The 56290-nt window shown below is 66.0% G+C and carries 51 protein-coding genes and 1 riboswitch (2 of these 52 only partly in view); of the genes, 31 read left to right on the top strand and 20 right to left on the bottom strand.

What is annotated here, in order from left to right:
• On the top strand, positions 1–222 hold the 3' portion of the coding sequence (locus tag VNN77_09770; protein HXG51678.1) for a VOC family protein. 168 nt of this gene lie to the left of the window's left edge; only the last 222 of its 390 coding nucleotides appear in the window; its start codon lies beyond the left edge, outside the window; its stop codon occupies positions 220–222.
• Positions 223–228: 6 nt separating this feature from the next.
• Here VNN77_09770 and VNN77_09765 read toward each other — a convergent pair whose 3' ends face one another.
• The 4 genes from VNN77_09765 to VNN77_09750 form a co-directional block, all read right to left on the bottom strand.
• The gene (locus VNN77_09765) at positions 229–1698 is read right to left on the bottom strand and encodes an aldehyde dehydrogenase family protein (GenBank protein HXG51677.1); all 1470 of its coding nucleotides are present in this window, start codon (positions 1696–1698) and stop codon (positions 229–231) included.
• A 67-nt stretch (positions 1699–1765) separates the two neighbouring features.
• The gene (locus tag VNN77_09760) at positions 1766–2929 is read right to left on the bottom strand and encodes an extracellular solute-binding protein (GenBank protein ID HXG51676.1); all 1164 of its coding nucleotides are present in this window, start codon (positions 2927–2929) and stop codon (positions 1766–1768) included.
• A gap of 48 nt (positions 2930–2977) precedes the next feature.
• Positions 2978–3910 carry an MBL fold metallo-hydrolase gene (locus VNN77_09755; protein ID HXG51675.1) on the bottom strand — a complete coding sequence of 311 codons (933 nt, stop codon included), beginning with the start codon at positions 3908–3910 and terminating at the stop codon, positions 2978–2980.
• A 22-nt stretch (positions 3911–3932) separates the two neighbouring features.
• Positions 3933–4820: a CoA ester lyase gene (locus VNN77_09750; GenBank protein ID HXG51674.1), complete on the bottom strand. Its 888-nt coding sequence runs from the start codon at positions 4818–4820 to the stop codon at positions 3933–3935.
• 194 nt (positions 4821–5014) lie between these two features.
• Between VNN77_09750 and VNN77_09745 the strand changes: the two genes are divergently transcribed.
• The gene (locus tag VNN77_09745; protein HXG51673.1) at positions 5015–6208 is read left to right on the top strand and encodes an MFS transporter; all 1194 of its coding nucleotides are present in this window, start codon (positions 5015–5017) and stop codon (positions 6206–6208) included.
• A 13-nt stretch (positions 6209–6221) separates the two neighbouring features.
• On the opposite strand, the gene VNN77_09740 is transcribed toward VNN77_09745, so the two are convergent.
• Positions 6222–7382, bottom strand: coding sequence for an acyl-CoA dehydrogenase family protein (locus VNN77_09740; protein ID HXG51672.1), 1161 nt, complete (start codon positions 7380–7382; stop codon positions 6222–6224).
• Positions 7383–7451: 69 nt separating this feature from the next.
• Between VNN77_09740 and VNN77_09735 the strand changes: the two genes are divergently transcribed.
• Genes VNN77_09735 through VNN77_09725 form a run of 3 tightly spaced genes read left to right on the top strand, consistent with a single transcriptional unit; the run spans position 7452 to position 9793 of the window.
• Positions 7452–7958 (top strand): MaoC family dehydratase, encoded by a 507-nt coding sequence (locus VNN77_09735; protein ID HXG51671.1) that lies wholly within the window; start codon positions 7452–7454, stop codon positions 7956–7958.
• Between the two features lie 17 nt (positions 7959–7975).
• On the top strand, positions 7976–9175 hold the full coding sequence (locus VNN77_09730; GenBank protein ID HXG51670.1) for a CaiB/BaiF CoA-transferase family protein: 1200 nt from the start codon (positions 7976–7978) through the stop codon (positions 9173–9175).
• A 42-nt stretch (positions 9176–9217) separates the two neighbouring features.
• On the top strand, positions 9218–9793 hold the full coding sequence (locus tag VNN77_09725; GenBank protein ID HXG51669.1) for a hypothetical protein: 576 nt from the start codon (positions 9218–9220) through the stop codon (positions 9791–9793).
• A gap of 13 nt (positions 9794–9806) precedes the next feature.
• Here VNN77_09725 and VNN77_09720 read toward each other — a convergent pair whose 3' ends face one another.
• From VNN77_09720 to pal, 4 genes are all read right to left on the bottom strand, one after another.
• Complete coding sequence (locus VNN77_09720) at positions 9807–10805, bottom strand: amidohydrolase family protein (protein ID HXG51668.1); 999 nt, start codon at positions 10803–10805, stop codon at positions 9807–9809.
• Positions 10806–10929: 124 nt separating this feature from the next.
• The gene (locus VNN77_09715; protein HXG51667.1) at positions 10930–11718 is read right to left on the bottom strand and encodes an alpha/beta fold hydrolase; all 789 of its coding nucleotides are present in this window, start codon (positions 11716–11718) and stop codon (positions 10930–10932) included.
• Between the two features lie 124 nt (positions 11719–11842).
• Positions 11843–12355 (bottom strand): Spy/CpxP family protein refolding chaperone, encoded by a 513-nt coding sequence (locus VNN77_09710; GenBank protein HXG51666.1) that lies wholly within the window; start codon positions 12353–12355, stop codon positions 11843–11845.
• A 138-nt stretch (positions 12356–12493) separates the two neighbouring features.
• On the bottom strand, positions 12494–13066 hold the full coding sequence (pal, locus tag VNN77_09705; GenBank protein ID HXG51665.1) for a peptidoglycan-associated lipoprotein Pal: 573 nt from the start codon (positions 13064–13066) through the stop codon (positions 12494–12496).
• 442 nt (positions 13067–13508) lie between these two features.
• Between pal and VNN77_09700 the strand changes: the two genes are divergently transcribed.
• From VNN77_09700 to VNN77_09685, 4 genes are all read left to right on the top strand, one after another.
• Complete coding sequence (locus VNN77_09700) at positions 13509–14462, top strand: ABC transporter ATP-binding protein (GenBank protein ID HXG51664.1); 954 nt, start codon at positions 13509–13511, stop codon at positions 14460–14462.
• The gene (locus VNN77_09695; protein HXG51663.1) at positions 14459–15226 is read left to right on the top strand and encodes an ABC transporter permease; all 768 of its coding nucleotides are present in this window, start codon (positions 14459–14461) and stop codon (positions 15224–15226) included. Before VNN77_09700 ends, VNN77_09695 begins: the two co-directional genes overlap by 4 nt.
• A gap of 4 nt (positions 15227–15230) precedes the next feature.
• Positions 15231–16259, top strand: coding sequence for a TIGR03617 family F420-dependent LLM class oxidoreductase (locus VNN77_09690; GenBank protein ID HXG51662.1), 1029 nt, complete (start codon positions 15231–15233; stop codon positions 16257–16259).
• A gap of 218 nt (positions 16260–16477) precedes the next feature.
• Complete coding sequence (locus VNN77_09685; protein ID HXG51661.1) at positions 16478–16765, top strand: hypothetical protein; 288 nt, start codon at positions 16478–16480, stop codon at positions 16763–16765.
• 150 nt (positions 16766–16915) lie between these two features.
• Here the strand turns inward: VNN77_09685 and VNN77_09680 are convergent, their stop codons facing one another.
• Genes VNN77_09680 through VNN77_09670 form a run of 3 tightly spaced genes read right to left on the bottom strand, consistent with a single transcriptional unit; the run spans position 16916 to position 20931 of the window.
• Positions 16916–18046 (bottom strand): extracellular solute-binding protein, encoded by a 1131-nt coding sequence (locus VNN77_09680; protein HXG51660.1) that lies wholly within the window; start codon positions 18044–18046, stop codon positions 16916–16918.
• A gap of 40 nt (positions 18047–18086) precedes the next feature.
• Positions 18087–19820, bottom strand: a complete 1734-nt coding sequence (locus VNN77_09675; GenBank protein HXG51659.1) for an iron ABC transporter permease — start codon at positions 19818–19820, stop codon at positions 18087–18089.
• Positions 19813–20931, bottom strand: a complete 1119-nt coding sequence (locus VNN77_09670; GenBank protein ID HXG51658.1) for an ABC transporter ATP-binding protein — start codon at positions 20929–20931, stop codon at positions 19813–19815. The genes VNN77_09675 and VNN77_09670 overlap by 8 nt, the downstream gene beginning before the upstream one ends.
• Before the next feature lie 467 nt (positions 20932–21398).
• Between VNN77_09670 and VNN77_09665 the strand changes: the two genes are divergently transcribed.
• Entirely contained in the window at positions 21399–22334 is a 936-nt protein-coding gene (locus tag VNN77_09665) for a cupin domain-containing protein (GenBank protein HXG51657.1), read from the top strand.
• Positions 22335–22404: 70 nt separating this feature from the next.
• Positions 22405–22617: a hypothetical protein gene (locus VNN77_09660; protein HXG51656.1), complete on the top strand. Its 213-nt coding sequence runs from the start codon at positions 22405–22407 to the stop codon at positions 22615–22617.
• 19 nt (positions 22618–22636) lie between these two features.
• Here the strand turns inward: VNN77_09660 and VNN77_09655 are convergent, their stop codons facing one another.
• Positions 22637–23017: a YkvA family protein gene (locus tag VNN77_09655; GenBank protein HXG51655.1), complete on the bottom strand. Its 381-nt coding sequence runs from the start codon at positions 23015–23017 to the stop codon at positions 22637–22639.
• 281 nt (positions 23018–23298) lie between these two features.
• Here VNN77_09655 and uvrB point away from each other — a divergent pair, with 281 nt between their 5' ends.
• Complete coding sequence (uvrB, locus tag VNN77_09650) at positions 23299–25353, top strand: excinuclease ABC subunit UvrB (GenBank protein ID HXG51654.1); 2055 nt, start codon at positions 23299–23301, stop codon at positions 25351–25353.
• Here the strand turns inward: uvrB and VNN77_09645 are convergent.
• On the bottom strand, positions 25337–25720 hold the full coding sequence (locus tag VNN77_09645; protein HXG51653.1) for a hypothetical protein: 384 nt from the start codon (positions 25718–25720) through the stop codon (positions 25337–25339). The two genes, uvrB and VNN77_09645, sit on opposite strands and share 17 nt — an antisense overlap.
• Before the next feature lie 207 nt (positions 25721–25927).
• On the opposite strand from VNN77_09645, the gene uvrC reads away from it, so the two are divergent.
• Positions 25928–27772 (top strand): excinuclease ABC subunit UvrC, encoded by a 1845-nt coding sequence (gene uvrC / locus VNN77_09640; GenBank protein ID HXG51652.1) that lies wholly within the window; start codon positions 25928–25930, stop codon positions 27770–27772.
• Positions 27773–27780: 8 nt separating this feature from the next.
• Positions 27781–30264 (top strand): DNA internalization-related competence protein ComEC/Rec2, encoded by a 2484-nt coding sequence (locus tag VNN77_09635; GenBank protein ID HXG51651.1) that lies wholly within the window; start codon positions 27781–27783, stop codon positions 30262–30264.
• 209 nt (positions 30265–30473) lie between these two features.
• On the opposite strand, the gene VNN77_09630 is transcribed toward VNN77_09635, so the two are convergent.
• Positions 30474–31415 (bottom strand): NAD(P)-dependent oxidoreductase, encoded by a 942-nt coding sequence (locus VNN77_09630; GenBank protein HXG51650.1) that lies wholly within the window; start codon positions 31413–31415, stop codon positions 30474–30476.
• 251 nt (positions 31416–31666) lie between these two features.
• On the opposite strand from VNN77_09630, the gene thrC reads away from it, so the two are divergent.
• From thrC to VNN77_09610, 4 genes are all read left to right on the top strand, one after another.
• On the top strand, positions 31667–33013 hold the full coding sequence (gene thrC, locus VNN77_09625) for a threonine synthase (GenBank protein HXG51649.1): 1347 nt from the start codon (positions 31667–31669) through the stop codon (positions 33011–33013).
• Positions 33013–34275, top strand: a complete 1263-nt coding sequence (locus VNN77_09620; protein ID HXG51648.1) for an aminotransferase class I/II-fold pyridoxal phosphate-dependent enzyme — start codon at positions 33013–33015, stop codon at positions 34273–34275. The genes thrC and VNN77_09620 overlap by 1 nt, the downstream gene beginning before the upstream one ends.
• Before the next feature lie 269 nt (positions 34276–34544).
• Positions 34545–37739, top strand: coding sequence for an aconitate hydratase AcnA (gene acnA / locus VNN77_09615; protein ID HXG51647.1), 3195 nt, complete (start codon positions 34545–34547; stop codon positions 37737–37739).
• A gap of 70 nt (positions 37740–37809) precedes the next feature.
• Positions 37810–38619, top strand: coding sequence for an MBL fold metallo-hydrolase (locus tag VNN77_09610; protein HXG51646.1), 810 nt, complete (start codon positions 37810–37812; stop codon positions 38617–38619).
• Here VNN77_09610 and VNN77_09605 read toward each other — a convergent pair.
• Positions 38561–39946: a hypothetical protein gene (locus VNN77_09605; protein HXG51645.1), complete on the bottom strand. Its 1386-nt coding sequence runs from the start codon at positions 39944–39946 to the stop codon at positions 38561–38563. The genes VNN77_09610 and VNN77_09605 overlap by 59 nt on opposite strands.
• Positions 39947–39972: 26 nt before the next feature.
• Positions 39973–40653, bottom strand: coding sequence for a septal ring lytic transglycosylase RlpA family protein (locus VNN77_09600; protein ID HXG51644.1), 681 nt, complete (start codon positions 40651–40653; stop codon positions 39973–39975).
• Positions 40654–40833: 180 nt separating this feature from the next.
• Between VNN77_09600 and VNN77_09595 the strand changes: the two genes are divergently transcribed.
• The 9 genes from VNN77_09595 (at position 40834) to queG (ending at position 49549) form a co-directional block, all read left to right on the top strand.
• Positions 40834–41580: a YebC/PmpR family DNA-binding transcriptional regulator gene (locus VNN77_09595; protein ID HXG51643.1), complete on the top strand. Its 747-nt coding sequence runs from the start codon at positions 40834–40836 to the stop codon at positions 41578–41580.
• Positions 41580–42158, top strand: coding sequence for a crossover junction endodeoxyribonuclease RuvC (gene ruvC / locus VNN77_09590; protein HXG51642.1), 579 nt, complete (start codon positions 41580–41582; stop codon positions 42156–42158). The genes VNN77_09595 and ruvC overlap by 1 nt, the downstream gene beginning before the upstream one ends.
• Positions 42159–42192: 34 nt before the next feature.
• Positions 42193–42786: a Holliday junction branch migration protein RuvA gene (gene ruvA, locus VNN77_09585; GenBank protein ID HXG51641.1), complete on the top strand. Its 594-nt coding sequence runs from the start codon at positions 42193–42195 to the stop codon at positions 42784–42786.
• Between the two features lie 28 nt (positions 42787–42814).
• A complete protein-coding gene (gene ruvB / locus VNN77_09580; GenBank protein ID HXG51640.1) occupies positions 42815–43846 on the top strand; it encodes a Holliday junction branch migration DNA helicase RuvB in 1032 nt (343 codons plus the stop codon).
• A 75-nt stretch (positions 43847–43921) separates the two neighbouring features.
• Entirely contained in the window at positions 43922–44134 is a 213-nt protein-coding gene (locus tag VNN77_09575) for a DUF2905 domain-containing protein (GenBank protein HXG51639.1), read from the top strand.
• Positions 44135–44168: 34 nt separating this feature from the next.
• Positions 44169–46400 carry an ATP-binding protein gene (locus VNN77_09570; protein HXG51638.1) on the top strand — a complete coding sequence of 744 codons (2232 nt, stop codon included), beginning with the start codon at positions 44169–44171 and terminating at the stop codon, positions 46398–46400.
• A 10-nt stretch (positions 46401–46410) separates the two neighbouring features.
• Positions 46411–47706 (top strand): UDP-3-O-acyl-N-acetylglucosamine deacetylase, encoded by a 1296-nt coding sequence (gene lpxC / locus VNN77_09565; GenBank protein HXG51637.1) that lies wholly within the window; start codon positions 46411–46413, stop codon positions 47704–47706.
• 45 nt (positions 47707–47751) lie between these two features.
• Positions 47752–48201: a DUF2203 domain-containing protein gene (locus VNN77_09560; GenBank protein HXG51636.1), complete on the top strand. Its 450-nt coding sequence runs from the start codon at positions 47752–47754 to the stop codon at positions 48199–48201.
• Positions 48202–48373: 172 nt separating this feature from the next.
• Complete coding sequence (gene queG, locus VNN77_09555) at positions 48374–49549, top strand: tRNA epoxyqueuosine(34) reductase QueG (GenBank protein ID HXG51635.1); 1176 nt, start codon at positions 48374–48376, stop codon at positions 49547–49549.
• 8 nt (positions 49550–49557) lie between these two features.
• On the opposite strand, the gene VNN77_09550 is transcribed toward queG, so the two are convergent.
• The 3 genes from VNN77_09550 to VNN77_09540 form a co-directional block, all read right to left on the bottom strand.
• The gene (locus VNN77_09550) at positions 49558–49983 is read right to left on the bottom strand and encodes a thioesterase family protein (protein HXG51634.1); all 426 of its coding nucleotides are present in this window, start codon (positions 49981–49983) and stop codon (positions 49558–49560) included.
• Between the two features lie 175 nt (positions 49984–50158).
• The gene (locus VNN77_09545) at positions 50159–52036 is read right to left on the bottom strand and encodes an InlB B-repeat-containing protein (protein HXG51633.1); all 1878 of its coding nucleotides are present in this window, start codon (positions 52034–52036) and stop codon (positions 50159–50161) included.
• Positions 52037–52102: 66 nt separating this feature from the next.
• Positions 52103–52195: riboswitch (cyclic di-GMP riboswitch) on the bottom strand.
• A gap of 707 nt (positions 52196–52902) precedes the next feature.
• The gene (locus VNN77_09540) at positions 52903–53109 is read right to left on the bottom strand and encodes a hypothetical protein (protein HXG51632.1); all 207 of its coding nucleotides are present in this window, start codon (positions 53107–53109) and stop codon (positions 52903–52905) included.
• A gap of 244 nt (positions 53110–53353) precedes the next feature.
• Between VNN77_09540 and VNN77_09535 the strand changes: the two genes are divergently transcribed.
• From VNN77_09535 to VNN77_09520, 4 genes are all read left to right on the top strand, one after another.
• Positions 53354–53743, top strand: coding sequence for a hypothetical protein (locus VNN77_09535; protein HXG51631.1), 390 nt, complete (start codon positions 53354–53356; stop codon positions 53741–53743).
• A 442-nt stretch (positions 53744–54185) separates the two neighbouring features.
• Positions 54186–54899, top strand: a complete 714-nt coding sequence (locus tag VNN77_09530) for a dienelactone hydrolase family protein (protein ID HXG51630.1) — start codon at positions 54186–54188, stop codon at positions 54897–54899.
• 119 nt (positions 54900–55018) lie between these two features.
• Positions 55019–55351: a hypothetical protein gene (locus tag VNN77_09525; protein HXG51629.1), complete on the top strand. Its 333-nt coding sequence runs from the start codon at positions 55019–55021 to the stop codon at positions 55349–55351.
• Positions 55352–55894: 543 nt separating this feature from the next.
• A protein-coding gene (locus VNN77_09520) for a glycine/sarcosine/betaine reductase component B subunit (protein HXG51628.1) crosses the window boundary here: on the top strand, positions 55895–56290 show its beginning. Its footprint extends 882 nt past the window's final position; the window shows 396 of its 1278 coding nt (coding positions 1–396); it begins with the start codon at positions 55895–55897; the stop codon falls past the right edge of the window.

Below are 56290 nucleotides of genomic sequence, written 5' to 3'. Positions count from 1 at the left end.
CGGGATGGGGAAACGAGGCGGGCCGGGATCGATCACATCGGATTCACTCCGGAGGACGACGGGGAGACGGCCTCGATGATGGAGGCGGCCGGCGCGAGGAAGGCCGGAACCGTCAACCTCGGTACGGCTTACTACGAGGACAAGTTCGTGGGGCCCGAGGGCATCGTCGTCGACGTCGGCCACTGGGTCGGGGCCGCCCCGGTGGAGAAGGAGAAGCGGTGACGTTCCTTACCGGATCATCAGCCGCTCGGCCTTGCCCGAGTAGTTGATGAAGACGGTTTTCAGCTCGGTGAAGAAGTTCAGCCCTTCTTCCGCCATCTCACGCTCGCCTACTCCCGTCGCCTTGGTGCCGCCGAACGGCAGCTGCGCCTCGCCGCCGATGGTCGGCTCGTTCACGTGGACCATTCCGGTCTCGACCTCCTCGACGAAGTTCATGATCGTATCGACGTTCTCGGTGAAGATCGAGGCGGTGAGGCCGTAGTCGACCGCGTTGGCGCAGGCCAGGGCTTCTTCGAGGTTCCGGGCGGCGGTAACGCAGAGCACGGGGCCGAAGATCTCCTCCTTGAAGATGCGCATCGCCGGCGCGACGTCGTCGAAGATCGTCGGCTCGACGAAGTAGCCCTTCGGCAGGTGCTCCGGCCTCTTGCCGCCGAGGACGAGCCGGGCTCCCTCGCGCCGGCCGATCTCGATGTAGTCGAGATCGGTCCGGTACTGCTTCGCGTCGACGGCCGGCCCCATGTCGACGTTCTCGTCCAGCCCGGGCCCGATCTTGATCGCGCGAGCGCCCTCGGCGAGGCGCTCGACCAGCCGTTGCTTGATCTCCGGCGCGGCGATGACGCGCGAGGTCGCCGTGCAGCGCTGTCCGGTCGAGCCGAAAGCCCCGCCGTGGATCGCGGCGGCCGCCTTGTCGAGATCGGCGTCCGGCATGACGATCACCGCGTTCTTGCCGCCCATTTCGCAGGTCACTTTGGCTCCCCGGCGCGCCGCCTTGGCGTAGAGGGCGGCTCCCACCTCGTTGGAGCCGGTGAACGAGATCGCGCGCAGGGCCGGCGAGCCGACCATCGCTTCGCCGACCACCGAGCCGGAGCCGACGACCATGTTGAACACGCCCGGCGGCACGCCGGCTTCCTCGTAGATCTCCGTCAGGAGCGCCGCGGTGGCGGGCGTCAGCTCCGCGGGCTTGAAAACCACCGTGTTTCCCGCGACCAGCGCGGGCGCGGACTTCCAGACGGGGATCGCCCACGGGAAATTCCAGGGAGAGATCAGCCCGACGGCGCCGAGCGGCCGGCGAATCGTGTAGGTGAAGCAGTCGCGGGCTTCCGAGGGAAGGGTCTTGCCGTGCATCCGGAAGCCCTCGCCCGCGTAGAACTCGAGGAGCGAGATCCCCTTCAGCACCTCGCCCCTGGCTTCCTTCAGAATCTTTCCTTCCTCGCGGGTGAGCACGCGCGCGATCTCGTCGGCGCGCCGGCGGGCGATGTCCGCGGCGCGCCAGAGCACGCGGCCGCGCTCCGGCCCCGGAGTCTTCTTCCATGGTCTCCAGGCGGCCTGAGCGGCCGCGACGGCGCGCTCGACGTCCTCGGCGGTGGCGGCCGGGAACTCGGCGATCACGTCGTCCGGGTCGGCCGGGTTGACGTTTCGAATCAGGCGCTCGCTTTTCGGATGAAACCACTTGCCGTCGATATACGAGCCTGTCCGCATGGCAAGTCTCCTGTCCGCACCGGAGCGTTCGGACGCGGCCGGCTTCGGCCGTCCGGGCTCTCCGGCGCTACTTTCGCCCGAGCTCTCTCAGCAGCTTCTCCCAGCGGGCGTCGAGCTTCTCGTACTCCTCCGTGGTCCTGCCTTCCTGGTCCGGGTACCAGCGCTTGAAGCCGTAGTCCTGCGTGGGATTGCCGTACTGGTATTTGGCGAGCACCTTCTGGCCGTCGGCCCCGAGGATGAAGTCGGCGAAGAGCAGGGCGGCGTGCGGATGAGGCGGCTGGGCGGCGACGGCCGTCGAGCCCGAGTTCGTCGGCACGACATCCATCGGCACCCAGGCGATCGGCGCCCCTTCGGCGATGGAGACTTCCGCGTGGTTGCGGAACGTCGTCGGCGACAGCCCCACCTCGCCCGAGATCACCATGTCCAGGAGCGCGCGCCCGGAGACGTTGTGGATCGCCGGGTTTTGCGCCTTGAGCCTCTGCAGGAACTCTTCGCCCTTGAACTTGAGCATCGCGCCGATGGTCCGCGTCCCGGTGTCCGAGCCCGCGAGGCCGATCTTGTCCTTGAGGCGCGGGTTCAGGAGCCCCTCGTAGTTTTTGGGGACGGCGTCGGCGGGAATCGATTTCTTGTTGTAGGAGAGAACGATGTGCGATTCGCGGTCGATGGCCCAGTAGACCAGACCTTTCCTGGCGGCGGGCTGTTTGCTGAAGTCGGGATACCTGGAAAGCGGCGGCGAGAAATAGGGCAGCAAGAGCCTGTTGTCGAGCATGAAACGCAGCAGGGGAATCGTGGACTCGATCGTATCGACGATGAAGCGGCGGGCCTGGCTTTCGGTCACGACCCTTGCGGTCAGCTCCTGGCTCGTGGCCCGGTAGGCCTCCACCTTGACCCCGGGGTACTTTTTCTCGAACGTCGCCGCCAGCTCCTTGTAGGATCCGCCCGCCAGGGAGGTGTACCACGTGACCTTGCCCTCGTTCCTGGCTCCGGCATAGAGCACCTGCTCCCGGTCCGGCCGGTCGTAGGCGGCGAGGTCGGCGGCTTTCGCGGGCCGCCCGCCCTGCGCCCAGGCCGCGCTGGAGCAGGTCACCGCCAGAATCAAGGCGCAAAAGCCGTTGACGAGCTCACCGGCACGCGGAGATCGCGGCCCGACGTTGTTGCGACCGCTCTGTCCGGGTCTCGGTCTTCTTTCGGTCGATGTCCACCTGGCGGTGAACTCCTCGGTCGATCCCATTCGAAGCTCCTCCTTGCGATGCACCGCAGGGTCCGCGCTCCCGCGGGTTCAATAGCCCTGCTCGAGCAGCTGGTGATAGAACAGCTTCAGGAAGCTGCGCAGCCGCTCCGGCCTCTTGTAATGGGCGAATTCCTGCGGCACCTTGAATTCCTTTTCGATCTGCTCCAGCGTCTTTCCCGCCCGCACCATCCTGGCGACCTCGTCGCGCATCACGATGAAATAGCGCTTTTGCTCCTCGAGGTCCCGGACGCCGCGGCCGACGTGCACCGGCCCGTGGCCGGGAACGTACGTGTCCACCGGCAGGTTGCGGGCCATGATCCGGTCGAGAATGTCGATCCAGCCCTGGACGTTCGAGTAAAAGATCTCTCCCGACTCGCCTTGACCGGGATGGATTTCCGTGTCGAGGAGGTCGCCCATCAGCATCACGCGCTTCTGCGGGATGTAGACGGTGAGATCGCCGGTGCTGTGGCCCCGGCCTTCGGCCGTGATCTGGAAGGTGAGCCCTCCGAAGTAGAGCGTCATGCTGCCGTCGAAGGCGATGTCGGGCCGCACCAGCTCTCCCTTGCGGTAGGCGGCGTACCGCGGATCGTTCGAGCTCTTGCGCTGCTCGAACTCCCTGCCTTCCTGCATGAAGAGGTCTCTGGCCTGGTTCCTGGTCGCGATGTAGATCGGCCGGTCCTCGCGGAAATGCCAGGCGCCCGAAGAATGGTCGCCGGCGCTGTGGGAAGAGATCAGGTACCGCACCTTCTTGTCCGTCAATTTGCGGATGCCCGCCAGCGTCTGGTCGGCGTTGTCGATGTGAAAGTCGAGCACGAGCACGCCGTCGTCCGTGATCACCACGGTCGAGTTTCCCGACCCGCGGGAGTGCTCGAACATGTAGACGCCGTCGGTCACTTTCACCGGCGTCATCCGGACCGGCGCCGAGGCGCCGGCCGCCGCCAGCCAGACCAGGGGCAAAAGAAGCCGAACCGTCCCTTTCATGGCGCCACCTCCACGGCTTGCGTTACGAGGAGCAGAGGCCGAGCGTCTTCGCCATCTCCAGCGTCCGGCGCGCCCGTTCGACGATCGGGCGGTCGATCAGCTGGCCGCCGAACGCGATCGAGCCGTCGCCGCGAGCGGTCGCCTCTTCGAAGGCCTGCAGGATCCTGCGGCAGTAGTCGATTTCGTCCGGCGTCGGGCTGAAGACGGCGTTGATCGGATCGATCTGCGAGGGGTGAATCAGCGACATGCCGGAAAAGCCCAGGCGCCGCGACTGGCGGGCGAAGGCGAGCAGGCCCTCGGAGTCCTTGAGGTCGACCCAGACGCCGTCGACCGCCTGGACGTGGGCCGACGCCGCGGCGACCACGAGCGCGGAGCGCGCGTAGAGCATGTCGCGGGCCTCGCCTTCGCGCGCCGCCGGCAGGCCGATCTCGCGGCCGAAATCCTCGGCGCCGAACATCAGGCCGGTGACCCGCGGCGAGCTGGCGGCGATGGCCGGCGCGTTGAGCAGGCCGCGCGGGCTTTCGACGGCGATCAGGAGCCGCACGCCGCCGGGGGCCATCCCGAGCTTCGGCTCGCGCTCGTCGAGGATCTCTGCGACCCGGCGCACCTCCTCCGGCGTCTCGACCTTGGGGCAGACGAGGCCGTCGAGACCGGGGCGGACCACCGCTTCGAGATCGTCGTGCATGCGCTCGTGGCCGATGGCGTTGATGCGCACGAAGCGCGCCGGAGAGCCCGGGGCCTTTTCCCGCGGCAGCGACGCGGCGATGTTGGCGCGCGCCGCGTCCTTCTCGCCCGGCGCGACGCCGTCCTCGAGGTCGAGCATGACGGCGTCGGCGTTGAGGCCGAGCGCCTTGTCGATCATCTTCTGCCGGTGGCCCGGCACGAACATCCAGGAGCGCTTGAGGTCCATTCGTTTCTCCGACACCTTGCGCGGCGGCAGGGAGGCGGCCGGGGCTCGCCTCCGGTCCGCGCCGCCGATCTCTCTGCGCTTCCTTACAACAAGGCCGGTCAAATGTCTATTCGCGGCCGATGGTCGCGGAGGTTGCGCCGCCGGCGATTTCGTACGATAAGGGAAAGATATCTTTCGACTCCCTGCGTTCCAACATGAAAGCCCGAACGTTCAAGCTGCTCCTGCCGCTGATCGCCGTCACCGTTCAATCCAACTCCGCGACCACGATCATCCCGCCGTTTCTCGACGAGCTGCGCGTTCCCGTCGCCGGGATCGGCACGCTGGTTTCGCTCGGGCCGATCTTCGCGCTGGCCTCGCGCCTGCCGATCGGCATGATCTACGAGCGCGGCCGCGCCCGGCTGCTGATCGTCGCCTCGGTGCTGACCATGGGCGCGACCAACTTCGCCTACAGCCTGGCCTCGGACGCGCTGACGTTCGCGATCGTGCAGGCGTTGAACGGCTTCGCTTACGGCGCGCTGACGACTTCCTACATGGCTTTCTACGTCGAATCGCTGCCGCCGGAGGAGAACCGCAACCACGCCATGGGCTACTACGTCGGCACGCTCGCGGTGGGCTATTCGACCGGAAACTTCTTCGGCGGGTGGTTCGCCGACCGTTTCGGCTACGACTCGACCTTCCAGGCCGCGGCGTTCCTGTCGCTCGTCCCGTGCGTTCTGCTGTGGCGGCTGCACGTCCCCGAAGGCCCGGCGAAGAGAGGCGGGGCGAAGGCGGCCGGGGCGGGCGTCCGCGGCTCCTGGAGGGCGCTGCTCGAGCCCGAGCTGGCCACGGTGGCGGCCGTCGCGCTGATCCTCAACCTGCTGCACCAGATGGGGGGCGTGTTCATCTCGCTTTACGGCCTGAGCGTCGGGATGAGCCTGACGCAGATCGGCGCGATCCGCGCCGCGTACGCCGGGTGCAACGCGATCACGCGGCCGATCAGCGGCCACGTCGTGAACAGGGTCGGCCACCGGGGCCTCTCCTACGCCGGGATCCCGCTGCAGTCCGCGATCCTGATGACGATCCCGCTTTTCACCGGCTTCGGCGCGATCATGACCGCCTACGTGAGCTCGGGGCTGATGCGCGCGATCGTGATCGTGGCCAACGCCGTCGGGCTGGTCCAGGACGTCGACGAGAACCGGGTGCGGCGCGGCGTGGCCTCGGGGGTTTACAATGCCGCGGGCGATCTGGGGAACATTCTCGGGCCGGCGGTCGGCGGCCTGATCGCCCACGCCGCCGGCATCGGCGGCGTTTTCGTCGCGGGCTCCGCCGGCGCGACGCTGCTCTTCCTGTTCCTGATGGGGGCGGTCCGGCGGCTGCGGCGCGCGGCGCCGGCCGCCGAGCCCTCGTGACCGGGCCGGCGCGTCAGTAGGATTTCGGCATTCCGAGCACGTGCTGGCCGAGATAGGCGAGCACCAGGTTGTTGCTCACCGGCGCGACCGTGAGCAGCCGGGTCTCGCGGAACTTGCGCTCGACATCGTAGTCGACGGCGAAGCCGTAGCCGCCGTGGGTCGTGAGGCAGACATTCGCCGCCTCCCACGCCGCTTCGGAGGCGAGCAGCTTGGCCATGTTGGCCTCGGCGCCGCAGCGTTCGTTGCGGTCGAACTTGGTCGCCGCCTGGTAGCGCACCAGATCCGCGGCCTCGATGGCGGCGAAGGCCCGGGCGATCGGGAATTGCACGCCCTGATTCGCGCCGATGGGCCGGCCGAAGACGACGCGCTCCGAAGCGTATTTCGCGGCGCGCTCGATGAACCAGCGGCCGTCGCCGATCGCCTCGGCGGCGACCAGGATGCGTTCGGCGTTCCAGCCGTCGATGATGTAGCGAAACCCCATTCCCTCCTCGCCGACGAGGTTTTCCGCCGGAACCTCGACGCCGTCGAAGAACAACGCGTTGGTGTGATGGTTGATCATGAGATCGAGCGGCCTCACCTCGAGCCTGCCCTTCGCTTCCCGCAGATCGACGATGAAGACGGACAGGCCCCTGGTCTTGTCCTCCAGCTCCTCGTAGGGCGTGGTGCGCGCGAGCAGCAGCATGAGGTCGGACTGGAGCACGCGGGAGATGAAGATCTTCTGCCCGTGGATGACGTACCGGTCGCCGCGGCGGGTGGCCGTGGTCTGCAGGCGGGTGGTTTCCGAGCCGGAGTTGGGCTCGGTCACGGCGAACGCCTGCAGCCGGAGCTCGCCGGTCGCGATCCGGGGGAGATAGCGCCTTTTCTGCTCCTCGCTGCCGTGGCGCAGCAGCGTGCCCATGGTGTACATCTGCGCGTGGCACGGGGTGGCGACGCCGCCCGAGCGGTTGATCTCCTCGAGGATGATGCTCGCCTCGGTGATGCCGAGCCCGCTGCCGCCGTACTCCTCGGGAATCAGCGCCGCGAGCCAGCCGAGCTCGGAAAGCTTGCGCACGAAGGCTTCCGGGTATTCTTTCTTCGCGTCGATCGCGCGCCAGTAGGAGTCCGGAAATTCCTTGCAAACGCGGCGGATCTCTTCGCGCAGCTGGAGCTGCTCCGCGGTCAGGTTGAAATCCATCGGCTCCTCCTATAATTAACGGTCTCACTAATAGCGTAAACTCGGCGGCGCAGAAAGAGGAGCGCGATCATGGCGGTCAAACCCGGATGGGAAGGGCGTTATTTCGAGGATTTCGAGGTGGGCGACGTCTACCGCTGCCGCCTCGGGCGCACGGTCACCGAGGCGGACAACATCTGGTTCACGCTGCTGACGAACAACACCAACCAGATCCATTTCAACAACGAGTACGGCAAGCGCACCGAGTTCGGCAAGTGTCTGATCAACAGCGCGCTGACGCTCGCCATCGTCGCCGGGATGGGAGTCGCCGACGTGAGCGAGAACGGCTTCGCGCTCGGCTGGGACGAGATCAAGCTGCCGAATCCGGTCTTCGCCGGCGACACGCTCTATTCGGAGTCCGAGGTCCTGGAAAAGCGGGAGTCGAGGTCGAAGCCGCAGTGGGGCATCGTCAAGGTGCGAACCCGGGGAGTCAAGCAGGACGGCAGCGTCGTCATCGAGTACACGCGCAGCGTGATGGTGTGGAAAAAGGCGCACGCGCCGAAAAAGGACCTGTTCCCGGCGGTCAAGGAAAGCAAATAGCCGGGCTCGGGAAGGGAATGACGAACAGCGAAAAGCCTTCCCGCGCTCTCGACGGCGTGAGGATCCTCTCCTTCGAGCAGGTGCTCTCGGGGCCGTTCGCGACCTGCCTGCTCGCGGACATGGGCGCGGAAGTGATCAAGGTCGAGCGGCCGGGCACCGGCGACGTCATCCGGAGCTGGGACTCGGTGGTGCGCGGCTTGTCGTCCGGATACGTCTGGCTCAACCGCAACAAGCGCAGCCTGACCGTCGACGTCAAGCAGGAAGGCGGGCGGGAGATCCTGCATCGGCTCGCGCGGCGGTCGGACGTCTTCTTCGAGAACTACGCGCCGGGAGTCGCCGCCCGGCTCGGGCTGGGCTACGAGAGCTTGAGCGGCCTCAACCCGCGCCTGATCTACTGCTCGCTCTCCGGGTACGGGCAGGACGGGCCGTACCGCGACGTCAAGGCCTACGATCTGTTGATCCAGGGAGAGGCCGGCATCATCGCGACCACCGGCTACCCGGACCGTCCGGCGCGGGCGGGGATCGCGATCGCCGACATCGCTTCGGGGATGTACGCCGCGATCGGCATCCTGTTGGCGCTCTACCAGCGCGAGAAGAGCGGCCAGGGCCAGTACATCGACGTCTCGATGTTCGACTCGATCGTTTCCTGGCTCGGCTACTTTCCGCATCACTACTGGCACGCGGGCGAGGAGCCTCAGCGCATCGGGATGCGCCACCATTACGTGACGCCCTATGGTCCCTATCTCGCGGCCGACGGGGAATACGTGAACCTGGCGGTCGCGAGCGCCGCCGACTGGGAAATCTTCTGCCGGGAGGTGATCGAGCGGCCCGATCTGCTCGAGGACTCGCGCTTCAAGACGGTCGAAGCCCGGCGCAGGAATCGCGCCGAGCTGGAAGAGACGATCGAGCGGATCTTTCTCGGCCGCGACCACCGCCACTGGCTGGCGCGGCTCAAGAAGGCCGGCCTGCCTCACGGCGAGGTCCGCGGCATCGCTTCGGTGCTGGCGCATCCGCAGGTTGCGGCGCGCCGGTTGATCCGCGAGGTGGAGTCGCCGGTGGGGAAGGTGCCGGTCATCGCCAACGCGCTGAAGATGTCCGGGAGCGAATGCCGCTATGACCGCGTTCCGGCGCTGGGCGAAGACACCGAAGCGATCCTGCGCGAGATCGGCTACGACAGCGAGGCGATCGGGCGGCTGAGGCGTGACCGGACGATCTGAGACGGGCCCGCGCGGTCGCGCGGCAGCGAGCGGGTCGAGCACATGGAGCGGACGCGCAAACGGGTCGTGGGGGTGCTGGGAGCGTCCCTGAGCGACGCTCCGGACGGTGCCCACATTACTGCGGCCGAACGGAGCGCCGCCCGGCTCGGCGAGGCGGTCGCCGCGCGCGGCTGCGTGCTGATCACGGGGGCCACCACGGGGCTGCCGGCGCGTGCGGCGCGGGCCTGCCGCGAGCGGGGAGGGCTGGCCGTGGGGGTCTCGCCGGCCGCGAACCCCGAGGAGCACGTCAGCCGCTACCGCCTGCCCGACGACGGGGCGGATGTGATCGTCTACACCGGTTTCGGCTTGAAGGGCCGCAACGTGATCACCGTGCGCTCGGCGGACGTCGTGATCGTCGTCGGTGGCGCGACCGGAACCCTCAACGAGTTCACGATCGCCTGCGACGAAGGGAAGGTCATCGGCGTTCTGGAAGGCAGCGGGGGCGTCGCCGACCACATCCGGGAGATCGTCGCCTTCTGCAAAAAGCCCGTGCCCGGCGCTCTGATCTTCGAGCGCGATCCGGAAACGCTCCTCGACCGTTGCCTGGAAGCCTTCGAGAGATCCCGGCTGCCGGCCTGACGGGCCTCCCCCATTACAACCCGAAGAGCTCCGCCGCCGTCTTCCCGAGCATCGCGCTCCGCTCTTCGGAGGAACAGGGAGCCTGGCGGATCATGTCGAGCGACTCGGTCAGGTTCGCGGCGCTCTTGCACTCCAGCGGGTAATCGCTGCCGAACATGATGCGGTCCGCGGTCGTCATGTTGAACGCGGCCGCGAGCGCGGGATGCCAGGCGCCGGTGCCCGCGGTGTCGAAGTAGAGGCGGCGGAACAGCGCCTCGAACCGCTCCGCGAGCCCGAGCCGGTTTTGCTCCGAGCGGGTCTTGAGGTAGCCCTTCAGCCCGGCCGGCACCGGGGCGTCCGGCGGCTCGAAGAACGCCATCATCCTCCCCTTCAACGACGAAGCCGCGCCGCCGAGATGCGGCATGACGAACTTCAGCTCCGGGAAGCGCGGCAGCACGCTCGCCAGCACGCGCACGATCGCCTGCGTCGTTTCCAGCGGACGGAACACGCAGCGGTCGAGATTGTAAGTGGTTTCGGAGCCGGTCGGCCTCGATTGCGGATGGATGACGATCGGCAGCCCGTTCCTCTGGATGATCTCGTAGAGCGGGTCCATCACCGGATTGTCGAGCTGAATGTCGAGGTGGCAGGCGAGCAGCGCGACCGCGCGGAGCCCGAGCTCGCCGATCCCACGCTCGAGCTCGCGCCTGGCGGCCTCGGGCTCGTGCACGGGCAGGTGGATCGCGCCGCGGAACCGGCCGGGATATTTGCGCTCGACCTCGGCGATGCCGTCGTTCAGCGCCCGCGCGACGTCCGGCCCGAGCACCTGCACCTGATCGGTGAGGATCGAGACGCCGACGCCGGCTTCGTCCATCACGGCGAGGTGGGCGTCGAGGTTCTTGCGCGACGGGCTCAGTGTCAGGCTGATTTCTCTGGTGACGATCCGCGGCCCGCCGGCCTGCGCCGCCAGGCGGTCGAAGACCTCCGGGGGCATGTAGTGGTGATGGACGTCGACGATGAAATCGACCGCAGCCATGACTCGGTTCTCGCTCCTTTCCTTTCGCTCCCGGCGGTCTTCGCCGGACCTTTACCGCATAGCTCATTTCTCCGCGCAAACCAACAGCGCGGCGGCGAGGCCGGCGGCGCGGAGAGGCGGGAGATCAGCGGCCGGCGGGCGGACGGGAGAGAGGCGTGCCGCCGCGGGCGAGCCGCTGGGCGATGATCTCGTAGACTTCCGGGCAAAAGCCGAGCCCGAGGTGGGTGGTGGAGACCTCGATGTGGTCCACGTTGGCGCCTGCGGGATCGAGGCAGGCCTCCCATGCGACCACGCGGTCCGCCCGCGAGTAGATCGCGGTCACCGGGGTCAGGAGCGAGGTCCGGTTGCGCGCCTCGATCTCCAGCGCGATCGCGTCGACGTCGATTCCCCGGCGGCGCATCGAGCGTGCCACCACGGTGTATTTCGGGCCGCCGACCACCGGAGTTCCGAGGGTGATCACCTGATCCACGAGGTCGGGCCGCTCGCGCGCCGCTTCGCGCGCGAGGTAGCCGCCGAAGCTCCACCCGACGAGCTGGACCTTCCTGGTCGTCCGGCGGGCGAGCGTCATGACGCGGCGGAGCACGCGGCGCATCTGGGTTGCGGCGTCGCCGCTATTGGTGCCGCCGCCGATGCCGCGGACGTGGTAGCCGAGATAACGGAGGTAGGTCTGGAGAGCGGCAGTGGAAAGGTTTCCGGCGCCGTAACCCGGCAGAACGATCACCGGCTGGCCGCTGCCCCGAGGTTGCCGCGCCAGACAGGGAAACCACATGAGAAGACGCGGCAGCTCCACGAAGCCCCGGATCTCGTAGAACAGCCCCGCGACCGGCGGCGGCTGAAGAATTCGAGCGACCGTGTTGGCCGGGTCATCGGCCGGAGCCCGGCGGGCGGAGAGGCTTTCTTTGAAATCGGCCACGTGCTGAACACGAAAAGGGTAGGCGAGAGCGGCCCTGGAAGTCAAGGAAGCCGGGAGCGCCACGGGTAAGAAACACGGGAAGAGCCGGGACCGGGCCGGCTCTCCCCGCAGCGGGACGGGAGCGCTAGGAGCGTCGCGTATGCGGCCTGCGAAATCCGCGGCCGGAGGCGAAGAGCTTCTCGAGCCGTTCTCTCTGCTCGGGGGTCAGAACCGACCGTCCGTTCTCCAGCGCTTCGATCCGCAGATAGCGCAGCTCGGAGCGAAGCTTTTCCGCCTCGGCGATCTTGAGCTTCGTCTGGATCAGATTGACGGGGCTCTCCTGCAGGAGCACGGCGATCTGCTCCTCGACTTCTCGCAGCTGCCTGACGAGCGGAGCGGTCTGCGCCCGGTGCTGGCTCCGTATCTTTTCGAGCTCCGCCACCTGGTCGCCGGTCAGGTCGAGCTCGTTGCGGTGTTCGAGGGCGATGGTGACCCACGGGGCTCTGGCGGCGAGCAGCGCCTGCTTGCGCCGCCCGGCTTCGCCCCATCCCTTCCCGGGCCCTTCCTCGCCGGCCGGAGCCGCCGAGCCCGCATGCGAAAGCGAGAGAACAATCAATCCTGCCGCGGCGGCGGAAAGAAATCTGCCGAAATTGCCCATAACCCCTCCTCGGAAACGGTATGCAATTTCTTGGACGCTCCCGGGCCGGGGAGGTTTACACGCCGCCGCTTCCGAAGTCCGATCGTCGTCCTCCTCCCGATAGCCGCGCGCCGCACACCAGGGGGCACGCTCGCGGGGTCATGACCCGGGGCGCGCCGGAACCAGGATGAAGCGAACGCGCCGGTTCCGCTGGCGGCAGTCTTCGGTCTTTTCGACGCAGACCGGCACCTCCTCGCCGAAGCTGATGGTCGTCATGCGCTCGCCGGCAACCCCGAGGCGCGCGAGATAATCTCGCGCCGAGCGCGCGCGCCGGGCCCCGAGGGCGATGTTGTATTCGTTGGTGCCGCGGTCGTCGCAATGGCCTTCGACCTCGACGCGCGCCGCGGGGTTGTCCTTCAGCCATCGCGCGTTGTTTTGGAGCGTTTCCACCGCGTCGGCCCGCAACGCGGCGCTGTCGAAATCGAAGTAGATCTCCTGCAGCGGGCTCGACGGCGGCGTCGACGGCGGCGCGCCGCGCTGCAGGGCGTCGAGGCTCGACGGACCGCCCCCGGCGGCGGTCTCTGCCGGCGCGCCTCGCGCCCGCGTCACGCTTGGATTTTCCGTCGTCCAGGCGGGCCAGGGGATTCTGGGGCCGGATACCACACCTCCGCCGCACCCGATCAGTGCGAACAGCGATCCTGCGCCGATCCAGTGGCGTAATCGTCCGCTCATTCCTTGCCCTCCAGCGCGCGAGTCATCGCCCGCTTGCAAACGCGCGTATTGTGTACCATCGGGTGAAACGGCGTCAAACGAAGTCCTCCTTGCAGCGCCGGCTGCGATACGTCAAATTCATATGATAGTTCCCGGGTTCCGGTTTCCGCGGATTTCCGTGGCAGCCGGCGGGAAGCGGCGGGCGTTCAAAAGTTTTGCAAATCGCGGATTGCAAGATCTCGCGCATCTGGCCGCTCGGCGTCCCGGGTCCGAGGTCCGGAGACTTCCGTTTCTGCCGCGCTCTGCGCGGCAACGGCTTGAACGGAGCGAAGCGATTGAACGGTTCGAGCGGGAGCGAAGCGACTTTTTGGCCGCGATACGATGCCCGGCTACGCGCGGCCTCGCTCGCAATGCGGCGGCGGGTTTCGCCGACGGCGAGCACGCGCGAAACGGAGGTTGCATTTTGAACGAAGCCCGGAGTGAAGCACGGGCGCCTGTCGTCGTGGCGGCCGGCGTCTGCAAGAGCTTCGGCGCGCGAGTGGCCGTCGACAATCTCAGCCTGGAGGTGCCCGCGCGAACGTGTTTCGGCCTGTTGGGGCCGAACGGCGCGGGGAAAACGACCACGTTGCGGATGATCTACGGCGTGACGCGCGCGACGCGCGGCACGATCCGCGTCTTCGGCATGGACATCGGCCGCGAGCCGCGCCGCGTGCGCCGCCGCCTGGGCGTGACGCTGCAACAAAACGTGTTGCTCGAAGCGCTCTCGCCTCGAGAGAACCTGCGCGTGTTCGGACGCTACCACCTGCTCGCGGAGCCGGAGCTGTCCCGGCGGGCCGAAGAGCTGATCGAGTTTCTGGAGCTGGGATCGCATGCCGACACTCCCGTGCGCCATCTCTCGGGCGGGTTCCAGCGCCGGCTCGCGATCGCGATGTCCCTCATGAACCGCCCGGAGCTCCTGATTCTCGACGAGCCGACGACCGGGCTGGATCCGGCGGTCCGCCTCGCCCTGTGGTCGCGGATCCGCGAGCTTCGGGCCGCGGGCACGACCGTGCTCCTGACCACGCACTACATGGACGAGGCCCAGCGGCTGTGCGATTCGGTCGCCATCATCGCCGGAGGCAGAGTGATCGGCGAGGGAGCGCCGGCCGATCTGATCGCGAGCCGCCTCGCTCCCGAAGCCGTAGAGTTCGAGTGCAGCCGGGCGGAGGAGTCGGTCCTGCTCGACGGGCTGGAGGGCTCCGCGCGGCGGCTGAGAGCCGGGAACCGGCTCATGCTCTACGTTGAGGACGCCGCTCTTCTGATCGAGCGCATCCGCCGCTACGATCGGGGCGACCGGCGGCCGGTCATCGTCCGGCCGACGAATCTCGAGGACGTCTTTCTGGCGCTCACGGGCACCAGCCTGGAGGGGGGCGCGTGAGCGTGTCGTTGCCGTACGCGCTGGCGGTGTGGCGCCGCAACGCGGCGATGTACCGCCGCACGTGGACCTGGAACATCCTGCCCAATTTCTTCGAGCCGGTGTTCTATCTGTTTTCGATCGGCGTCGGGCTCGGAGCCTACGTCTCCGAGATGGGGGGCACGTCCTACGTCGCGTTTCTCGCACCCGGTCTGGTCTGCGTCGCCGCCATGAACGGAGCCAGCTTCGAGGTCACCTACAACATTTATGTCCGGCTCACGTTCGAGAAGGCGTACGACGCGATGCTGACCGCTCCCATCGAGCCGGACGACGTGCTCGCGGGCGAAGTGCTGTGGGCCGTCACCCGGGCCTGCATCTACGGCGGCTGCTTCTATCTCGTCCTGCTGTTCTTCGGCCTGGCGCCGCTGCCGAGATCGCTCTGGGCGATTCCGGTCATTCCTCTGACGGGGCTGTTGTTCTCGGCGATCGGGATCGTTTTTTCGCTGCGCATTCCCAACATCGACTTCTTCAGCTTCTATTTCACGCTGTTCCTGACGCCGCTGTTTCTCTTTTCCGACGTCTTCTTTCCGCTGAACGAGCGGTTGAGCGGAGCCTGGCTGTGGGTCGCCGAAGCTTTGCCGCTCCTGCATCCGGTGCGCCTGGCCCGGCTCGCCTTCCAGGGCGAAGCTCCGGCGATTCTGTGGTGGGACCTCGCCTACTGCGCGGCGCTTTCGGCGGCGCTGCTCGCGTGGGCGAGGCGCTGGACGCGGGCGCGGCTCACCAATTGATCCGATGAAGTTCGATACGGGCCTGCTGGTTCACGACCTGAGCGCTATGCCGGCGATAGCGAGGGCCGCCGAGGCGCTCGGCTTCGACGGCCTGTGGACGTTCGAGACCGCGCACGACGCCTTCCTGCCGCTGGTGCTGGCGGCGGAGCACAGCCGGCGGCTCACGCTCGGCACGAGCATCGCGGTAGCCTTCTCGCGCAGCCCGACGGTGCTCGCCTACGTCGCCTGGGATCTCGCGCGCTTCTCCCGGGGGCGCTTCATCCTGGGGCTCGGGACCCAGGTCAAAGGGCACAACGAGCGGCGCTTCGGCGTCAAATGGGAGCGGCCCGTCGACAAGATGCGCGACGTGATCGGCGCCCTGCGGGCGATCTGGGACTGCTGGCGGAACCGCACGCGGCTCGATTACCGCGGAGAGTTCTTCAAGCTCGATCTGATGACGCCGTTTTTCAGCCCGCCGCCGCACGACTACGCGCGCATTCCGATCTACCTCGCCGGCGTGAACCGGCGGATGTGCGAGCTCGCGGGTGAGCTGTGCGACGGGTTTCACGCTCACCCGCTCAGCTCGGCGCGCTACCTGCGGGAAGCGGTGCTCCCCAACATCCGCACCGGCCTCGCCCGGAGCGGGCGGGAGCGGAGCTCGATCGAGATTTGCAGCAGCATCTTCGTCATTCCCGACGACGACCCCGCGGAGGCATCGCGCCACGAGGCCGAGGTGCGAAGGCAGATCGCCTTTTACGCCAGCACGCCCGTCTATCGGCCGGTTCTCGCCCTGCACGGCTGGGGCGAGACCGCCGACCGGCTTCGGCGAATGGCTGCGCGCGGCGACTGGAAGGAAATGGGCGGATTGATCACCGACGAGATGCTGGAGACCTTCGCGCTTCGGGGCAGCTGGGCAGAGCTTCCGGCGATGGTCCGGCGCAGGTACGACGGGCTGCTGGATCGCGTGAGCTACTATTTTCCGTTCGTGCCGGGGGAAAACGATCCCGGCTGGAAGGCCGCCGTCGCGGGTTTTCGCGCAAAAGTGTCTGAATGAGCCGGGTTTGTGATTGAGGGGGGACGCGACGGCAGCCCTCCGCGGCCGACAGGTTTATCGGCGGGATGGTAACCTGCGTACTCAAAATTGCGAATCGCTTGGCGTCCTTTCGCACCGCCGCCAGTCGGTATCGCTCTTTTCCGGTCAGAAGGGCTTGGAAGCGCCGCCTTTTCTCCTGGCACGGCGTTTGCGCCGGGACCCCGAGGGAGATGGGTAGCATGACGATTTCTCTGCCCTTTTTCCTCGCGCTGGCGGCCGTTGCCGGCGGTGGGGCGTGCTGGATCCTTTTCCCCCGTATACGGGAACGTTACTGGCGCTTTCGCGGCGCCAGGATCGTCAAGTGTCCCGACACGGGCAACCTGGCCGAAGCCGAGGTTTACGCTTCGCTCGCGGCGTTGACCGGCGCCTGGTGGCGGCCGCTACGGCGCGTGAAGAGCTGCTCTCTGTGGCCGGCCTGGAAAAGGTGCACCCGAAGGTGCGGCAGGGAGAACTGGCCCAGGGCGTAGAAACGCTTGCCCCTGTTCCCGAGGCGGCCCGATCCGCCGCCCAGGCGATGAATTGGCGCCTGACCGGGAACCGGTCGGGGTTCCGGGTCTGCAGCTTGAACGGCGGAGAGCCCCCGATGCTCCCCGCCGTTTCCAGAAGAAAAACTCGAGCTATCCTTCCCAGATCGGCTTGACGTGGGTGTCGAGCCATTTCTTCGGGTCTTCCAGGAAGGAACGGTCCGTGACCGGAAGCGGCTTGGTCCCTTTCGGGAAAGCGGTCTCGATCGAGGTCTTCGACTTGAAGTCGTTGCGCGCCGTTTCGCGGCCCACCGAATCGATGGTCTTCTGGCCTTCCTCGGAAATCAGCCACTCGGCGAACAGCTTGGCCGCGTTGGGGTGGGGCGCCTTGACATAGATTCCCGCCTGGCGCGGAAAAACCACGGGGGGCACGCTTCGAACGTAGTCGATGGGCGTCCCCTTTTCCATGTCGTGGATGACGTCGTGCAACAGCGCCGGCATGCAAATCGCGTACTCGCCCGAGACCGTCAGGCGGAACATGGCGCTCGTGCTCTTGTGCACCGGGACGCCGAGGGCCTTCAAGCCGCGGACGAATTTCTGGAAGCGCGCCTGATCCTTCCACTGGCCGTTGAGGGCGGCGAGCATCGAGCTCAGGGGGCCGGCGCGCATCGGATCGTCGAGCGCAACCATGCCCTTGTACTTGGGGTTGGCCACGTCCTCCCAGCTCTTGGGCAGATCGGCCGACTTGAGCTTCTTGGTGTTGTAGGCGAGCGCCTGGACCTGCAGGCTCACGGTGGGGAGCGTCGGGTCGTGGAGGTAGAGCACGTCCTTCTGTACGGTCTCGTACTCCGCCATGGCGCCCGCCGCGCGCAGCACCGGCGGCGCGTTGTCCGAGAGGACGACGTCGACACTCGGCTGGCCCCCCTGGAACTCGGTGAGGACCCGGGTGACGATTTCCGGATTGCGCGCCTGCCAGTAGGTGGGCTTGATGCCGGGATAGCGCCTGGCGAAAGCGTCGGTGACGGCGCGAATGTGCTCGACGTCCCACACGGAATAGACGATCAGGGCGCCTTCCTGCTTCGCCTTCGGATAGAGCTCTTTGCTGACCTGCTCGAAGGCCTTCGCCGCCTTGGCGGTGGCGGCCGCGCTCCCGACCTGCTGCTCCACGCGCCGCGCCTTGGGCGGTGCTTTGCCGGGCGCCTTTTCCGCCGCGAGCCCGGACGGCGCCGGCGCAAGCGACCAAATCAGAACCGCGGGCAGAACCGATGCTGTTTTCCTGAACATAGGGTCCTCCTTTTGAGAATCTCTTCTATTGGACGGCGGGTCACAGGCTGAACTTCATTTTGAACGCGAACTTGGCGAAAGAGACCGCGACGATCAGGATGATCAGGTAGATCACGCCTCCGGCGGCCGCCTCGGCCCACTGCCCGACGCGAAAGTACTCGAAAAGGGTCACCGGACCGTACTCGTTGCCCGGCGAGGTGAGCAGGACCGCGACGTCGACGTTGCGGATCGCCTCGACGAAAATGTAAAAGAGCGCCCCGCCCACCGAAGGCTTCAGGATCGGCAGCGTGATGCTGAAGAAGACGTGGCGCCATTTGGCGCCGTGCACCCAGGCGGCCTCGTCCAGCTCCTTGTGGATGTTCACGATCGAGCCGGACGCGTTGCGGAACGCGTACGGAAAATAGGCCACGAACAGTCCCAGCCCCAGCGCCCAGAGGCTGTTGTAAAGCGGCGTTCCGAGGAAGATGATCACCAGCCCGACGGAGAGGACCAGCGGAGGGAAGGCCAGGGGAAGCGTGCCGATGAACTCGAAGACCTTCGTGCCGTACGCCCGCGTCCGGTAGATCGTGAACGCCATGACGATGCCGGCCAGGACGGTGACCACGGCGATGGTGACCGAGAGCACCAGGGAATTGTAAAGGCCGGTGACGAAGCTCGGATGCCGCATGACCGTGTAGTAGTTCGTGAGCACCATCCTGGTGGGAAAGCTCATGAAGGTCTCGTAGTCGAAGTAGGGAATCAGCGATACGATGATCAGGACGGCGAACGGAATCGCGATTCCCGCCATGAAGTAGAGGAACACGGCGAGAAACGTCACGTACTTCCAGGGACCGATGTCGATGACCTTGACCCGGTAGCCTTTGCCGGTGATCGTGGCGTAACGCTCGGAAAAGCGGGTGGCGCGAACGTAGAACAACAGCGTAAGGACCGACAGCACCACCAGCACGGTGCTGTACGAGGTCGCCAGTCCCGTGTTGAACTCGAGCGCCATGGAGTCGTACACGCGGCTGACGAAAACCTTGATGCCCGCGGGCGTTCCCTGGAGCACCGGCGTCTCGAAAGAGCGCAGGCCGCGCAGGAAGTTCAGGATGAAAGCCGAGAGGAAGGCCGGGACCGCGAGCGGAAACGTGATGTGGAGCATGGTGTGAACCGGCTTGCTCCCGGCGATGTAGGCGCTTTCCTCCAGCGAGGGGTCGAACGAGAGGAAGACCGGCAGGAGGAAGAGGTATCCCAGCGGCACGCAGGCGAGGCCGAAAACCCAGATCATGCCGGCCATGCTGAACGCGTTGAAGACCTGCTCCTGGATGCCGAAAACCTGCTGGAGCATGTTGTTGAGGATTCCCGACTTGGGCGCGAGCAGGAGGATCCACGCGATGTTCTTCATGATCGGCGGCATCAGAATCGGATAGAGGGGCATCAGCTCCACCAGGGCCTTGCCGGGAGTGTTCGTGCGCGCGACGATCCATGCAAGGAGGGCGCCGAGGCCGGTGCCGAGGCCGGCGGATCCCGCCGCGTAGAGGATCGAGTTGTTGAGCATCGCGAGAATGTCGCGGTCGGCGAAGACGCGCAGGTAGTTCTCGAAGGTGAACCCGGTCGCCGCTCCCAGCCTGCCGGTGGTCAGGCTGCGCAGGAGCACGATGACGATCGGCGTGACGATCGCACCGCCCGCCACGACGCTGGCGAGCAGCGGAATCACGGTGCCCTGCCGGTAGGCGATCTTCAGCGAGCTCCAGCCGCTGCTCGCCCGGTGTCCGGCCAGAGTCGCGCTATCCATCGGCCGGGCCCGCCGGCTCCGTGATGACGCTGATCGCGGAGCGATCGATGGAGAGGTAGGTCTTTCCGGACTGGCCGTTGAGCCGCACCATCGGACAGTGGCGGTGCGAGGTCACCACCAGTTCGCGCCGCCCCACCTGGATGAAATGGTCGGTCAGGCCGCCGCGGAACTGGCGGCTGAGCATCTGTCCCTCGAGGACATTGTCGGTCCCGTCCGGGAACCGCTCGTTGCTCAGGCGGATCTCGCTGGTGCGGATCACCACCTTGCACGCGGCGCCAGCCGGCACGCTGCCGGTCCCCGAGCACACCAGGACCTTGTCGAAGTCCGGCACGTTGACAAACCAGCGTTCGCCTTCCACCCGGACCACCCTGCCGTCGAGGAGCGCCGAGTGACCGATGAACGACGCCACGAAGGGATGGGCGGGGTGGTTGTAGATTTCGTCGGGGGCGGCGTACTGCAGGATTCTGCCGGATTCCATGACGATCACCGCGTCCGAGATGGTGAAGGCCTCTTCCTGGTCGTGGGTGACGTAGAGGGCGCTGATCCCGACCTTCTTGATCAGCTTGCGCAGCTCCCCGCGCATCTCTTCGCGCAGCTTCGCGTCCAGGTTGCTCAGGGGCTCGTCGAGCAGGATCAGGCGGGGCTCGAGCGCCAGGCTGCGGGCGAGCGCGACCCGCTGCTGCTGGCCGCCGCTCAGCTGCGATGGATAACGCTCCTCCTTTCCCTTGAGCCCGACCAGCTCGAGGGCCGAAAGCGCGCGCCGCCGGATCTCCTCCTCGGGAAGCTTGCGCAGCTTGAGTCCGAAGGTGACGTTGCGATAGACGGTCATGTGGGGCCAGAGGGCATAGTTCTGGAAGACAAAGCCGATCGCGCGCGAGTAGGGCGGAACCAGGATGCCTTGCTCGATCGACGTCTGAACCTTGCCGGCGATCGAGATCGAGCCGGCTTCCGGGACCTCCAGGCCCGCGATCGACCGCAGCAGCGTGGTTTTCCCGCAACCTGAGGGCCCGAGAAAGGAAAGAATCCCCGACTCGAACTCGAAGCTGACGTTGTCCAGGGCCCGGACGTCCCGGTACGTCTTGACCAGCCCTTGGACCTTAAGGATCGCCATACGTTCGATTGGTTATTAGCATAAAACCCCGGGCGAAAGCGAATCCGGTCCGCCGGGCGCGCGGCCGGCCGAGATCGCTCCCGGCGCGCAAAGCGATTTCGATGCCAGCGTTCCGTCTCGCTGTTTCACCGGCTTTTCGGCCCCTCCGCCGCCGCGGCCGCGCGGCGTGATGATTTCATGGTCAGCGGCTGATCGAGGATTGTGCAGCCCGCCGGGCACTTGGAGAGGGGGGAAGCCGCGGATTTGACAAACAGCGGCCCTGTTCGTTACCAAGGTAAGAGTTCCGGTTTCCGGTTTTTCCGCCGGTCACCGGTGAGCAGCATGGAGTCTTGCAAATCGGGGACGGGAAATTTCGATGCGAGGTCGGGAGCACGGCGACTTCTTTCCTTGAACCCTTGAACTCTTGAACTCTTGAACCCTTGAACTGCCGTAAACCCTTGAACTGCCGCGAAGCGGAGGGAGGAACGATGGCCGATTTCTACAGCGAGTGGCTCGAGCGATCGAAGAAAATAGAAGCAACCGTGAACGAGGCGCCGCGGGTCGCCCGGGCGAAGGATCTGAAGTGGGTGCGGACCGTGCAGGACTACCGGGCAGCGCTCATGATCGCCCCGGAGACGGGCTTTCCCACCGGGGGGAGCTGCCTCATGCGGGCCGAGATCCCCGCAGGCTGGCACACCGGCAAGCACCTGCACGGCGAAGAGGCGATTTACATCGAGAGCGGGGAAGGATTCATGATCCTCGACGGGAAGCGCTACGATTTCTTTCCCGGGACCATCTTCCACGTTCCCTACCGCTCCGTGCACCAGCTGTTCAACACCGGAAAGACCCCCGTCGGCTATCTCTCGGGCCTGGCCTGGCACCTGGAAGCCAGCGTCTACATGGGAAAGATGGAGCAGCTCGAGCCGTGCGGCGAGAACGATCCGAAGCTCCTGGCCCAGTTTCCCCCGGAGGAGTCCCAGTACTGGCCCGAGGACGGCCGGCGGATTTCGATGCACCAGCACCAGCAGGAGAAATCGGACGAGTCCAAGCACGGCGCCACCTATTTCCTCATGGGCCGCAGCGGGAAGCAGAACGGGTTCAAAGCCACCGGCGTCGCGATCAGCTCGATCTTCGTCGACCTCCCGCACACGAAGAGCCACAGCCACGCCCACCCCGAAGCGTACCTCTACGCCCTCGAAGGCGACGGCTACTCGGAGATCGGCGGCAAGCGCTACGACTGGAACCAGGGCGATGCGGTTCACGTCCCCCCGGGAATGATGCACCACCAGCATTTCAATCCCTACGACCGCGAGATGAAGGAGCTGCGCTTCGAGTTCGGCATCCGCTACTGGCTCGTCGACCAGTGGAAGGGCTATACTACGGTCGACAAGCACCTGCGGGCGACGACGCACATGATCGATTAGGAGCGGATGCGCAGGCGCCGGGTGTCACGCCGTGTTTGGATGGCCTTCGAACAAGAAAAGCGCTACCAAGATGATGCTCGGCTTCATCGTTCGCCGCTGCGCGGCCGACCTGGGCCACATGCCGTCCCCGGACGAGTTCGCGGCCTGGGCGAACGGGCAGGAGGAAGGGGGGCGGCGCTACTGCCTTTTCGGAAAACCGATTTCCGCGGCGGCCGCCAGGATCATGCTCAACCAGCCGGGAAGGCTGGTGACCGTTCGCGCCGAGAAGTGGGCGGTGAAATGACGGCCCGGCTCGGGCGGGGTCAGGGGAGCGACAGGAAGTAGCCCACCACCGCGGCCGCGGCGGCAATCCAGAGCAACACGACGACGGCGGCGGCCAGCCGGCTGGGAGCGGGTGCCGGCCCCGCGAGCGCCCGTTCGCGGCATTCCCGAAGCACCGCCTCGGGCACCATCTTCAGGGCAACGTAGACTCCCAGGGGCACCAGGATCAGGTCGTCCAGGTAGCCCAGAATCGGGATCGTGTCGGGAATCAGGTCGAGCGGGCTCAGCGCGTAACCGACGACACAAAGGATGAAAATCCGGGCGTGCCACGGCACGCGGGGATCCCGCGCGACGAAATAGAGCGCCGTGGTCTCGCGCCGAAGCCCGCGCGCCGCGGTCCGGAGCCTCTCGAGGAATCGCATCGCCAGATCCTCCCACGCCGGTCGGAGCAACGCAACGCATCCTGCGCCCGGACCCGACGTCCAGCGTTTTCTCGCCGCGCTCCGCGCATTCGGTTTCCAGCTCCGGGTTTCCGGGCACTTTTCGTGCCGCCTCGCGGCTCGTGCCGCAAACCGCAGCACGGCCTGAACGGAGCGCAGCCGTTGGACGGCCTGAACGACCGTTTTCCGGTCTCCGGGCCCGGTCTCCGGTCCTTCTTTTAACCGCCGCCAAGCGATGGTAATTTTATTTGATGTCCCGGAATATGGAGGCGCGGCCCTTTCGGCTTGTCTCGCAGTTCAAGCCTCAAGGCGATCAGCCCGCCGCCATCGCAAAGCTGGTCGAAGGGCTCCGGCGCGGGAAGCGGCACCAGGTGCTGCTCGGCGTGACGGGGTCCGGAAAGACGTTCACGATGGCGAACGTGATCGCCGCGGCGAACCGGCCCACCCTCGTGCTGGCGCCGAACAAAACCCTGGCGGCGCAGCTCTACAACGAGTTCCGCGAGCTGTTCCCCGAGAACGCGGTCCGGTACTTCGTCAGCTACTACGATTACTACCAGCCGGAAGCGTACGTCCCGTCGACCGACACCTACATCGAGAAGGACGCGTCGATCAACGACGAGATCGACAAGCTGCGCCATTCCGCCACCAAAGCGCTGCTCGAGCGCCGGGACACCGTCATCGTGGCGAGCGTCTCCTGCATCTACGGCCTGGGCTCGCCGGAGGCCTACTTCGACCTGATGGTCTACCTGGAGGAGGGCAACCGGATCGAGCGGGACGCCGTTCTGCGAAAGCTCGTCGACATCCAGTACCAGCGGAACGACGCCGACTTTCACCGGGGAACCTTCCGGGCGCGCGGCGACGTGGTCGAGATCTTCCCGGCCTACGAGGACGTCTCGGCGCTGCGCATCGAATTTTTCGACGACATGATCGAGGCGATCTACGAGATCGATCCGATCCGCGGCAGGGTCCAGCGACGCGTCGACAAGGCGGCGATCTATCCGGCGAGCCACTACGTCACCACCGCCGAGCGGATGAAGGAGGCGATCGCCGGAATCCGCGCGGAGCTGCGCGAGCGGCTGGCGGAGCTCCGCGGCGAAGGCAAGCTGCTGGAAGCGCAGCGGCTGGAGCAGCGCACGCTCTACGACCTCGAGCTGCTCGAGGAGATGGGTTTCTGCCCCGGCATCGAGAACTACTCGCGCCATCTCACCGGGCGCCGGCCCGGCGAGCCGCCGCCGACGCTGCTGAACTATTTCCCTCCCGACTTTCTGCTGTTCATCGACGAAAGCCACGTCACCGTGCCGCAGATCGGCGGCATGTACCGGGGCGACCGGTCGCGCAAGGAAACGCTGGTGGAGTACGGCTTTCGCCTTCCTTCGGCGCTCGACAACCGGCCGCTGAATTTCGAGGAGTTCGAAGCCTGCGTGAACCAGGCCATCTACGTTTCGGCGACGCCCGGACCGTACGAGCTGGAAAAGAGCGGCGGAGCCGTGGTCGAGCAGCTGATCCGGCCCACCGGACTGACCGACCCCGAGGTGGTGGTCCGCCCGGCGCGCTCGCAGGTGGACGACCTGCTCGACGAGATCCGCAAGCGGGTGGAGCGCAACGAGCGGGTCCTGGTCACCACGCTCACGAAGCGGATGGCGGAGGACCTGACCGACTACTATCAGGAGCTGAACGTCCGCGTCCGCTATCTCCATTCGGACATCGAGACGATCGAGCGGGTGGAGATCATCCGGCAGCTGCGCCTGGGGCAGTTCGACGTCCTCGTGGGGATCAACCTCCTGAGGGAAGGGCTGGACCTGCCGGAGGTTTCCCTCGTGGCGGTGCTGGACGCGGACAAGGAAGGCTTCCTGCGTTCCGACCGGTCGCTGATCCAGACGATCGGCCGCGCCGCGCGCAACGTCAATGGAACCGTGATCCTGTATGCCGACACAGTGACCGAATCGATGAAGCGCGCGATCGACGAGACCAACCGCCGCCGGCGCGTGCAGGCCGCTTTCAACCGGAAGCACGGCATCACCCCGCAAACCGTCATCAAGTCGCTGGGCTCGCCGCTGGTCAAGATCTACGAGGCGGACTACGTCGAGGTTCCTGTCGCTGCCGAGCCGGTTGCGCCCTATACGCCCGGAGAGATCGCCGGGCAGCTCAAGCAGCTCAGAAAGGCGATGCAGCAGGCGGCGCGCGCTCTCGAGTTCGAGAAAGCCGCGGAGCTGCGCGATCGGATCCGGGAGCTGGAAAAGCTGGAGCTGTCGGTGCGCAGCGCGCCGTTGACGGGCGAGGCGGAACAGGCAGAGGCGCCGCTCAGCGGCTTTCGGTGACGTCGACCGCGTTTTCCACGGGGTCGGCCGTCGGCTCGGAGCGGTCGGCCCGCCCGAAGCGGATCCATCGGACTCGGGTCTTTTCGGGCTCTTCCGTGAAGATCGTGGCGACGAAGAAGACCGCGATCGCCAGACCGCTCAGCGAGTAGAGAACGAAGGGCTGCATGGAGCCGGTGGTGGCGATATAGTCGCCCCATTGCACCATGAACCCGAGGTAATAGGTAAAGAGGTAGGTGATCAGGAGACAGATCTTCACCCGGTTCCAGAGCAGGAACGGGAGCAGGCTCGCGATGAAAAAAAACACCTGCCAGATCGGGATCAGCTGGTTGAAGACACCCAGTTCCAGTAAATTATCGATACTGAACATGCCGTGCTCCGGGGTACGGGCTGGAAGCCGCTTTCGTCTATGCGATCAAAAAGCATGCCAGGAGCAGGAAGTCTCCCTCTTGAATTTCGCGACGAAATTTCGTGCAAGGCAGGCATGACCCGGCGAAAAGTGTGCGCGGGAGAGCAAAGATGTACGGCCGGGCCCCGGGCGGGGAGGCTTCCCGGGCCAGACTGAAGGGTCGTTCTCATGCGTGATATCGCGGCCAAAATAGCCAGTCTGCCGTCGCGGCCGGGCGTCTACCTGATGCGCGACCAGGCGGGGAAAGTGATCTACGTCGGCAAGGCCAAGGACCTGCGCGCCCGCGTCCGCACCTACTTCGGCAGCGGCGACGAGCGCTCGCAGATCCGCTTCCTGGTCCGGCGCATCCGGGACGTCGAGACTCTGGTCACGGCGAACGACAAGGAAGCGCTCATCCTCGAGAACAACCTCATCAAGCAGTACAAGCCGCGCTACAACATCCGCCTCAAGGACGACAAGAGCTATCTCAGCATCAAGGTCACGACGCAGCACCCGTGGCCGCGGATTTTCACGACGCGCAAGATCGTCAAGGACGGCAACCGCTATTTCGGTCCGTTCTCGTCCGCCGTCGCCGCGAGGGAGACGGTGGACGTCATCGAGAAGCATTTTCTCCTGCGCAACTGCACGGATCACAACTTCAAGAACCGCACGCGGCCGTGCCTCCAGTACCAGATCAAGCGCTGCATGGCCCCGTGCGTTCTGCCGGTGGATCCGGAGGCCTACCGGGAGCAGGTGCGGCAGGCGATCCTGTTCATCGAAGGGCGGCAGCACGAGCTGCTGGCCGAGCTGAAAAAGAAAATGGAAGAGAAGGCCGAGGCGCTCGAGTTCGAGGCTGCGGCCAGGATTCGCGATCAGATCCAGGCGGTCGAGAAGACGCTGGAGAAGCAGCGGATGGTCGCCCACTGGGGGGCGGACCAGGACGTCTTCGGGCTGTACCGCGAGGGCGGCTTCATCGAGGTTCAGGTGCTGTTCGTGCGCCAGGGGAAGCTCACCGGCAACCAGGCTTATTCTCTCGAGGACCTCGACTTCCCGGACGAAGATATCATGGGAGCGCTCCTCACGCAGTTCTACCAGGGGCAGCGCTTCATACCGGACGAGATCCTCCTGCCGGTCGGTGTCGACGACGCGGAAGCACGCGAGGAATATCTCGGGGAGCGCAAGGGCCGGAAGGTCTCGATCTCGGTGCCGCAAAAAGGGGACCGGCGAAAGCTTGTGGAGATGGCGATCCAGAACGCGCAGCAGAGCTTCGCCGAGCGGCACGACCGGGAGAAGGCGAGAGAGAAGATGCTGCTCGAGCTCCAGGCGAAGCTGCGCTTGAAGCATTATCCGCAACGTATCGAATGCTTTGACATTTCCACGATTCACGGCGCTCACGCGGTGGGCTCGATGGTGACCTTCATCGACGGGGAGCCGGCCAAGGAGCACTACCGCCATTACCGCATCCGCACGATCGACCCGTCGTCGGGTGGAGACGATTTCGGGATGATGCTGGAAGTGCTCAAGCGGCGCTTCGAGCGCGGCAAGGAGGCGGGCGAGCTGCCCGACCTGGTGGTGGTGGACGGCGGCAAAGGGCAGCTGGCGATGGCTCTGGCGGCGATGGCGGAGGTCGGCGTGAAGGACGTCGACGCGGTCGGGCTGGCGAAGATGCGCGTGCGGCCGGACGCGCGCAGCGCCGCGATCGAAAAGCTGGAGGAGCGCGTGTTTCTTCCCGGGCAGAGCAATCCCGTGATCCTCAAGCGCAACTCCAACGCCCTGTTCCTGCTCCAGCGGGTGCGCGACGAGGCGCACCGCTTCGCGATCACGTATCACCAGAAGCTGCGCTCGCGCCAGACGCTCGTCTCGGCGCTCGACCGCGTTCCCGGAATCGGGGGCGCGCGGAAGCGCGCGCTTCTGCGCGCCTTCGGCAGCATCAAGCGGATCCAGAGCGCCTCGGTCGACGATCTGCTCCGGATCCCGTCGATCAACGAGCAGCTGGCGCAGCGGATTCTCGAGGTTCTCCAGCAACCCTCCTGAGCCGCGCCATGGCAGCCGGGGGCAGCGGGACGCGGAAACTCCTGGAGGCGATCGATCATCCTTCCGCCTGGCTCGCCGCCGCGACCGCCGGCTTGCTGCTGGGCCAGGCGGCCGCCTGCTACTGGACGGTCGCCGGCGGCCTCGTCCTGGTCCCGGCCGCGGTGCCGCTGGCGCTCTTCGTTTCCCGGCGCGCCCGGCGGGCGGCCGCCTTGCTGGTCGCGGGAGGGCTGGCCTTCTCCATCGGCTATCTCCGGCACCGGCGGCTGCTCGATCCCGAGCTCCCCGCGCACCACCTGCGCCGTCTTGCCGACGAGAAAACCCAGCTCTATCTCGAAGGGTGGCTGGCGCGCGAACCGGAGAAATTGCCGAACCGCCAGCGCTGGCTTTTCCGCAGCGAGCGTCTCTGGCATCCGACCGGCGCCGAAGAAACAACCGGCGACGTGCTCGTGAGCGTCCGCCATGCGCGGCGCGAGTGGCGCCTGGGCGACCGCATCCGGCTGCGGCTCCGGCCGTCCTTCCCGCGCGACAGCGGCAATCCGGGCGGATTCGACTACGCGACCTATCTGGCGCGGCGGGAAATCTACCTCATCGGTTTTCTGGAGGACGACGCCGCGGTCGAGCTCCTCGCGCGCGAGCCGCCGCCGGTTCGAGGCTTCGTGGAAGAGCTGCGGCGGGAGATCCGCCGCCAGGTGGACCGCCGCTTCAGCCCCGAGAACGGGGCGCTCCTGAAAGCCCTGGTCATCGGGGACATGGGCGGCATTTCGCGCGGCATGCGAAGCGACTTTACGGCCGCGGGGGTCAATCACGTCCTGTCGATCTCCGGCCTGCACGTGGCGATGCTGGGTCTGGTGGTTTTCTTTCTCGCGCGCCTCGCGTGCGCGGCCAGCACGACGCTGCTGTTGCGCTGGAATCTCCTCAAGGTCGCGAGCTCCCTCTCGCTTCTGGGCGTGGTTTTTTACACCGCCCTGGCGGGCGCGATGGTCCCGACGGTCCGCTCCGCATTCATGATCGCGGTCTACGAGGTGGCGGTGCTGCTGGACCGGGAGGAAGAGGTCTTCGCAAGCCTGGCGCTGGCCGCCCTGCTCAGCGGCCTGATCTGGCCGGGGGTCATCGCCGATATCTCCTTCCAGCTTTCCTTCCTCGCGCTGCTGTTCATCGTCTGGGGAATGCGGCGGCTGGAGAAGCGTCGGACGGCGGAAAGGAAGGAGGAGCTGCTGCCGCAGGAGCGGCCCTGGCTGCGCGCGAAGCTGCGCGCCGCGGGAATGCGCCTGGCCGTACCGCTGCTGGCGACGCTCGGCACCGGGCCGCTCGTCGCGCACTATTTCGGCCACCTTTCGATCGCCGGTTTTGTCGCCAACCCGATCGTCGTGCCGCTGGTCGGGCTCGTCGTCGTTCCGCTCGGGTTGTCGATCGGGTTTCTCTTCCTGACCTTTCCGGCGCTGGCGGCGCCGCTGGTCGGTGTCGCGGAGACCCTTCTCGCGGCGACGCTGCGGCTGGTGAACTTCTTCGCCGGCCTCCCCGGGGCGACCCTGGCGGTGCCTTCGCCCAATGCGGCGGAGGTTTGCGGTCTTTACGCGCTGATCCTGGCCCTTCTGGCCCTGGGGAAGAACCGGCGCGCCGTGGTATTCGCGGCCCTGGCGGCCGCGGCGCTCGCCGCCGACGCAGCCTACTGGTGGCGCGAGCGCTGGCACCGAAACGAGCTGCGCGTGACCTACCTGAACGTCGGGCAGGGGGATGCCGCCGTCGTGGAATTTCCCGGGTCGCGGGTGCTGGTGGTCGACGCCGGAGGACGCGCGTTCGGCGATTTCGACACCGGAGAAGCGATCGTCGCCCCGTTTCTGCGCGCGCGGAAGATTCTCAAAGTCGATTACCTGCTCGTCAGCCATCCGCGGATCGACCACTACGGCGGCATGCGGGCGGTCGTGGAGGAATTCAACCCCGAGGAATTCTGGTCGGGGCAGTCCAGAGGGCGGACCTCGCGCTTCGACGATCTCGAAGAGGCGCTCGAAAGGCGGGGGGTGCGGCGGGTCGCTCTGAGCGAAGGCCGGCCGTGCCGCGAGATCGACCGGGTGAGTGTCTGCGTCGTTTACAGCCCGCCTCCGGGAGGGGGCGACGCGTCGGTCTCCGTCCGGCTGGAGTTCGGGAGAGCCCGGCTGCTCTTCGCCGGGGACCTGCAGCAGCGCGACGAAGCGGTCCTGGTGTCCAGAGGCCGACCGCTCGAGAGCGCGGTGCTCAAGGTGCCGCGCCACGGCAGCGCCGCCGCCAGCAGCGAGGCGTTCGTGGCGGCGGTGCGTCCGAGGATCGCGGTGATCTCCGTGGGCGCGCGGAACGCGCAGGGCTTGCCGCGGGAGGAGGTGCTGGAACGTTACCGGCGCGTGGGAGCGAAGGTTCTGAGAACGGACGAGGACGGCGCCGTCATCGTGGAGACGGCGGGCAAGGAGCTTCGCTACCGCGCCTACAGGAGCGGTAAGCGCGGCACGCTGATTCTGTGATTTCGCTTCCGGCTTTCTGGCGTCGCTTTCGTGGAGGGTTCTGAGTTCGAGGTCCACGGAGGACGACCCAAGACCGGGAAGGGCAAAAACCGGGAACCGTCCATGGGGCGATCTTTCAAAACGTTCAAGCCGTTACCGCGCTCCGCGCGGCGCGAACGCGAGACGCCGGACCTTGGACGCTGGACGCCCCCTGCACGCTTGGTGCCGACCTAAGCCAGGGCCTTCAGCTCTTCGATGTAGTCGCGAAAGCCGCGCTCGATGTCGTACTCGGGCTCCCAGCCGAGGATCTCTTTCGCTCTCGCGATCGACATGGGCTGCCTGGCCGAACGCGGCGGCGTCCCAAGAAGGAGCTCGACCCGAAGACCCGGAAGGAGCCTTTCCGCGAGCGCCGCAAGGTCGCGAAACGGAACCACGACTCCCGTGCCGATGTTCAGCGTGACCGGCCGCGGCAGCGGCACCGTAGCCGCCCTGTCGAGCGCGCGGCCAAGGTCCTTCTCGTAGATGTATTCGAAGTCGCGCGCCTGCTCCTGCGGAATCCTCGCCGTCCCGCCCTTGATTCCCGTCCGCAGCATGTTTTGAATCATCTCGCCGCCGCCGGAGCCGCCGGCGAAGTGGCCGACGCCGTAGACGTTCGCCAGCCGCAGAACGATCAACTCGAAGCCGTAGAGGCGCTGGTAGGCTTCGACCATCAGCTCCTTGGCCACCTTCGAATTGCCGTAGGCCTCTCCCGGCCCGCGGTGAAAAGTCTCGTCGATCGGTGCCGGCTCGCCGCCGCGGCGGTCGTAGACGCCGAACGTGCTGATCTGCACGAGGCGCTTCACACCCGTAAGGCGCACGGCCTCGGCGACATTGATCGTCCCCATGACGTTGATCTGCATCCCGGTATAGATCGGCTGGGCGACCTTTCCGCCGATCAGGCCGGCGGTGTGGATCACCTTGTCGACCTTGTAGCGCTGGATGGCTTCGATAAGCGCCGGGAGATCGCGGACGTCCCGCTGGACGACCGGCACGGCGTCGGCCGAGCCCAGCTTCAGGGCCAGAAAATCGCGGCGCGGCGCGACGTCGTAAAAAACGATTTCCTCCCCGCGCTGGCGGGCGAGCTTCGCGTAGGAAGCTCCGACCAGTCCCAGTCCCGTGATCAGCGTGGCCATGGCTTTCCTCCGGCGGATCGAGATTCAGCCCTTCCTTACTGCAAGCCGGCCCGGATGTCGAGCGGCGCCCCGCGGGAAGGAGTGGAAAAATTTGCAAACCGGGTGGTATTATGGCAGCCATGTCTGGGTGACCGGTAAGTCGAAGCGGGCCGTCGTAGATCGCCGGCCTGGACGGCGCTGGACCCTCTCGCTTCGCCGGGGATCGCAACCCTCGAGGCTCTTTCTCTATCGGCCGGAGAAAGTGTTGTGCAATGAGCTATAACGCGTGGTTTCAGTGCATCAGGGGCTGCCCGGGGCAGTACAACCTGCTCGAAGTCATCTACCGCTGCCCGTCGTGCGGCGACCTCCTCGAGGTGCGCCACGACATGGAGGCGCTGAAGACCCGGGCGGCGTCGGCCTGGATGAAGCTTTTCGACGACAGGCTGCGGCAGAACGAGTATCCCTACGGCTCGGGCGTGTGGGCGAAGAAGGAGTGGGTGGTTCCCTTCATCGACAACGAGAACGTCGTCTCGACGTTCGAGGGAAACACGAACCTCTACTGGGCGAACCGCTACGGCAGGCAGCTCCACCTCGAGGACCTCTGGGTCAAGCAGTGCGGCAACTCCCATACCGGATCGTTCAAGGACCTCGGCATGACGGTCCTCGTCTCGGTGGTCAAGCAGATGATCGCCAACGGCGAGCCGATCGACGCGGTGGCCTGCGCGTCGACCGGCGATACCTCGGCCGCGCTGGCGGCGTACGGGGCCGCGGCGGGCATCCCGACGGTGGTTTTCCTCCCGCGCGACCGGGTGTCGCCCGCGCAGCTCGTGCAGCCGCTCGCCAACGGCGCCCTGGTGCTGTCGCTCGACACCGATTTCGACGGCTGCATGGCCGCGGTCCAGGAGGTCACCAAGCAAAAGCACATCTATCTCGCCAACTCGATGAACAGCCTGCGCATCGAGGGGCAGAAGACGATCGCCATCGAGATCGTGCAGCAGTTCGATTGGGAGGTCCCGGACTGGGTGATCCTGCCGGGCGGCAACCTCGGCAACGTGAGCGCGGTGGGCAAGGGCTTTCTCATGATGCACGACCTGGGGCTGATCTCGAAGCTGCCGCGGATCGGGGTGGCTCAGGCGGAGAACGCCAATCCTTTTTATCTGTCGTTCCTGAAGAACTTCGAGACCTTCGAGCCCATCACCGCGCGCAAGACGCTGGCGAGCGCGATCCAGATCGGCAACCCCGTGAGCGTTCGCAAGGCGATCGCGATTCTCAAGCGGTTCAACGGGGTCGTGGAGCAAGCCTCGGAGCAGGAGCTCGCCGAGGAAACGGCGCGCGCCGACCGCACCGGCATGTTCAACTGCCCGCATACGGGAGTGGCTCTGGCGGCGCTGCGCAAGCTGGTCGAGCGCAAGGTCATCCACGGGCACGAGCGGGTGGTGGTGATCTCGACCGCGCACGGCCTCAAGTTCACCGAGCAGAAGATCGCCTATCACATGGGCACGCTGCCGGGAATCCATCCGACGCAGCACAACCGCCCGGTCGAGGTGAGCGCCGACCCGAAGAAGATCGGCGACGCCATCTCGCGCTACGTGGAGCGCGTGCGGCTCCTGGAAGGCTGATGGGATCGCCGAACGACAAGAACAGGACCTCGTCCGGGGACACGGCCCGCGGGAGCTGCGCCCGAACGGGCTCCCTTCCCGACCTGCGCAAGCTCGGCTTCAGCACCATCGCGGTCCATGGGGGGGAGCCTCGCCCGAAGCTCGGAAACTCGCTGGCGACGCCGATCGTGCAGACGGCGACCTACACGTTCGCCGATACGCGCGAGCTGCACGACCATTTCCAGCGCCGGATCGAGCGGGAGGAATACGGCCGCTACGGGAACCCGACGCAGCGCGTCGCCGAGCAGAAGCTCGCCGCCCTGGAAGGAGCGGAGGACTGCCTGCTCTTTTCCAGCGGCATGGCGGCGGTCACCACGACCCTGTACGGCGTCCTCTCCCACGGTTCGCACGTCGTGGTCACCGACGACTCGTACCGCCGCACGCGGCAATTCCTCACCCAGGTCCTGCACCGCTACGGGATCGAGGTCTCCGTGGTGCCCGCCGGCGACTATCAGGCGATGGAGGAGGCCATCCGCCCGACCACGCGGGTGCTCATCAGCGAGTCGCCGACCAACCCCTACAATCGCATCGTCGACCTCGAGCGCTTCGCCGAGATCGGGCGCAGGCACAGGGTGAAGACCCTGATCGACGCCACGTTCGCCACCCCCTTCAATCAGCGCCCGCTGGAGTTCGGGATCGACATCGTGCTCCACTCGGCCACCAAATATCTCGGCGGCCACAACGACCTGCTCGCAGGCGCGGTGCTCGGGGCGGCGGATCTGGTGGACGGGATCCGCTCGCTCCAGGCGGTCACCGGTGCGATCCTGGATCCGCTCGCCGCGTACCTGCTGGTCCGGGGGCTCAAGACGTTCGCGCTGCGCATGGCGCGGCAGAACGCCAACGCCCAGGCCCTCGCGGAGTTCCTCGCGGGCCATCCGAAAGTGACCGCGGTGCACTACGCGGGCCTGCGCTCGCACCCGCACCATGAGGTCGCGCGGCGGCAGATGCGCGGCTTCGGCGGCGTGGTCTCTTTCGAGGTCGCCGGCGACCTCGAGGCGACCTCCCGGGTGGTCGACGCATGCCGCATCCCGCAGATCGCCCCTTCCCTGGGAGGCGTCGAGAGCCTGATCGAGCAACCCGCCCTGATGAGCTTCTACGAGCTCACCACCGAAGAGCGCCTGATGGTCGGAATCAAGGACAACCTCATCCGTTACTCCGTCGGGATCGAGGACGCGGACGACCTTATCCGCGATCTGGCCGCCGCGCTCGAGCGGCTCGATTGAGCCGGCTCGAAACGGCCGGGCGCTCGTAGTGGCCGACAACGGTTCGGGAATGAGCCGCAGGGAGCCGGCCCGCCGGTGACGCGCATTCGTGACGGCGTTTCCCTCGCGATGGGGGAGAAGCGATCGAGCGGCCGGAAAAGACGGTAACGATCGTTTCCGGTTTCCGGTTCGAGGAAAGTCCCGTAGAGAAGCCAGAAGCCGGGAGCTTTTTTCGGGTGATTTTCGAGCTCCTTCGCGAACGGTGACGTTCGCGTCCTTCCGCCCGCGCCGTGCCGACCTGGCTCAAGTACCTGGTGTTTCAATTGCCCGGGTGGATCGCCGCTGCGGGTGTCGCGACGGCGTTGTGGCATTGGGAGATCTTGTCGCGCGAGCTGGCCGGCGCCGGATTTCTCATCTGGTTCTTGAAGGACCTGCTGCTCTATCCGCGGTTGAAGGTCGCCTACGAGGCCGCCCGCGACCACGGCTCGAAAGCTCTCGTCGGCGCGAAGGGGACCGTCGCGACCGATCTCGCGCCCGAGGGCTACGTTCGCGTCCGGGGCGAGCTGTGGCGGGCATGCGCCGAGCGGCCGATCGCGCGCGGCGCCGAGGTGGAGGTCGCCGACGCCCGCGGCATGACGCTCTTCGTCCGCGCCGCGGCCGTACGGCCGCAGGGCGCGCCGGAGCGCCCGAAGGCCTCTTCGCGGAGGCGTCTGCGCCGACGCTTCAGCTTGCTTTATCGGGGTACCCCCGCTACAAAGAAAGGGCACCGAAAATCATCAAGGGAGACGGCCATGGCACAACGGTATGTGGACAGTTTCGGGGCTCGCGGCACGCTCCGCGTCGGCGACCGGACCTATGAGATTTTCCGGCTCGATGCCCTCGAGAAAGCGGGCTTCGAGAACGTGGCCCGTCTGCCGGTTTCGCTCAAGGTGCTGCTGGAAAACCTCCTTCGCCAGGAGGACAACCATCATGTCCATCGCCCCGACATCGAAGCGCTGGCGAGCTGGAGCCCGACCGCGCGCCCGGACAAAGAGATCGCCTTCATGCCGGCGCGCGTCCTGATGCAGGACCTGACCGGCGTGCCGGCCGTCGTCGATCTCGCCGCGATGCGCGAAGCGATGAAGAAGCTCGGCGGCGATCCGAGGAAGATCAATCCGCTCGTGCCCGTCGATCTCGTGATCGACCATTCGGTCCAGGTCGACTACTTCGGAACGCCGGAAGCCTTCCAGAAAAACTCGGAGATCGAGTTCGAGCGCAATGTCGAGCGCTACGCGTTTTTGCGCTGGGGGCAGAAGGCGTTCGCGAACTTCAGGCTGATACCGCCGGACACGGGCATCTGCCATCAGGTCAACCTGGAATACCTGGCGCCGGTGGTGTTCCGGGCGCGCGCCAACGGTACGGTGCTGGCCTATCCGGACACGGTCGTCGGGACGGACTCGCACACGCCGATGATCAACGGGCTCGGCGTGGTGGGCTGGGGCGTGGGCGGCATCGAGGCCGAGGCGGCGCTGCTCGGCCAGCCGATCGTGATGCTGATCCCCGAAGTGATCGGTTTCAAGCTGTACGGCAGGCTGCCTGAAGGGGCGACCGCTACCGACCTGGTTCTGACGGTCGTCCAGATGCTCAGGAAAAAAGGCGTGGTGGAAAAGTTCGTGGAATTCTACGGATCGGGACTGTCGAGCCTGAGCCTGGCCGATCGCGCCACGATCGGCAACATGGCGCCGGAGTACGGCGCAACGATCGGCTACTTCCCCATCGACGACGAAACCCTGCGTTATCTGGAGCTGACGGGGCGGGACCCGGAATTGATCCGGCTGGTGGAGGCCTACGCGAAGGAACAGGGGATGTTCCGCACCGACGCCTCCCCCGAACCGATGTTCACCGACACTCTCGAGCTCGATCTGGGGTCGGTCGTGCCCAGCCTCGCCGGGCCGCGCCGGCCGCAGGACCGCGTGCCCCTGGCGGAAGCGAAGAAGTCCTTCGCCGAGGCGCTTCCGACGCTGATCAGGAGCGGGGGCGCCGACAAGTCGGTGCCGGTACAGATGGACGGCGAGCGTTTCGAGCTCAAGCACGGCTCGGTGGTGATCGCCGCGATCACGAGCTGCACCAACACCTCGAACCCCTCGGTGCTCATCGGGGCGGGGTTGCTGGCGAAGAAGGCCGTGGAGAAGGGGCTCAGACAAAAGCCCTGGGTGAAGACCAGCCTCGCTCCCGGATCGAAGGTCGTAACCGAGTATCTGAAGGAAAGCGGGCTGCTCCCCTATCTGGAGCGGCTGGGGTTCTACCTGGTTGGTTACGGCTGCACCACCTGCATCGGCAACAGCGGGCCGCTGCCCGAGCCGGTCGCCCGGGCGATCCAGGAAGGCGATCTGGTCGCCGTCGCCGTGCTGTCGGGAAACCGCAACTTCGAGGGACGGATTCACGCGAGCGTGCGCGCCAATTATCTGGCGTCGCCGCCGCTGGTGGTGGCGTATGCGCTGGCCGGAAGCCTCGACGTCGATCTCTACCACGACCCGCTGGGGCGCGACGCCCAGGGCAAGGAGGTCTTCCTGCGGGATATCTGGCCGTCGCCGCAGGAGATCCAGGAGGTGATGCGGAAGTCTCTCAGAGCCGAGATGTTCAGGAAGGAGTACGGCCGGGCGACCGAGGGCGACGAGCGCTGGCAAAAAATGCCGGTGCCGGAAGGGGAGCTGTTCGCCTGGGACGATCAATCCACCTACGTCCGGCTGGCGCCTTATTTCGAAGGGATCTCGAGGACTCCCGCGCCGCCGCGCGACATCATCGGGGCGCGTATCCTGGCGCTGCTCGGGGACTCGGTCACGACCGATCATATCTCGCCGGCCGGAGCGATCGAGAAAAACGGTCCGGCGGCGCGTTACCTGATCAGCCACGACGTGTTGCCGAAGGACTTCAACCAGTACGGCGCCCGCCGCGGCAACCACGAGGTGATGGTCCGCGGCACGTTCGCCAATATCCGGCTCAGGAACATGCTGGCGCCCGGGACGGAGGGGGGAGTGACGCTGCACCTTCCCGACAAAAAGCAGATGTCGATCTACGACGCGGCGATGCAATACCAGAAAGAAGGCGTTCCATTGCTGGTCGTCGCCGGAAAAGAGTATGGAACCGGGTCCTCGCGCGACTGGGCGGCCAAGGGGCCGCGCCTGCTCGGCGTCAAGGCCGTGATCGCCGAGAGCTTCGAGCGCATCCACCGCAGCAACCTGATCGGCATGGGGATCCTGCCGCTGCAGTTCCGGCCCGGCGAAAATCTCAAGGCGCTCGGGCTGACCGGCTACGAGACCTTCGACGTCACCGGAGTGGCCGGGGGATTGAAGTTGCGCCAGGAGCTGACGGTTACGGCGAAAAGCGAAAGCGGCGAGACCAGGTCTTTCACCGTAATCTCCCGGATCGACACGCCGGCCGAGCTCGAGTACTACCGCCACGGCGGCATCCTGGAATACGTTCTCCGGCAGCTGCTGCAAAACTGATCCGCGCGGCGCCGTGGCGAGAAAGCCCGGCGGCGGAAAGCCGCCGCAGCTCGCGGCTGAGGGTTTACCCGTGGGTTCCCCCGATTACGTCCGCCATTTCACCGCCAACAACCCCGGCTACATGACGCTGCAGGGGACGAATCAGTACGTCCTCGGCCGCGGCGAGGTCATCGTGATCGACGTCGCGCTCCCGGCGGACTCCAACCTCGACGGCATCATCGAGCAGGCCGAAGCGATGGGGGCGAAGCGCATCGAAAAGATCCTGCTCACGCACATCCACAGCGACCACTGCGGCGGCGCTCTCGCGTTGCGAAAGCGGACCGGAGCGAAGCTCGGCATCCATCGTTCCCGAGCGGGGTATCTGGGAGGGGAAGATTTTCAGTACAACGACGGCGATCGCATCGCGTTCGGCGGCGGCGAGCTGAGAGTCGTGCATACGCCCGGACACGAATCGGGTCACTGTTGCTTCTACGAGACTTCCGAGCGGGTGCTCTTCAGCGGCGATCACATCCTGGGCTACGGCACCAGCGTGATCCGGCCGCCCGACGGCGACATGGCGGACTATCTGCGCTCGCTCGAGCGGCTGCTGGAGATTCCCATCAGCCTGATCCTGCCGGGACACGGGCCGCTGATCGGCAAGCCGGAGGCCAAGATCCGGGAGTACATCGACCACCGGATGATGCGCGAGCGGCAGGTGATCGAGGCGCTGCGAGCGGGGCACGACACGATCGGCGCCATCACGGAGGAGATCTACGTCGAGGTTTCCGGGCCGCTCAAAAACGTGGCCGAGTTTTCCGTCCAGGCTCACCTGATCAAGCTGATCAGCGAAGGCCGCGTCGGCCGGGACGGGGCGCGCTACCGGCTTCTGGAGAACGGCTGAGCGCCGGCCGTGCGAGGTCGAACTCCGGCGGGAACGGCTCCTGGAGGATTTCCAGGTCGCGCAGGGCATCGGCGCTCAACTCGTCCGCTTCGCGCTCCGGCGCGCCGTCGAGCAGGAGGACGATTGCACCCTTGCGGCGAAGGATCGCCGAGCGCCCGCCGCCGGCCGCGGCGCGCTGGGTGTCGGCGTCTCCCGTAAACCACAGCCCGCGCGACTCCTCCAGGGATCGCCGGTAGGCCCGCTCGAAGGCCCGAGCGGCCTCTGCATCCGACCACGCCGTGAACCAGGCGGTGACGGCCTCGGGGCCGTGCCCGTAAACTCGGAGGGTATCACCTCTCCAGCGCGACGCGATTTCGAGAGCCTCGGCAGCCGGGAGCGCGCTTCGGAGCGGCACGCGGAGCAGCGCTTCGCCGATCGTCTGGTCGACCGCAGCGCTTTGCCCCATCCGTCTGGCGAGGCCCGAAGGAACCAGGCGCAGCGGATCCTGCCGCCGGATGAAATACCGCTCGGGGTGCAGCACCTGGGCGGTGGACAGCGGTGGGCGCTCGAACAGCGCGTCGACGCCGCTCCAGCCGCGCGCCGCATAGGCCCAGGAGACAAACCGGGTACCCTCGCGAATCGGAAAGACCAGCTTTGCGCGCAGCAGATCGGGAAGCCGGGCGCCGAGCCGCTCGAGCTCGGCGGCGATTAAACCGGCGTCCCGCAATCGGTCGGCGGTCTCGCCGCGGCCGGCGGCAGCCAGCGCCGTCAGCACGGCGCTGCCGGCGGCTACCGCTCGAAGGGCGAGCTTGCGGTCCTCGAGGAAGATGACGCGGAGACGGTCCTGCCAGCGAAACCGCTGCTCCTGAAGAGCGTGCGCAAGGGCGAGCCCGCGAGGAATCGCCAGGGCGGACCGCACGTCCTCTCCGGCAACCGCCTGGCCGAGCCGGATCGCTTCCGGGGAGAGCAGGAGCACGCCCGCCCCGGGATCGTAGGCTGCGATCTTGCGCAGCCGCTCGAAGTCGCCCAGCGGCCGGGCGAGGTCGCCGCCGCGGGGCAGCAGCCCGATCCGGCGGTACGCGTGAGAGAGCACGGGCGGCGGCACCGGGCCGTATTCCTGCTCGAAAGCGCGCTCGGGCGGCGCGGGAATCGGCGCCCGCGGGGGACCCACGATCTCCCGGCGCAGCGATAGCCCCCTCAGGCGGACGATTCGGTCGCGCAGCTCCGCGATCGCCGCCTCGTCCCGACCGAGCTCTGCGGGAGCGCGCGAGGCGGAGCAGCCGCCGAGCGCAAGCGGGAGGATCGAGCACAAGCACGCGAAAAGGCGGAGAGCCGCCAGCCGAAGCATCGCTCTTCCGCCGGCCTCGGTTCTCACTATTTTTCCATGATCACGACGGGTAGACCGAGCTGCGCCAGGCGGCGCGCTTCCTCCTCGGCGCTCGCGCGGTCGGGGAACGTGCCCATTCGAACGCGATAGTAAACGGCGTCCTTGAGACGGAGAGGAACGACCGCGACGTCGGGGAAGGCAGTCGCCAGCCGGTCCCGGAGCTGCTCGGCGTTTTCCCTGCGGGAGAACGAGCCGAGCTGCAGCGTGTAATCGAGGCTCTGGCGGATCTCCCGGACGCCCTCGGGACCGCCGTCGATAACCTCGATCCGGACCGGGGCGGTTCCCGGGCCGATCATGCCGATGGATCGCGCCGCGGCGTAAGAGAGGTCGATGATTCTGCCCTTGGCGAAAGGGCCGCGGTCGTTGACCGTGACCTCGACCGCCGCGCCGTTGGTCAGGTTCGTGACCATGACGCGGGTTCCGAGCGGCAGGGTCTGATGGGCTGCGGTCAAGTCGTTTTGATCGTAAATCGCCCCGCTTGCAGTGGGCTGTCCATGAAAGCCGGGTCCGTACCACGAGGCGATCCCGGACTGGGTCGGGCGTGCTTCCGGCAGGGAGGGCGCCCGCGACCGCGAGAGAGGAACGGAGCAGGCGGCGAGCACAAGAGCCGGTACGACGGTCGCCGCGCCGAGTCCGGGGCGAAGGGAAAAGAAACTGGATGAGGGCATGAAACGAGCCGGCGACCTCGTCGGCGGGCCGATTATACTGAAACCGCGCGCGCGAAGGAAGACGCGCAGGTGAATTTCTCCCGGTCCGCGCGCCGTGGCGGGCGGTCGTGTCGGCGTGAACAACCGTTTACGTAGAATTTTCTTTGTGCTAGGTTAACCTTGCCGCAAGGAGCACGTGTCATGTCCGGCCATTCCAAGTGGAGCACGATCAAGCACAAGAAGGCTGCCAAGGACGCAAGGAAAGGCAAGCTTTTCACCAAGCTGATCAAGGAGATCACCGTTGCGGCGCGGATGGGCGGGGGAGACATCAGCGCAAATCCGAGGCTCAGGACCGCGGTGATGGCGGCGCGGGCCAACAGCATGCCCAGCGAGAACATCGAGCGCGCCATCAAGAAGGGCACCGGGGAGCTGGAGGGCGTCGCCTACGAGGAAGTGCAGTACGAGGGCTACGGCCCCGGAGGCGTGGCGATCCTGGCTCAGGTTCTCACCGACAACAAGAACCGCACGGTCTCGGAGCTCCGGCGGCTGTTCGCGAAGTACGGGGGCAATCTCGGCGAAACCGGCTGCGTCTCGTGGATGTTCGACAAGAAAGGGGTCATCACGGTCGACAAGGGCCGGGTGGACGAAGAGCAGTTGATGGGGGTCGTCCTCGATGCCGGCGCCGAGGACGTCAAGGAAGAAGAAGGCGTCTTCGAGATCGTCACCGCTCCCGAGGACTTCGAGAAGGTCAAGGAAAGCCTGGAGCGAGCGAAGATCCCGGTGGTCACGGCGCAGGTCACGATGGTGCCCAAAAACGTGGTGACGGTGGACGAGAAGCACGCGGAATCGATTCTCAAGCTCACCGAAGAGCTCGAAGACCACGACGACGTCCAGAGCGTGGCGGCGAATTTCGACATACCCAGCGAATACCTCGAAAAAGCGAGCTGATGAACTTGGCGCCGCGGCGAGTCGCCCGCAACCCCGTTGCCACGGTCATCCTCGGCATCGACCCGGGCTCGATCGTTACCGGGTGGGGCGTGGTGGAAGCCGCGGGGAGCTCCGCCGTTCACGTCGCCCACGGAGTGATCACCTCCGATGGAGCGGTCGGCCCGGCTGCCCGCCTCGGCCGGATCTATCGCGGAATCCAGGAGGTCTTCGAGGCCTATCGACCCGCCGTGGTAAGTCTCGAGCGGGTGTTTTTCGCGCGAAACGCGCAGAGCGCTTTGAAGCTCGGACAGGCGCGCGGCGTGGCGCTGCTGGCCGCGGCGCACCACGGCGCCTCCGTCTACGAATACGCGGCGGCGGAGATCAAGGCGGCGGTGGTCGGATACGGCCGCGCGACGAAAGAGCAGGTGCAGATGATGGTCTGCTCCCTGCTCGGTCTTCGCGGCACGATGGCGGAGGATGCCTCGGACGCGCTCGCCGCCGCCATCTGCCACGCCAACCGCAGCGCGTTTCACAGCCGGCTGCCGGCCGCTGTGGGCCGCCCGGCGCCGTTTTCCCGCCGGCGCAACTCGCCGTTCTAGGGTAGAAAGGAGCGCTCGGAGCTTCGAAACTGCCGTGATCGCGCAAATCAACGGTACCCTGGCGCACAAGATTCCCGGCGAGGTGATCGTCGATGTCGGCGGAGTCGGCTACCAGATTTTCATCCCGCTCAACGTGTTTTACGGGCTTCCCGAGGTGGGCGCGACCGTGCGTTTCTACGTCCACACGCACCTGCGGGAGGACGCGCTCCAGCTGTTCGGCTTCCAGGAGCCGGTCGAGAAGCAGGTGTTTCTGATGCTCAACGAGGTGGCCGGGATCGGGCCGAGGCTCGCGATCAACATCCTGTCGGGGATTCCGGCCGACGAGCTGGTGCGGGCGGTCAGGGAAGGCGATCAGCTGCGGCTGCTCTCGATTCCCGGGGTGGGAAAGAAGCTCGCGGAGCGGATGATCGTCGAGCTGCGCGATCGTTTCGCCACGTTTCTGGCCGAGTCGCCCGCGGCGGGGCAGGCCGCTTCGGGCTCGCGGCTGGCGCAGGACGCGGTGTCGGCGCTGGTCAACCTGGGCTACAAGAAAAGCGAAGTCGAAAAGAACGTGCGGGAAGCGATCGACTCGGGCAGGCAGACGCTGGAAGACGTGATCAAGGAAGTGCTGCGGCGCATGAGCCGCTGAGCGAAAACTTTACGCCGGGACAGGAGCCGTGGAGCCGCGTTCGATCTCGCCGAAGCCGACCGAAGAGGATCTCAATTACGAAGCCAGCCTCCGGCCGCGGGGCTTTGACGAATATATCGGCCAGGACCAGGTCAAGGAGAACCTGAAGGTGGCGATCGCGGCGGCCCGCGCGCGCAACGACGTGCTCGACCATCTCCTGTTCCACGGCCCGCCGGGTCTGGGCAAGACCTCCCTCGCCTACATCATATCGCGGGAGATGGGGGTCAATATCAAGGCGACCTCGGGCCCGGTGATCGAGCGCCCGGGAGACCTGGCCGCCCTGCTCACCAATCTCGATGAAGGCGACATTCTGTTCATCGACGAGATCCACCGCCTCAACCATGTGGTCGAGGAGCTGCTGTATCCCGCGATGGAGGATTACCAGATCGACATCATGATTGGACAGGGGCCGTCCGCCCGCTCGATGAAGCTGCCGCTGAAGCGGTTCACGCTGATCGGCGCCACCACCCGTTCGGGTCTGCTGACCTCGCCCCTGCGGGACCGCTTCGGAGCGATTCTCCGTCTCGACTTCTATTCCCCGGAGGCGCTCACGCAGATTCTCAAACGCTCCGCCGCGATCCTGGGCGTATCCGGCGAGGAAGCCGGAATCGCCGAGATCGCGCGGCGGTCGCGGGGAACGCCTCGCATCGCCAACCGGCTTTTGCGCCGGGTGAGGGACTTCGCGCAGGTCAGGGCGAATGGTACAATCAGCAAGTCGGTGACCGAAGACGCGCTGCGCCTTCTGGAGGTGGACCCGCTGGGGCTCGACAAGATGGACAAGATGCTCCTGCTGGCCGTGATCGAGAAGTTCTCGGGCGGGCCGGTAGGGGTGGAGACGCTGGCCGCCGCGATCGGGGAGGAGAAGGACACGATCGAGGACGTCTACGAGCCCTATCTGATCCAGGCGGGCTTTTTGCAGAGAACCCCGCGCGGCCGCGTGGCGACGTCTCTGGCCTACGACCATTTCGGCAAGCGAAAGGAGGCAAAGGCCGCCGCGAAAAACCAGCCCACGCTCTTCTGAAGCGGGGAGGTCTCCGGTCGAGCCGGCAAGCTCGCCTCTCGTTCGATCGGAGCGGCGGCACCGACGGCAGCTGCTATGGCCGACTTCGGCAAGTTTCTGATCACGATCGGAGTTTTGCTGGTGGTCATCGGCGCCATCCTGTCGCTCGGAGTCAAGATCCCCTGGCTCGGTCATCTTCCCGGGGACATCTACATCGAGCGCGAGCGCTTCAGCTTTTACTTTCCGATCACCACCTGTATCCTGATCAGCGTGGTCTTGACGGTTGTCCTTTATTTCTTGAGAAGGTAGAATTCGTCGAGTTTTCCACCCTTTAGGGGCTGCCATGGAAGTTTCCAATCCGGACGCACCCGTCGCCGAGGCGCTCAAGCTCGAGGAAGCGAAGCGGCGCAAGCGCGAGGGACTGGTGATTCTCGTCACCACCCTGATGGTGCTGGCCTTCGCCTTTTTCGAGGTCCAGATCCCGGAAGCCTCGCCGGAATCCTCCCTCGGCAACAACATCGTCTTCTTCCTCCTCATCAACATCAACATCATCCTGCTCCTGCTGCTGGTTTTTCTCGTCGTCCGCAACCTGGTCAAACTGGTTTTCGAGCGCAAGCGGCGCATCCTGGGCTCGCGCCTGCGCGTGCGGCTGGTGCTCGCCTTCGTCGGCCTTTCGCTCGTTCCTACGCTCCTTTTGTTCGTGATCGCCGGCGGGTTCATCACGCGCTCGCTCGAGCGCTGGTTCGATCTGCAGGTCGAGGGGGCGCTGCAGGGGTCGCTGGAGATCGGCCAGACCTATTATCAGAACTCCGCGAACAACGCGCTTTTCTACGCGCGGCAGCTGAGCCGCCAGATCACCCAACAGGGGCTTTACGAGCCGGAACGGCTATCCGAGCTCAAGGAATTCGTGCGGGCCAAGCAGCGCGAATACAATCTCGGCACGGTGGAGCTTTTCTCCCGGGACCACCGGCAGATGGTCGTCGCTTTCAACGACCAGGTGCCCACGGGCGTGACGATCAAGCCCGAGCCTGAATTTCTCGGGCGGGCCCTGCGCGGTCTGGAGGTGACCCGCACGCAGGCGTTGGGCGAGGGGGACGTGATTCGGGGCGCGGTCCCCTTTTCGGACCGCGAGGGGCGGATCATCGGAGTGGTCGTGGTCGACTACTACGTGCCGAAAAGCATCACCAAGCGGGCTCTGGAGATTTCCCGGTCGTACGAGCAGTACAAGCACCTGGCCTTTCTGAAGACCCCTGTCAAGAACAGCTATATCATGACGCTGCTGTTGATCACGCTCGTCATCATCTTTGTCGCGACGTGGTGCGGGCTGTATCTCGCCAAGGGGATCACGGTGCCGATCCAGAAGGTCGCCGAGGGCACTCACGAAGTGGCGCAGGGGAACTGGGACTATCAGATCGAGGCGCCGGGGGACGACGAGATGGGTATTCTCGTCGACTCGTTCAACCAGATGACCCGGGACCTCCGTCAGGTCAAGACCGAGCTGGAGCGGCGGGGCCGGTTCGTGGAGACGCTGCTCAGCAACATCACCGCCGGCGTGATCTCGGTCGACCGCTCGGGCAAGATCACGGCCTGGAACCGGGGCGCCGAGCGGATGCTCGGGGTCCAGGCCGGGGCGGCCCTGGACAGAGGCTACGAAGAGGTGTTCCGGGAGGAGCCGCTGCGGGTTCTTCAAGAGATCGTGGAGGGCGTGAAGGACCAGGAGGCCGTGGAGCGCGAGATCAAGCTGGCCTCGGCGGACCGGATCTTGACTCTGATGGTGACCGCCGCCACGCTGAAAGACGATGAAAGCCGGAGCCTGGGAGTGATGATCTTCCTCGAGGACATCACGCAAATCCAGAAGGTCCAGCGCATGGAGGCCTGGCGCGAGGTCGCGCGCCGCATCGCCCACGAGATAAAGAATCCTCTCACCCCGATCCAGCTGTCCGCCGAGCGGCTGCGGAAGCGCTACGCCCGGCTTCTCGAAGGCAACGGAGCGGTGCTGGACAAGTGCACGTCGACGATCATTCAACAGGTGGACGAGCTCAAGCGGCTGGTCAACGAGTTTTCCCAGTTCGCGCGGCTGCCGGCAGCCCGGCTGGCGCGGCACGACCTGAACGAGACCGTCCAGGAAGCGCTCTTTTTGTTCAAGGAGGCTCACCACCGCATCCGGTTTCATTTCAACCGCGGGACGATTCCGCTGCTGGAGCTGGACCGGGAACAGATCAAGCGCCTGCTGCTGAACCTCCTCGACAATGCCGTGGCCGCGGTCGGCGACGACGGCGAGATCCGCATCACCACCGAGCACGACCAGGCGCGCGGCGTGGTCTCGCTGGAGGTGGCCGACAACGGCTGCGGCCTCACGCCGGAGATCCGGGAGAGGATCTTCGAGCCGTACTTTTCCACCAAGAAGCAGGGCACCGGCCTCGGGTTGACTATCGTGAACCAGATCGTGGAGGACCACCGGGCCCACATCCGGGTGCGGCCGAACGAGCCCCGCGGCACGACCTTCACCGTCGAGTTCCCGGTGCGCGGGCAGGAGGACGTGCTGGAGGCGGGGCGCAAGGCGGCACATTCGTAGGAGAGGTAGGATGGGCGAAGCGGCGGAACCGAAAACGATCCTCGTCGTCGACGACGAGGACAATGTCCGCGAATCGGTGCGGGAAGTGTTGAGCGACGAGGGCTATCGCGTGGTCGATACCGCGGACGGGGCCCACGTGCTCGACCTGATCCGGCGGGAAAAGCCCGGGCTGGTCCTGCTCGACATCTGGATGCCGCAGATCGACGGCATCGGCTTGCTCCAGGAGATCAAGAGCAAGGAACCCGCGACCAACGTCGTGATGATCTCGGGACACGGCAACATTCACACCGCCGTGACCGCGACCAAATACGGAGCCTTCGATTTCATCGAGAAGCCGCTGTCGCTCGACGGTCTGTTGCTCACCGTACGCCGAGCCCTCGGCGAGCTGCCCTCGGGGGCGGCCGTGAAAGGCAGGGCTCCGGCTCGCCCGAAGCCGAAAGGGACGCGGCGAGCGGCGACGGCCGCGGAACGCGCCGCGGCGCCCCGGCAAAGGACGCTCCGGAAGAACGTCGTCATCTCCGGCCAGGGGCTCCATTCCGGCATCAAGACCGGGCTGATCCTGCATCCGCTGCCGCCGAACTCGGGCATTCTCTTCACGGACTTTTCCAGCGATGTCACGATACCGGCACACCTCGACTATGTCGCCTCGACGGGGTACGCCACCTCGCTTCGTTCCAAGGGGGTGGCGATCGCCACCATCGAGCACTTCCTGGCGGCGTTGCACAGCTACCGTATCACCAACCTGCTGGTCAAGGTTCAGGGGGAGGTTCCGATCCTGGACGGATCGGCCCTGGAGTTCTGCGACCTGATCGAAGAAGCGGGCATCGAGGAGCAGCCCGAGCCCGCGCCGGAAATCATCGTCGACCGCTCTTTTCGCGTGGGCGAGGAAGGCGGAGAGACGATCAGCATCGAGCCGGCCGAGGTTCTGTCGGTGACCTACACGCTCAGGTATCCCGCGCCGGTGGGCGTCCAGGAGCACACCTACACCTTCGCGGGTCCCGAGTCGTTCAAGCGGGAGATCGCGCCCGCGCGCACGTTCGGCTTTCTCAGGGATATCGAGAAACTCCAGCAGATGGGGTTGGTGAACGGCGGCAAGCTCAACAACTGCATTCTCATCGGCGACGACCGGATCCTCAACACGGACCTGCGCTTTGCCGACGAGCTGGCCCGCCACAAGATTCTGGACATTCTCGGGGACTTCTATCTGTTGGGACGACCCATCCGCGGCAGGATCAAGGCGTGCATGACGGGGCACGCCGACAACATCGGCCTGCTGAGGGAGATCCGGGCTGGGATGGGCCTTTGACCTCCGTAGCGCGCGCGTAACGTTTCTGGTTTTTTGAGCGCTTCCATGGATTCGCAGTCGCCTTTCCCCAGGCTTTTCACCGTGGACGAAGCCAACGCGCTCCTGCCGACGCTGCGCCCCATCATCGAGCGCATCCTGGAGACGATCCGGCGTTTGAGGGCGAAGAGCGAAACGGTGATCCGCGAGGAGTCCATCGACCCGGAATCGCCCAACCTGATGAGCCGCCTGCGCGAAAACCAGGAGATCGCGGCGATCATCGGGCAGGTCAAGGGATACGTGGACGAGATTCACAGTTACGGCTGCCTGTGCAAAGGCGTGGAGCAGGGCCTGCTGGATTTTCCCTGCATGCTGGGAACCGACGTGGTCTTTCTCTGCTGGCAGTACGGCGAGCCGAGCATCGCGTACTGGCACCGGATCGAGGACGGGTTTGCCGGGCGGCGCCCCCTGCTCGATCCGGAGGAAGCGGGGTCGGGAGGGAAGACCTCTTTTCACTGAGTCGCGGGACCCGGTGAAGACCGGCGGCCGGAGACGGAACACCCGGAAGCGCGACCCCCTCCTTGCAGCGACGGCCTGTTCAACGGGAGCCAAGCGACCTGAACGGAGCCCGGCGCTTGAGCGGTTTGAACGTGTCGAACAGGAGCGAAGTCCGCCGCGCCGCGGATTGCTGATGGCTTTCGCCGGAATCGAACAAGAACGAGAACTCTCCCGGCGCGTCAAGGAAGCCGCCTACCGCCTGGGGTTCGATCTCGTCGGAATCTCTCCGGCCGTTCCGCCCCCTCACGAGGAGTTCTTCGCTCAGTGGCTGAGAAAAGGGCTCGGCGGGGAGCTGGACTATCTCGAACGCACGGAAGAGCTGCGGCGCGACCCGCGCAAGGTGGCGCCTTGGGCCGTGTCGCTCATCTCCGTCGGCATGAACTACTACACGCCGCATCCGAGGCCGGATCCTCCGGCGCGGGGCACCGGCTGGATCTCGCGTTACGCTTGGGGCGACGACTATCACGAGCTGATGCAGCAGCGCCTGGCGGAGCTGCTGGACCGGATCGGCGAGCTTCGGCCCGGCGTTCGGGGCAAGGCGTTCGTCGATTCGGGGCCCGTGCTGGAGCGTGACGTGGCGGGAAGGGCGGGCATCGGCTGGATCGGCAAGAACACGCATCTGATCTCGCCGCGCCGCGGCTCGTGGTTTTTCCTGGGCGAGCTGCTCGTCGATCTCCCGCTCGCCTACGACCGGCCGATTGCCGACCGGTGCGGACGCTGCAACCTCTGTCTTCGGGCCTGCCCCACCGCCGCCTTCGTCGGCCCTTACGTGCTCGACGCGCGCCGCTGCATCTCTTATCTGACGATCGAGCTCAAAGGCTGGATGCCCCGGCACCTCCGGCCGCTGGTCGGTAACCACGTCTTCGGCTGCGACATCTGCCAGGAGGTCTGTCCGTACAACGTGAAGGCCCGTTCCTCGCGGGAAGGGGCTTACGAGCCCCGCCCGGGCCTTCATGCGCCCGATCTGGTTTCGCTGCTTTCGCTGACCGAGGAAGAGTTTCGCCAGCGTTTCCGCGGCAGCCCGATAAGGCGGGCCAAGCGCCGCGGGCTGCTGCGCAACGTCGCGGTGGCGCTCGGCAACTCGAAAGATCCTGGAGCAGTTCCCGCGCTGTGCCGCGCGCTCGCGGACCAGGAGCCGCTCGTCCGAGGGCACGCCGCCTGGGCCCTGGGGCGGATCGGCACAGCGGAGGCGCTGGCCGCCTTGCGCGGGCGGCTGGAGCAGGAAAGCGACCCGGCGGTGAGGGACGAGATCGAATCGGCGGTCGGCGAAGCCGTGGCAGGGGATTCGCGCCCCTCCGCGACCGGCTGAAGCCGCCTTCATTCCTCTTTCTTGCCGGCCCGTTCCATGGCCGCTCGAAGCGGCTCTTCCAGGCGCCTGGGGATCCGCGCGACGCGACCCCCCGCATCGACGCAAGCGTGAGTCGTCGAGCCGGTCGCCAGCAGGGACCCGTCCTGCTTGCGCGAGATCCGATAGGCGAAGGTCAGGCTCGCGCGTCCCACGGCCGCCAGCTCGGTCTCGATCAGCACGAGGTCATCGTAGCGGGCCGATCGGTGGTAGCGGCAGGTGACCTCGGTCACCGGGAAATGACAGCCGCTCGCCTCGATGCCCGCGTACGGCAGGCCCGCCGCGCGCAGAAACTCGGAACGGCCGCGCTCGAACCAGCGGAGGTAGTTCGCATAATAGACCACTCCCATCTGATCGGTGTCGCCGTAAATGACGCGGTAGGAGCAGACGTGCTTCATCGATCGGGCGGGGCTCCGCACAGAACCTGCGGTTTCCCGGTCCGGAAGATCGATCCCGGATTCGCGGAAATCTACTGGGTTTCAGGACGTTGCGCAACGACCGCGTCGGCGCGAAAACGAAAAGGCCCGACTCTCGCGAGCCGGGCCTTTTCCTGCCCAGGGGACGGGTCTCGGCCTACCATTTGCCGACCACCGGGATGTCTCCGGACGAACCGAAGCCGGAGATGCAGAGATCGAGGCTGCAACCGTCCCATACCCCGTTGCCGTTTCGATCCAGAAGCCATTCGCCGGTGGAGGGGCGGAAGACGCCGATCCTGGCGATGCCGGTGCCGTTCCAGTCACCGGTCACCGGAATGTCGCCCGGCGAGCCGAAGGACGAGATGCAGGTGTCCTTGCCGCAACCGTTCCAGGTCCGGTTCTCGTTGCGATCGAGGAACCACTGGCCGGTGGCGGGCCGGTAAAAGCCGAGCTGGGTCTTGCCCGAGCCGAGCCAGTCTCCCGCGACGGGCAGGTCGCCGGCCGCATAGGAGCTGAACCGCGAGCAGGCATCGCTGGTGCAACCGTCCAGGATCCCGTTGCCGTTCAGGTCCAGGTACCAGCGTTCGCGCGAGGGCCGGAAAATCCCGATCGCATCCCGCCGCGTCGCGCTCCACTTTCCGACCACGGGAAGGTCGGTCGGGCCGCCGAAGGAGTTGATGCAGGTATCCACGCCGCACCCGTCCCAGATGCCGTTGCCGTTGGTGTCGAGGCGCCACCACGAAGCAGTGGTCAGGGACGAGGTGGTCGTGCTGTCGGACAATCCGGATAAATCGGTCAAGAACAATCCGACTCGAGTTACTCCGGATCCGTCCCAGTCCCCGACCACGGGAACGGCTCCCTTGACGTTGAACGACGACAGACAGGTATCCACGCCGCACCCGTCCCAGACGCCGTTGCCGTTGGTATCGAGGAACCATTCGCCAGTGGCGGGGCGGTACAGGCCGATCTTGTCGGTCCGGTCGTCCGCGAAGTTGGCCGTAACGGTAGTGTTCGCGGTCAGCGTGATGGTGCAGTCCGCGGTTCCGGTGCAACCCCCTCCGCTCCAGCCGGCGAAGACGAAGCCCGTCGCGGCGCTGGCGCGCAGCGTGACGGCGCTGCCCGAGACGAAGGCGTAGGAGCAGCTGCCGCCGCAATCGATCCCCGCAGGGGTGCTGGTCACGGTGCCGCTGCCGTTCCTGGCGACGGAGAGCGTGACCGTGTTCAGCGCGAAATTCGCCGTGCAGCTCTTGTTCCCGTTGAGCGTGACCGATCCGTCGGCGCAGTCGGCGTCGCCGGTCCAGCCGGTGAACTTGGAATTCGATCCCGCGACCGGCGTGAGCACCACGACGGTGCCGGACGTGTAGCTCTCGGTGCAGTCCGCGCCGCAGTCGATGCCCGCGGGGCTGCTGACCACGCGGCCGCTGGAAGAGCCCGCGGAGGTGACTTGATTAACGACACTTGCGGTCAAGGTGTAAGAAGCGACGACGGCATTGAAGACGGCCGTACAGGCGATGTCGGCGTTGGCCGTGACCACGCCGTCGCTGCAATCGGCGGCGCCGCTCCAGCCGGCGAAAACCGACCCCGCCGAAGCGACGGGCGTCAACGTGACGGTCGTGCCGCTCGTGTAGGCTTCCGAGCAATCCGAACCGCAGGCGATTCCCGCCGGAGAACTGGTCACGGTGCCGCTGCCCGTGCCCGAGCGGCTCACGCTCACCACGAAAGTTGCGGCCACGGTGGTGGCGCAGCTCTCGTTGGAGTAACCGGAAGTTCCGGCGGAGTTGTAGGCGCGAACTCTGTAGCAGTAGGTGGTGCTGTTGGGTAAGTTGGAATCGGTGTAGGATGTGACGTCAGCGCCGACGCTCGCGATCTGCGTGTAGGTGCTGCCGCTGCCGGGTCGCCGCTCGATATAGAATCCGCTTTCGTCGGTCGAGTTGTCGCTCCAGGTCAGTCGCAGCTGCGCCGCGCTCGCAGCGCCGGCCGCTCCGAGGATTGTCAGCGCGAGAAATCCGAGAGTCCATAGGATTGTCCGTTTCATTGCACACTCCCGAGGAACCCGGTCTTCGGCCGATACCCGGCACGGTTCCTCGAAGAGTGTGCTCGGTCCGGCAGCCCTGCTGCCTTATCCCGTTTGTGCTCGGGACTTAGGCCAGTGGCTTTGCGTCCCACGCTTTCGCGTGGTTTGCCCTTGACGGATTGCGAACGTTTAGAGTTCTAGCTCCTCCGTGGTCGACGTTGTTTGTGTCTGCTTGTGGAGAGATCGAAGTCCGCGGTGATCGATCTTTCGCCTGGCGGAAATTGCAACCGATGTGCCAGCAAGCTCTCTATCGCGGCGGCGACTCGCGCCGTGCGCGGAGATTTCGCGCGCCGCGAACAATAATGTTCGCGGTCGACAACGAGCGAATGCGTTCCGCGCGTGCTCGCGGCAGAGGCCGAAAAAAACGCTTAGGAATCGAGCGCGGTTTTTCGCAGGCCTCGACTCGACGGCGCGCGCCGAACGCAACGGATGGGCGGCAGCCGCGGCGCCCTGAAGCGGGTTCGCCGGCGCCGGAAGGCCGGACCGGCGAACATTATTGTTCGCGCCGCACAACGACTAGACGGGGACTCCGGCCGCCGGGAGTGGGGCGCGGGAGTTCGAAGGTTCGAGGGAAAGGACGCTGCGCCCCAGTTCCAAACGTTCGAGCCGTTCAACCGCTCTGCTCTGTTTCGAGCCGTTGCGTTGCGGGGAGCGCCGGAAAACGTAAAAAGCAGGGGGCTGGGTTCGGGACTGCCTGTCGCGTGTTAACGCTATTTACAGCCCGAGGGGCTCGTGACAGAGGCGTACGAGAGGCAGGAATCGGAAGGTGCAGCAGCGGGCGTCGTGGTCACCGGCCGACGGAGGGCCGCCGGGGTCATCCATGGGGGTCAGCGGTTTCGAGGCCGGTCGGAGGGCTTTTCGGGCTGCAGTTTCGGGGCCGAGAGCATTTCCTTTTTCAACTCCGCGCGGACGTGCTCGAGCCGCTTCTGGAACCACGATCCCGTTGCGGGTTTGAAGACGCGCTGGACGAGACGCTCACCGTCATAAAATCCGCCGTTTACGGGGCTTTGTTCGAAGATGCGCCGCCAGTCCATGTGATCTCTCCTCCTCGATCGCGTCACGCAGGACGGGCGATAGCAGGCCGCAGCGTGCACGTAAAAAAGCGTTATGTTCCGCCGGGAGACGTCCGCGACGACGGCGACAGTCGAGTATCCTGGGCCATACCAGAGGGCTGCGTGCAGTGTCAACAGGATATCTATTGTCTCTGGCGCTCAATTGTCGATCCGCCCTCTTGAGTTTATTAACCGGTGCCTTACTCTGAAGCCAGGAGGTGACCCTATGGCACGAGATCTCAGAGCTTCGGTCGTGGAGAACATCAATCAGCTCAAGAAGGCAATATCGAAGAAGTCTTCCGAAGTAGCCCATCTGGAGAAAGAGCTCCGACGCTATGAGAGCATCCTCGCTTTGTTGGCAGGTAAAGATATTGCGAAAGAGCGCAACGGCAAAGCTCGCAGATCCGGCAGGACCAGCTTGCTCGCAATGTTGGCCCAACTGCCGGAAACCTTTACGAGCAAAGATTTCGTCAAAGTGGGTGTGCGGACCAACCGCCCACCGCTCTATCTTCGCCAGGTGCTGTCGCGCTGGGCCAGGGAGGGCAAGATCAAGAGACTGCAGCGCGGCAAGTACCAGAAGCTGAAAAAAGCCGCCGCTCAGCGTGCAGCCGCCTGAACGGCTACGACTCATCCCCGCCGCGCGAAAGCTGCGCGTCTGAGATCCCGCTCGCCCGGAGGTCCACGGGCGAGCGTCCTCCTTCGAAGCGAAATTCAGTTTGCGGTTTCCCATCGCGGATTTTTGAGGCACGTGGCGGTCGAAGCGGTCACGCCAGTGCCGGCGTGGCGCCCTGCCGCGCCATCCGATTTTGCCTCCCGCTCGTGAACGTGATAGGTTGCCGCTTCGCAGCGGCGCCAAAAGGTCAGTTTCTGGTTCCCGGTTTCCGGTTTTTCGCATGAACCCGGCGCGAGAGGGCTCTTTCGCGGCGCCCTTGCTTCGGCGTGCGAGTCCTTGACCTGGAGCGTCGAGCTGCTTTTACAGGCTGCCCACGGCTGACTGCTCGCTGGCGTATTTCACTTGGTTGCAACGGGGGACGACAATGCAGATCATCGAGCGCTTGATGACGACAAAGAGCGACGGAGTGGCGGGATTTCTCGCCCATCCGGCGCGCAGCACGCCCGGTCCGGGATTGCTGTTGATCCACCCCAAGTCCGGGGTCACCGACTACATCAAGATCGAAGCGCGCAAATTCGCCAAGCTGGGATACAGCACGTTCGCGATCAACGTCTTCGAGCAGCTGGGCTATCCGGCGGCGACGCACATCGAGACGGGATCGCAAATTCAGGCGAAGACGTCGGATCCGGAATTTACGCGGGTGCTTACCGAGGGCTGGCGCTTTCTGCTCTCGCAGCCGCACGTCAACCGGCGGCGGGTGGCGGTCTGCGGCTACTGCATGGGAGGGCGGATCGCGATCCACTTCGTCGCCGCTACGCCGGAGGTCAGGGCTTTCGTGGGGTACTATCCGACGGTGCGTGACGAGCCCACGACCCCGTTGCGGCCGGTCCATCCGTCGGAAGCGGCAAAAAAGATCCGCTGTCCCTCGATCATCCTGTACGGCGCGGACGACGTGACGACCGTGGTTCCGGTGCAGGATATGATGATGCGCGCGTTCCGCGAAAACGGCCAGCCGCTGGAGTGGCACTTTTTCCCGTTCGGCGGTCACGGCTACGTCGATCCCGGGGCCGTCGGCTATCACGCCCACGCCGCGGAACTGTCGTGGCCGCTGGTGGTGGACTTCATGGAACGCCACCTGCAGTGGGAGGAAGGGGATTGAGAAGAGGTTCGAAGTAAGGACCGGGGACCGAAGACCGAAGACCGGCACGAACGCGCCGCAGGCGGCGACGGCTTGAACCGCTTGAACAGTTTGAACCGTTTGAACGGGAGCGCAGCGACTTGAACGGGTACGACCGGGGACCGAAGACCGGCGACCGGCACGAGCGCGCAGCGGCCGCGATTGAAATATCAGGTCTTTCTTTGCGTGCTTTGCGTCTTTGCGCGAGCATCCTGTTTTTCTCGCGCCAAGAGCGCCAAGCGCGCCAAGGGCGCAAAGAGAAAATTTTCTGTTTCGCGCCAACGGCGCGGAAAAATACTCCTTCTTTCTTGGCGATCTTTGCGTCTTTGCGCGAGAAAAGATGGTTCGAAGTTCGAGGTTCGAGGTTCGAAGTAAAGACCGGAGACCGGGGACGGAAGACCGGCACGAACGCGCCGCAGGCGGCGACGGCTTGAACTGCTTGAACGGTTTGAACCGTTTGAACCGGAGCGCAGCGACTTGAACGGGTACGACCGGGGACCGAAGACCGGCGACCGGCACGAACGCGGGGAAAAAGATGGTTCGAAGTTCGAGGTTCGAGGTTCGAAGTAAAGACCGGAGACCGGGGACGGAAGACCGGCACGAGCGCACCGCAGGCGCGACGGTTTGAACCGCTTGAACGGTTTGAACCGTTTGAACGGGAGCGAAGCGACTTGAACGGGTACGACCGAAGACGGGGGACCGGGAAGCGCGACCGCGTCCTTCCCGGTCATCGGTCTTCGGTCCCCGGTCCTCGGTCTGCTGGCCGCGGCCGCGACGGCTTGAACCGACTTGCTCGCAGGTCATCGCGACAGAATCATTCGCCCGGGTCGAGGAATCTATGAAGATCGGCGGCGAGAGGCAAGGACCGTCCGCCGGAACTATCCTGGATCGTTGACAGGCCGAGGCGGGCGGTCGTAAAGTCCGCGGCAGGACGGCCGCCGAAGTTTTTTAAATCGATCGTCCGGGCGAGGACGGGAATGCCGCTTACTCTTTACCGCCACAGGATCCGGGACCTCCGATTGGGCGCACCGTCGCGTCTCGAGAAGGACGGGGTCCTGTCGATCGACGCGGACGAACTTCGCGCTCTTCTGCTTGAGGACGGCACGCTGGCGGGGGTGGATTTCACCGTCGCACGCCCCGGCGAGAATTGCCGGGCGGGACCCGTATTCGACATCGTCGAGCCGCGCGCCAAGGCCGACGGCGGTCCGGACTTTCCGGGCGTGCTGGGCCCTCCGCAAACCGCGGGGAGGGGTTCGACCCATGTGCTCGACGGGGCCGCCGTGACGATCTTGCGCGAGAACTCTCCGGGAGATTCGCGCGGGCCAACGGGTTATGTCCTGGAGATGAGCGGGGCGCCGGCCGAGGTCTCGCCC

The sequence above is a fragment of the Candidatus Zixiibacteriota bacterium genome (genome assembly GCA_035574315.1).
GTDB lineage: Bacteria > Desulfobacterota > Binatia > UBA9968 > UBA9968 > DATLYW01.
The sequence above is the reverse complement of the archived record's forward strand: the minus strand, read 5'-3'. Positions and strand labels throughout refer to the sequence as shown.

What these genes read in the sequence shown, in the direction of transcription:
- VNN77_09685 (HXG51661.1), top strand. Translation starts at nt 16,478, where the DNA reads ATGACGATTTCTCTGCCCTTTTTCCTCGCGCTGGCGGCCGTTGCCGGC.
- VNN77_09535 (HXG51631.1), top strand. Translation starts at nt 53,354, where the DNA reads ATGGCACGAGATCTCAGAGCTTCGGTCGTGGAGAACATCAATCAGCTC.
- queG (HXG51635.1), top strand. Translation starts at nt 48,374, where the DNA reads ATGGCTTTCGCCGGAATCGAACAAGAACGAGAACTCTCCCGGCGCGTC.
- lpxC (HXG51637.1), top strand. Translation starts at nt 46,411, where the DNA reads ATGGGCGAAGCGGCGGAACCGAAAACGATCCTCGTCGTCGACGACGAG.
- VNN77_09740 (HXG51672.1), bottom strand. Translation starts at nt 7,382, where the DNA reads ATGGATTTCAACCTGACCGCGGAGCAGCTCCAGCTGCGCGAAGAGATC.
- VNN77_09620 (HXG51648.1), top strand. Translation starts at nt 33,013, where the DNA reads ATGGGATCGCCGAACGACAAGAACAGGACCTCGTCCGGGGACACGGCC.
- pal (HXG51665.1), bottom strand. Translation starts at nt 13,066, where the DNA reads ATGAGCGGACGATTACGCCACTGGATCGGCGCAGGATCGCTGTTCGCA.
- VNN77_09600 (HXG51644.1), bottom strand. Translation starts at nt 40,653, where the DNA reads ATGCCCTCATCCAGTTTCTTTTCCCTTCGCCCCGGACTCGGCGCGGCG.
- VNN77_09725 (HXG51669.1), top strand. Translation starts at nt 9,218, where the DNA reads ATGGAGCGGACGCGCAAACGGGTCGTGGGGGTGCTGGGAGCGTCCCTG.
- VNN77_09760 (HXG51676.1), bottom strand. Translation starts at nt 2,929, where the DNA reads ATGGGATCGACCGAGGAGTTCACCGCCAGGTGGACATCGACCGAAAGA.
- VNN77_09690 (HXG51662.1), top strand. Translation starts at nt 15,231, where the DNA reads ATGAAGTTCGATACGGGCCTGCTGGTTCACGACCTGAGCGCTATGCCG.
- VNN77_09755 (HXG51675.1), bottom strand. Translation starts at nt 3,910, where the DNA reads ATGAAAGGGACGGTTCGGCTTCTTTTGCCCCTGGTCTGGCTGGCGGCG.
- VNN77_09550 (HXG51634.1), bottom strand. Translation starts at nt 49,983, where the DNA reads ATGAAGCACGTCTGCTCCTACCGCGTCATTTACGGCGACACCGATCAG.
- VNN77_09735 (HXG51671.1), top strand. Translation starts at nt 7,452, where the DNA reads ATGGCGGTCAAACCCGGATGGGAAGGGCGTTATTTCGAGGATTTCGAG.
- VNN77_09660 (HXG51656.1), top strand. Translation starts at nt 22,405, where the DNA reads ATGATGCTCGGCTTCATCGTTCGCCGCTGCGCGGCCGACCTGGGCCAC.
- VNN77_09630 (HXG51650.1), bottom strand. Translation starts at nt 31,415, where the DNA reads ATGGCCACGCTGATCACGGGACTGGGACTGGTCGGAGCTTCCTACGCG.
- VNN77_09530 (HXG51630.1), top strand. Translation starts at nt 54,186, where the DNA reads ATGACGACAAAGAGCGACGGAGTGGCGGGATTTCTCGCCCATCCGGCG.
- VNN77_09670 (HXG51658.1), bottom strand. Translation starts at nt 20,931, where the DNA reads ATGGCGATCCTTAAGGTCCAAGGGCTGGTCAAGACGTACCGGGACGTC.
- VNN77_09720 (HXG51668.1), bottom strand. Translation starts at nt 10,805, where the DNA reads ATGGCTGCGGTCGATTTCATCGTCGACGTCCATCACCACTACATGCCC.
- ruvC (HXG51642.1), top strand. Translation starts at nt 41,580, where the DNA reads ATGAACTTGGCGCCGCGGCGAGTCGCCCGCAACCCCGTTGCCACGGTC.
- VNN77_09570 (HXG51638.1), top strand. Translation starts at nt 44,169, where the DNA reads ATGGAAGTTTCCAATCCGGACGCACCCGTCGCCGAGGCGCTCAAGCTC.
- VNN77_09540 (HXG51632.1), bottom strand. Translation starts at nt 53,109, where the DNA reads ATGGACTGGCGGCGCATCTTCGAACAAAGCCCCGTAAACGGCGGATTT.
- VNN77_09680 (HXG51660.1), bottom strand. Translation starts at nt 18,046, where the DNA reads ATGTTCAGGAAAACAGCATCGGTTCTGCCCGCGGTTCTGATTTGGTCG.
- VNN77_09665 (HXG51657.1), top strand. Translation starts at nt 21,399, where the DNA reads ATGGCCGATTTCTACAGCGAGTGGCTCGAGCGATCGAAGAAAATAGAA.
- VNN77_09710 (HXG51666.1), bottom strand. Translation starts at nt 12,355, where the DNA reads ATGGGCAATTTCGGCAGATTTCTTTCCGCCGCCGCGGCAGGATTGATT.
- VNN77_09750 (HXG51674.1), bottom strand. Translation starts at nt 4,820, where the DNA reads ATGGACCTCAAGCGCTCCTGGATGTTCGTGCCGGGCCACCGGCAGAAG.
- VNN77_09595 (HXG51643.1), top strand. Translation starts at nt 40,834, where the DNA reads ATGTCCGGCCATTCCAAGTGGAGCACGATCAAGCACAAGAAGGCTGCC.
- VNN77_09605 (HXG51645.1), bottom strand. Translation starts at nt 39,946, where the DNA reads ATGCTTCGGCTGGCGGCTCTCCGCCTTTTCGCGTGCTTGTGCTCGATC.
- VNN77_09575 (HXG51639.1), top strand. Translation starts at nt 43,922, where the DNA reads ATGGCCGACTTCGGCAAGTTTCTGATCACGATCGGAGTTTTGCTGGTG.
- VNN77_09765 (HXG51677.1), bottom strand. Translation starts at nt 1,698, where the DNA reads ATGCGGACAGGCTCGTATATCGACGGCAAGTGGTTTCATCCGAAAAGC.
- VNN77_09730 (HXG51670.1), top strand. Translation starts at nt 7,976, where the DNA reads ATGACGAACAGCGAAAAGCCTTCCCGCGCTCTCGACGGCGTGAGGATC.
- uvrC (HXG51652.1), top strand. Translation starts at nt 25,928, where the DNA reads ATGCGTGATATCGCGGCCAAAATAGCCAGTCTGCCGTCGCGGCCGGGC.
- VNN77_09655 (HXG51655.1), bottom strand. Translation starts at nt 23,017, where the DNA reads ATGCGATTCCTCGAGAGGCTCCGGACCGCGGCGCGCGGGCTTCGGCGC.
- uvrB (HXG51654.1), top strand. Translation starts at nt 23,299, where the DNA reads ATGGAGGCGCGGCCCTTTCGGCTTGTCTCGCAGTTCAAGCCTCAAGGC.
- VNN77_09645 (HXG51653.1), bottom strand. Translation starts at nt 25,720, where the DNA reads ATGTTCAGTATCGATAATTTACTGGAACTGGGTGTCTTCAACCAGCTG.
- thrC (HXG51649.1), top strand. Translation starts at nt 31,667, where the DNA reads ATGAGCTATAACGCGTGGTTTCAGTGCATCAGGGGCTGCCCGGGGCAG.
- VNN77_09675 (HXG51659.1), bottom strand. Translation starts at nt 19,820, where the DNA reads ATGGATAGCGCGACTCTGGCCGGACACCGGGCGAGCAGCGGCTGGAGC.
- VNN77_09545 (HXG51633.1), bottom strand. Translation starts at nt 52,036, where the DNA reads ATGAAACGGACAATCCTATGGACTCTCGGATTTCTCGCGCTGACAATC.
- VNN77_09745 (HXG51673.1), top strand. Translation starts at nt 5,015, where the DNA reads ATGAAAGCCCGAACGTTCAAGCTGCTCCTGCCGCTGATCGCCGTCACC.
- VNN77_09560 (HXG51636.1), top strand. Translation starts at nt 47,752, where the DNA reads ATGGATTCGCAGTCGCCTTTCCCCAGGCTTTTCACCGTGGACGAAGCC.
- VNN77_09635 (HXG51651.1), top strand. Translation starts at nt 27,781, where the DNA reads ATGGCAGCCGGGGGCAGCGGGACGCGGAAACTCCTGGAGGCGATCGAT.